The following is a 57671-nucleotide window of genomic DNA, read 5'->3' as shown; positions in this document are numbered from 1 at the left end:
TAATGGCATAAGGAACACGGAATTACCATTTATCATTGCGTGTACCTTAGCGTACTGCATTGCATTTCGTAGCTCATCAATTATTATTTGCTGCTCATTTTTTCGCGTAAAATAACTATATGAGCTTATGCTAATAGTTAATAAACTTGCAAACAAAGTCATTGTGATAAGCAGTTCAAGTAAAGTAAACCCTCTTGCTTTTATAAAAACACATTTAATTTTATGTCATTCCTTAATTCGGGACTTGATTTTATAAATTATTTTGATGATTAAAAGATTAGACAGTATAAGAAAAGGCTTCTTCACGTTCAAAATCATCATAATCCTCACAAAAAACTCCTGCAACTACACGTTGCATAGGTTCGCATTTTCGACTTATGGAGCGTATTAAGCGATAATGGGGATGTGAATTGTCACTTATCACATTCAATAGCCGCATACTTTGTGAGAAAGTCAAATCCCAGCGTGCAAAATACTCTTCTTTATAAAGATTCTTACTCGATGTGAGCAACTGCAATAGTTGATTCAATGCATTATATACCTTTTCACTTGGATTTTCTTTCAGCTCCTTTAACAAATTAATCACAATGGGAATAATCACGTGTGTTTCCTTACGAATTTTTGCAAAATGTTTCAAACAGGCAAAAGGAGATTTTAATGAAAATGCATGGCGTGCGTCATCAAAAAATTTTTTATCAGCACTGTCCTTTAAAAGATCTTGGGATAATTTTAAAAAAATAGGAAACACCGCCAACAAAATTTTATGATGTTCTGATCGAATTGAAGATACAGATGATTGTAGCGTTTCATTGCCAAAAAAAGTAAAAGGATTCTCTTCATGCTTAGGACTTTGAATTACAGCATTTGAGTGATTAAAATAAAGGGCTTTTAACTCTTCTGCTTGTTTCATTAACTCACTTTGATTTGGAGCAGTAGACTCTTCAATAAGTTGATAGACAACATCAAACCAATATTTATCTCCTCTATAACAACAATAAGAAAGCAATTCACCTAGTGAGCTAAAGGTTGAATACATATATTCTTCATTTTCATATTCCTGCAGTTCATTTTTATGATAGCGCATATTTAAATAATTTAGTGTTTCCTTATAACCTGACTCAATCATTTCTTTTCTACTTTTTTCACTGACGGAGAAAGAAGAGCTTGATACGTTATCTACATTAATCACTATTGATTGGCATGCGTATTTTCTTAATTTTAAGCGATCTCGTTCCCAACCACTTGCAGGATCACTCACACCAGTTAGTAACGTGTAAATCCCGTTAAGAATGACGTTTTCTCTATAGACTTTATCCATCACTCGATCTATCGCTTTTCTTTCAGGACCATCATCAAATTTTACCGCTAGTACTTTTAGATTGTTGCCATATTCAGACTCGAGTAAAGTCGAATGATCATCAAAAAATGCTTCCGTAGGAAAATTATTTAATACTCCTCCATCATTATGCTCTTCTCCATCAATAAGCGTTGAACGATATACTATTGGGAAACTCGCTGAAATTTTAACTGCTTCGCTAACTTCAAAATGTGGAGAACGAACTAATGAAAAGTAACGTGTACTGCCTTGGCGTTTATTAGTGGCAGTGACAACCAGTTCTTTTCCAATTCCACAACCGGGACACTTTTGACGTATCATTTCTAAAGTGGCGAAAGTAATTTTTCCTTCAGGATACGGAATTTGATATTGGGTAATAATTTGGTTTAATTTATATGTAATGGCAAAGTCTAAAGCTGTCTTTAATGAGTGTGCTTCTGAAATTCCATTGAGATTAATATCAAAATGAACTAAATGCTCGTGTTTAAAATGCTTAAATAACTCTTCAATTTCGTCTCCAGTGTAACCTAGATAACACATTAGTGCCATAATCGCACCTGCAGAGCTACCGGCAAATTTTTCAGGAAAAATTTTAGCTTTATTGAGGGCTTTACAGACGCCAACATGAGCATAAATTTTGGCACCACCACCACAAAAAACGATATTCTCGATATTCGGTTTTTTTTCTCGCACCAGGATCTGATGTGATTTTAAAAAACGAAATATTTCTAATTTCTTTGTTTCATACAATGGAACAATTTGTTTTTCTTTAATTGCTTTACTTTTTTCTTTTTCTTCAGTTAGCCAGGGAAATAACCAGCTCCACATACGTATATACCAAGGTTTAAGGGACATAAACCGCTGCATTTTTCGATAATCATACATTTTATCAAGTCGCTCTTGCGGATCAGTTACCTCTATTGACTGCGGATGTGGGTTTTTGCATATGGATTCAAATTTAATATTTTTGATATTTAAAGAAATTAGTCGATCAACAAGCTTATCAGTAATAAAAACTCTTTTTGTGTTTCCCAGTGGCTCTTGCTGAGGATCATTGGGATCTTTATATTTTGTTCCTGTACCAGGAACAAGAAATTGATGAAAGCCAATTAATATCCCATGACTTCCATGACACATTTCAATTCCCGTCAGCTTATACTGAGATATATTTTTCAGCGATAAATTTAAATCACTTATTTTCCAGTACTCTAGATACGTTCCTTCAATCCAGCTTTTTATTCTACCCCACCAAGTTAAAGAGACTTCTGCAGTAAATCCACGATATTCATTTACTGTAGAGCCACTTAAAAAAGTTTTAGTTTTTTCTTTTTGATGAGGCTCCAAAAACCAGTGTAGAAATATCGCTCTTTTCTCATCACTTAAACGTGTAAAATCAAATATTAATTGCTCGTTATCAAATAAATAATTACCTAAAGCAATTTGATTGTCTGGTGGTAAACCATTAATTTGGAGGCGTCCTAAATAGGCAGTAATAATGATTTTTTTTAATAATTCTAGGTTTTGTGGGTATTGGAAAGAGTCTGACTCAAGCAGCTGGCTAATTATATGTTGTGGTGTCATTACTTATCCTTAAGTTATGATAGTCCATAAATTTGAAAATCTTGCTTTATTTATCTCGAGCCTACCTATTACTTGTCACCTATATTTCATGTCAATTTATGAGCATTGTTTTTATTTTTTTATCCATCACAAATATAATTAACACAAATTACTCAGAAATTAAATAGTAAAAATAAATTATTGACAGGATTAAAAATATTCCACTCTGAAATAAAAATCCATATATGCTTATGATAGCTGCATTCTATCCTCATGATATTGCAACAAATTGTCTTGATTTTAAAGCCGCTCCAATTGAAAGGTCGATATGTGATAATCTCTATTGGAATTACCGTCTCCTAAAAGCAATTACCACACATAGGTAGCTTTTTAGGAGCAAGATAGAATACTTAGGAGATAGAAAAGATTTTCTACATAACAGCAGTGGCTTTTATTCTAAAGCGTGGATCGAAACTTCAAAAGTTAAGCTATATCTTTTAAAATTTCAGAGATAACTTTTTGGGGATCTGCTGCTTTAGTGATTGGTCGACCAACTACTAAATAATCACTACCTGCCTCAAAGGCTTGCTTTGGCGTCATTACTCTTGATTGATCATCTTTTGGGCTCGTTTCTAATCGTATCCCTGGCGTAACAGTTATAAATTGATCACCACAAATGTTTTTTATGACTTTTACTTCCTGAGCAGAACAAACAACACCATCTAAACCTGATTCTTTTGCCAGAGATGCTAATTTTTCTACTTGTTCAATTATGGGTATATTAATACCTATAGTACTCAATTCATTCTGATTAAAACTAGTAAGAACAGTTACTGCAATTAATAGAGGCCTGCCAACACCATAAGACTCAATCGCATCCCTTGCTGCTTGCATCATACTGGCACCACCGGCTGCATGTACATTCATCATCCAAACACCTAAATCAGCACCCGCTTTGCAAGCTTTTGAAACGGTGTTTGGAATATCATGAAATTTTAAATCTAAGAACACTTTAAATTGCCTTTGGATCAATCGCTTTACAAATTGAGTTCCAAATAAAGTAAAAAGCTCACTTCCCACTTTCAAGACACAATCACTAGGATCGAGTTTATCTATTAAATTTAAAGCATCATTTTCTGTATTAAAATCTAAAGCAACAATTAATTTAGGTGACATTTTATGCCATTACCTCTTCTTCGTGTAATGTTAACGCTTCTTTAACTGCTGCAACTACTTTGCTTTGTTCTGCTTCTTGTAGATAAGGATGCATAGGTAAGCTAATAACACGGCGACTTGCTTGCTCTGCATGAGGAAAATCACCTATTTTATAACCTAAATAACCCATGGCGGTTTGCTGATGCAAAGGGACAGGGTAATGTACTGCCGTAGGAACTCCTAATTCTTGCATTGCTTTTTGAAAAGCATCTCGATTACTTACTTCAATGGTATATTGAGCATATACGCTCGTATTATGGCTATGGATAAATGGTGTTCTTACTAACGGTGATAACATTTGATCATATGCTTTAGCCACTCTTTGACGCATAATAATTTCGTCAGGGAAAAGTTTCATTTTTTCAATTAGAACCGCAGCCTGAATCGTATCCATTCGCCCATTAATGCCAATACGATTATGGCAATAACGTGCATTTTGGCCATGAATCCGTATTTCAATAAGTTTTTGCGCTAATTCATCATCATTAGTAAAGCATGCACCTGAATCTCCATAGCCTCCTAAAGGCTTAGATGGGAAAAAACTTGTGCATCCAATTGTAGATAAAGCACAAGAGTATCGCCCTTTATATGTTGCACCAAAACTTTGGGCAGCATCTTCAATTACGGGAATGCCGTATTTTTCAGCGATAGCATTAATTTCATCATGATCAGCACATTGACCATATAAACCGACGGGCATTATTGCCTTAGTTTTATTGGTAATGGCACTTTCTAATTGATTAGAATTCATATTATAAGTAAGTGGGTCAATATCCACGAAAACTGGCTTAGCCTGACATAAACTGATCACCTCTGTGGTCGCAAAAAAACTAAAAGGCGTAGTAATGACTTCATCCCCAGGCTGAATTTCCAAAGCCATAAGTGCCATCAATAGTGCATCAGTCCCACTTGAATTAACAATAACATGTTTGACTCCGACAAATTCAGCCAATTGCTTTTCAAGCTGAGCTATCTCCGGGCCCATGATATATTGTCCATGATTCAAAACATTTTTTATGCTGTTTAAAATATCGTGTTCAATTATTGAATATTGCTTTTTTAAATCGATAAATTGCATCATAGTCTCTTAAAAATAGTTAATACCCTTCTAAGCCATGAACTGGCTTCATTCTTCCCCAGTTTTTACAACTAGGGCAATGCCAATGTAAATGTTTTCCACCAAACCCACAGTGTATACATCGATATACTGGCTTGTTGTCTAAAAATTTGCTAGTTATATCATAAAGCATTTGTAATTTGTCGCGTACTTTTCCATGGGCAGATTCAAGATGCCAATAAATTAATTGGTTTAAACCGCGTATGGATGGATGTTTGCTCAAATTATCAGCTACAAAATCTATTGCTGCATCCATATTTTTTTGTTGTTTTAAATATTCCGCGATAACAAAAATTACTGAAGCACGAGGATTATCCGCTAAAGTTTGCTCAAGATATTTAATGCATTCATCCATGGTATCTAATTCTTTATGACATAAAACTAAAGGTTCAATAATCTCCGTTAAAAAATCAGCATCTTGTTGAGGAACTCTTTTTAATGAGCGAATTGCTTGTTTGTAACGCCCTTCTTTCATTTCTAAGCTTGCATGCATTAAACTCGCACGCACAGAAGCCACATCAACATTAATTGCTTGTTTAATACAATAAGCAGCCTTGTCTAAAGAGTTTGTTTTCAATGCTTGACTTGCCATCTCACAATAATAATGAGCTGCTTGATGATGAAAACTTGTACCCGTTGTAATTTCTAATTTTTTAATTACATCTAATGCCTTTTCCCATGCTTTTTCTTGTTGATAAATCGCCAACAAACCATGTAGGCTACGGGTCTCTTTCGAGCCGCCTAATTCAACCACTTCTAAAAAAATTCGCTCTGCCCTATCGAATAAACCCGCACTCATATAATCTTGGCCTAAAGCCATTAAAGATTCTTTTTTTTGCACCAAGCTTAATTGAGGTCTAGCAATTAAATTTTGATGAATACGAATAGCCCGATCAACTTCCCCCCGACGCCTGAATAAACTTCCCAAAGCAAGATGAGTCTCAACCGTATCACTGTCTACTTCTAATAACTTAATAAATATATCAACAGCCTTATCAGACTGTTCATTTAATAAATAATTAAGCCCTACAACATATTCACGAGATAAGCGATTAGCAAGGTTTGGAATATCTTTTGATTTGCTACGATTTGCCATCCACCAACCTGACCACGCAGCAGCAGGCAATAGTAATGGCCATAAATCTATCATTATTACCCTCCTCTGTGCATGTTATATTTATAATAATAAAACTAGTGTTGATCTTGCAATGGGATTGAACGTAAGTTCTTAATTTCTTTTTCAGTTAATTTTAATTGATTTTTGAGTCTGTGACACTCTGCTTTTAAGCGCCAATAGCGTGCTATAAAAAATATAAAACCTATTAAAACACCAATCCCCAGCATAATCGTCATCAAAACAGAAATAGGCATTGATAGTGTTTCAAAATAAAAATTAACATCTACCGATGTCGCATTTAAGGCAGCAAAGCTAACACCAATAACAATAAGAAGAATATAAATAACTAGCACTAATATGCGCATTGAAGTCTTCCTTTTTTGTAGCATGGGTAAAACCCTGTTTCTTAGTCAAAAACCTGGGGAAAAGTCAGATTTGAATTCAGGTTGGATGAAAATAATTCTCAAAAATGCCCGCATAATAATTTATGCTGCGCTTTTGAGAGTAATTTTTATTCAAAATGTATCAAACGTAGCTTTTCTGCAAATTATACAGAAGATTCAGGGTAATACCATGAATCATCTAGGAAACAATAACTATACTAACCTGGGCTACATCTCATTTCACCCAGGTTAACAAAACAAAAAAAGCGTAGATATATCTACGCTTTTTAACTCATTAGCAGTAAAAATTATTCACTTTCTTTACTAGCCATTTTTTCCTTGAGCAAATCACCTAAAGTTGTAGTCGAAGAACCTTCGGTTCTGGAATACTTCTTAATGGCATCTGCTTCATCTTGTGCGTCTTTTGCTTTTACTGAAAGTGTGATTGAGCGATTTTTACGATCAACATTTATGATTTTTGCTTCAATTTCATCACCTTCTTTGACAACAGCAGTGGCATCATCAACACGGTCATCAGATAATTCACTTGCGCGAATAGTACCTGTAATATCATCAGCTAATGCTACAGTAACTGTTTTTGCATCTACGGCAGTAACCGTACCTTTAACTATTGCACCTTTAGTGTACTCATCTACAAAACTTGCGAAGCTGTCCCCTTCAAGTTGTTTAATTCCTAAAGAAATACGCTCGCGTTCAGGATCAATAGCTAGGATAACTGCTTCAATCTCTTGTCCTTTTTTGTATTGTTTTACTGCTTCTTCGCCAGGAGTTGTCCAAGAAATATCAGATAAATGAACTAAGCCATCGATATCTCCATCTAAACCAATAAAGATTCCAAAGTCAGTAATTGAACGAATCTTACCACTTACTTTTTGTCCTTTATTGTAACTTGCAGCAAATTGTTGCCAAGGATTGCCAACACATTGTTTCATACCTAAAGAAATACGACGTCTTTCTTCATCAATTTCAAGAACCATAACATCAACAACATCACCCAGAGCAACCACTTTGCTTGGATGTACGTTTTTGTTGGTCCAATCCATTTCAGACATGTGAACTAGGCCTTCAACACCTTCTTCAATTTCCACGAAGCAACCATAATCAGTAATGTTGGTTACTTTGCCTTGTAATTTTTTACCTATAGGATAACGTTCAACGAGATCAACCCAAGGATCGTTTCCTAGTTGCTTCATGCCTAAAGAAACACGGTTGCGTTCGCTATCAAAACTTAATACTTTTACTTTTATGTCCTGGCCAACGGATAATACTTCACTCGGATGTTTCACTCGTTTCCAAGAAATATCAGTGATATGCAGTAAACCATCGATACCACCTAGGTCAATAAATGCACCGTAGTCGGTAAGATTTTTAACAATACCATGAAGCTCTTGGCCATCATGTAGGGACTCAAGCAATGCTTGTCTATCAGCACTACTTTCTTCTTCAACAACTGCACGACGTGATACCACAATATTATTACGCTTTAAATCCATTTTGATTACTTTGAATTCAAGCTCTTTGCCTTCAAGATAAGAAGGATCTCTTACAGGTCTGACATCTACTAATGATCCAGGTAAGAATGCGCGTATGGAACCAATTTCAACAGTAAAACCACCCTTAACTTTTCCAGAAATAAGGCCTGTAACTGTTTCATTGCTTTCATGTGATTTGGATAATTTACGCCAAGCTTCCTGACGTTTTGCTTTTTCTCTTGAAAGGATTGTTTCGCCATAGCCATCTTCCACAGAATCCAAGGCTACTTCAACCGTATCACCCAAATTTACTTCTAATGCGCCATCTTTGTCATAAAATTCTTCTTTAGGTACAATTCCTTCAGATTTTAGACCCGCATTTAAAATGACATAATCACTATCAATACCAATAACTTTAGCATTAATAATTGCACCAGGATAAAATTGAGCGCCGGCAATACTTTGCTCAAACAATTCTTTGAAACTTTCAGACATGTTTATAAACTCTTTAGTAAAAAAACGAAAGAATGAGTCCCACTCACCTTTCCCCCAACAAACACTTAAACACTGTATAGACGTTCATTAATTAAGTTTAATACATTATCGAACACTTGTACAATGGATAATCTGGTTGTATCAATTTGTACTGCATCAGCCGCAGGTTTCAATGGCGCATGCGTTCGTGCAGTATCCCTTACATCACGCGTAGCCAATTCTTCTACAACCTGCGCGAGGCTAACATTAATTCCTTTTTCTTTCAACTGTAAATATCGTCTATTTGCTCTTTCTTCTGGATTCGCATATAAAAATATTTTCAAAATAGCATTAGGGAAAACTACAGTACCCATATCTCTACCATCAGTCACCAGACCTGGGGGTTGAGCAAAATTACGTTGACGTTCAAGCAAAGCTTCTCTTACTTCAGGAATAGCGGCGATCTGTGATGCGTCCTGGCCACATTGCTCACTTCGAATTTCACGACTGACATCTACATTATCAAGAATTGCGCGTGAACCATACTCATCTGAAAAATCAAAGCGTAAATTAAGAGAACGAGCAAGTACTACTAATTGTTTTGGATCAGGGGGAACAATATTATTTTTTCTCGCGGCATAGGCTAAGACACGGTAAATTGCACCGCTATCAAGCATATTCCATTTCAGATGCTTTGCAAGCAACTGACATAAAGTTCCTTTACCAGTTCCACTTGGTCCATCTAGGGTTATTACAGGTACATTTTCATTGTACATTATCAACTGTTTCCTCTATTTGAAGTTGAAGTTGCTTGGCTGTTTCTACAAACAAAGGAAATGAGGTAGCTACATTAGCGCAATTTCTAACAGTAACTGGGGCACTAGCTACAGCTCCTGCAACAGCAAAAGACATAGCAATACGATGATCATCTTTGCTTTCAACAATACCTCCTTGTAAAGTGCCTCCTTCAATGAAAATGCCATCATCTAATGCCTCTGCTTGAATTCCTAATTTTTTTAGACCATCAACCATAGCAGCAATTCGATCACTTTCTTTAAAACGTAACTCACTTGCACCACGAAGAGTAGTTTGTCCACGAGCACAAGCAGCGGCTATAAAAATAACAGGAAATTCGTCAATTGCAAGCGGAACCATATTTGCAGATATATTAATTCCTTTCAAATGAGCATATTGAACGCGCAGATCAGCAACCCACTCTTCGCCAAGCTGGCGCTGATTTAAAAGAGTGATCTTAGCCCCCATTTCCAACAGGATGTGTATAATTCCCGTACGTGTCTGATTAATCCCGACATTGCGTATGAGTATATCCGATCCAGGTATAATTGTTGCTGCAACAATGAAAAATGCAGCTGAAGAAATATCGCCAGGAACATATATTTCAGTAGCTACGCACTCATGATCAGAATTAATTATCAGGGTATTTCCTGAGCGATTTATTGGATAGGCAAAATTTTTTAGCATGAGCTCTGTATGATCACGGCTCACCCCTGTTTCAGTGATCGATGTTTCGCCTTCGGCATACAGAGCAGCTAACAAAATACATGACTTAACTTGGGCACTTGCTTCTGGCATGACATAATCGATTCCATGAAGTTTTTTTCCACCCTTAATAGTAATCGGTGGTTTTCCATCAACTGTTGAAATATCAGCCCCCATTAAAGCAAGTGGTTTGCTAATTCGCAGCATCGGCCTTTTCAAAAGGCTCTCATCTCCAGTTAATTGACTATCAAAAGATTGTGCTGCTAACAATCCAGCTAATAGCCGAATACTGGTTCCTGAGTTTCCACAATCAATGACCTGTTCTGGTTTTTTTAAACCATGTTTCCCTACACCATAAATCACTACTTGTTGTTCATCAGGGCCTTCTATTGTAACGCCCATTGCTTGAAATGCTTTCAAGGTGGCGAGGCAATCATCCCCATCTAAAAATCCATTAATAACCGTTGTTCCTTTTGCAATGGAACCAAAAATGATGGAGCGATGTGATATCGACTTATCACCAGGGACAGCAATTTCTCCTTTTATCGAGGCAACAGGTTTGCTTATAAAATTGTGTATTTTCACAGGCTATTTTCCTTTGCAAATTCAGACATGAATTCAATTAAAGCATCTACTCCAGCTATAGGCATGGCATTATAAAGACTCGCACGAATCCCACCTACCAACCTATGACCTTTTAATGCATATAAACCTCTTAATTGTGCCAATCTAAGAAATTCACTTTCTAACCCAGCATTCTTAAGAGAAAAACAGACATTCACCATAGAGCGCGCTTCATTATCTATGTCAGTACTATAAAATTCTGAACTATCTAAATACTGATATAATTTAGTTGCCTTTTGGCAATTGAGCCGATACATTGCATCAACTCCACCTTGTGCTTTTATCCAACGAAACATTTTATCGGCTAGATAACAATTAAATACCGGCGGAGTAGCATAAAGGGAATGATGTTCCGCTTGAGTTTTATAATGAAGCATAGTTGGTACCGGAGGATTTGGCACTCTTTCTAATAAATCATCCCGTATAATCACTATAGTTAAACCTGCATTAGCTATATTTTTCTGCGCACCCGCAAAAATCAAACCAAATTTACTAACATCCAAAGGCTCACTCAGTAGAGAAGAAGTCATATCAGCAACCAAAGGAATTCCTTTAATCGGAGGCACATAGGAAAACTGAACACCATTCACCGTTTCATTGGCTGTATAATAAACATAAGCGGTATTTTCATTGATGTCCCAGTCTTGCGGACAAGGAATACTTTTATAGCCATTTTTTTCACTATTGACGATACAATATGCTTTTTTCAAATGCTGCGCCTCAGAAAAAGCTATATGTGACCATATTCCAGTAACCACATAACCTGCTTGTTCATACGGATGCAAAAGATTCATGGGAATCATCGCAAATTGCGTACGAGCAGCCCCTCCTAAAAAGAGGATCTGGTAATTTTCAGGGATAGTTAATAATTCTCTTAGTGTTTGTTCCGCATTGTTTAATAAGGTCATAAACTCAGAACTACGATGCCCAACCTCAAGAACAGAGATACCTAAATTTTGCCAGTCAAGGAACTCTGCTTGAGCTTCTCGAAGTATGCACTCCGGAAGCATCGCAGGTCCAGCACCAAAATTATATACTCGAGTTGTCATCACTACTTTCTTCAAGTTCAACTGCATCATTATTTATATCATTGGAATCCTCGCCTAAGTCTTCAATTTTTTGCATTCCAACTACTTTTTCACCTGAACTCACATTAATAAGACGAACACCTTGGGTATTTCTGCCAATAACCGATAATTCATTGACTTTAAAGCGCACCAATGTGCCTTTATCGGTGATCAGCATGGCTTCATCTGCATCAGTTACTTGCACTGAGCGAACCACTTTACCATTACGTTCATTCACCTGAATTGAAATTACGCCTTGCCCCCCACGTCCAGAAACGCGATACTCATCAATTGAAGTACGTTTACCATAGCCATTTTCTGTTGCAGTCAAGATAGTTCCGTCAGGATGAGCAACAACTAAAGAAATTACCGCCTGTTCTTCTTCGATACGAATACCTCGCACTCCACGGGCAGTACGCCCCATAGGTCGTACTTTATTTTCATCAAAACGAACAACCTTACCCGCATCAGTAAACAACATAATATCTTTGCTGCCATCAGTAATATCCACACCAACCAAACTATCATCTTCATCCAGATCTACAGCAATAATTCCATTAGATCGTGGTCTGCTAAAGGCATTTAAAGGTACTTTTTTAACGGTACCCTTTTTTGTTGCCATAAATACATAATATCCGTCAAAATATTCTCTTACCGGAAGCATGGCATTAATTTCTTCTCCTTCAGCAAGTGGTAATATATTAATTATTGGTCTGCCACGAGAAATACGACTCGCTAAAGGTAGCTCATAAGCTTTTAACCAGTATAGTTTTCCATGATTCGAAAAGCAGAGCAAAGTATCATGGGTACTTGCAATAACTAAACGAGAAACAAAATCTTCATCTTTAACATTTGTAGCAGATTTTCCTTTGCCTCCACGACGCTGGGCCTGATATGCAGTAATTGGTTGATACTTAACATACCCTTGATGGGATAATGTTACAACAACGTTTTCTTCGGTAATTAAATCTTCAATAGTTAAGTCTTCTTGGGATTCAATAATTTCAGTACGACGCTCATCACCAAATTGAGTTTTTATTTCAACAAATTCATCACGAATGACTTGCATCAACCGTTCTGGTGAGGCCAATATTTCTAATAATTCTCGAATAAGCTTTAATAACTCTTCAAATTCGTCCAAAATTTTATCTTGTTCAAGAGCAGTGAGGCGATGAAGTCTTAACTCAAGAATTGCCTGAGCTTGTGCCTCTGATAACTTATAACCTTCAGCACTCAAACCAAATTCAGCTGCCAAATCATCAGGACGTGAAGCATCCGAACCTGCTCGCTCCAACATTGTTTTAACTAAACCTGGTTGCCATAGTTTTGCAAGTAAAGCTTGTTTTGCATCTTGAGGAGTTGGTGACTGTTTAATTAAAGCAATCATCTCATCGATATTAGCTAAAGCAATTCCTAGCCCCTCTAACAAATGCGCGCGACTTCGCGCTTTTTTCAATTCAAATAAAGTTCGTCTCGTTACTACTTCACGCCTATGTTTAATAAAATACTCTAAAATTTGTTTCAAATTCAAAGTACGCGGTTGTCCATCAACCAATGCAACCATGTTAATTCCAAAAACATTTTGCATTTGAGTTTGCGTGTATAGGTTATTTAAAATAACATCTGCAATTTCTTGTCGTTTCAACTCAATAACGACACGCATTCCTTGCTTATCTGATTCATCCCTTAAGCCGGAAATTCCTTCAATTTTCTTGTCTCTTACCAATTCAGCAATTCGCTCAACCAAACGTGCTTTATTCACTTGATAAGGAAGTTCAGTAATGATGATCGATTGACGACCAGAATCTTCATCAGTTTCAATTTCTGTTCGCGCTCGAATAATAGCGCGTCCTTTTCCTGTACGATAACCTTGAATGATTCCAGCTCTACCATTAATGATGGCAGCAGTAGGAAAGTCAGGGCCAGGAATAATTTGCATAATCTCTTCTAAACCAATTTCAGGATCATCAACTAAAGCAATGCATGCATTAATCACTTCAGTAAGATTATGGGGTGGAATATTAGTCGCCATTCCTACGGCAATACCGGAAGAACCATTCACCAATAAATTAGGTACTCTTGAAGGCAATACTACCGGGGCAAATTCGGTTTCATCATAGTTAGGACTAAAATCGACCGTCTCTTTTTCCAAATCAGCTAACAAAGCATGCGCGACTTTAGACATTCTTACTTCGGTATACCTCATTGCTGCTGGGGCATCACCATCAACTGAACCGAAGTTACCCTGACCATCTACCAAAAGATAGCGCATCGAAAAAGGCTGTGCCATACGAACAATCGTATCATAAACTGCTGTATCACCATGTGGGTGGTATTTACCAATCACATCCCCTACAACACGTGCAGATTTTTTATAAGGTTTATTCCAATCATTACCTAATTCACTCATCGCGTAAAGAACGCGTCGATGAACAGGCTTAAGTCCATCACGTACATCAGGCAAGGCTCTGCCTACTATGACACTCATTGCATAATCCAGGTAGGATTGCTTTAACTCATCTTCAATATTAACTGGCAAGACTTCTTTCGCTAGATAAACCATAGTTTGGACGTATCCTTGATGAAAAATTTTAATGATGAAGAATAGCATACAGACGCATTGAATTAAATGTCTGTACTAAATATGACTAAGTGAAAAGTAGAAAACTTTTAATAATTTTAAATTTAGTAGGTAGAAACTATGGTTCATGCTGCACTACAACATTATCTCAATAATTTTATTATTTTCTACTGTAATTCTTTCAAATTCTAAACCATAATAAAATTGACTGTAAGTGCTCATTTTTATATAGTGCCACCCACAAACAATAAGAATCCTTAATCAGGAGTAGCAATGACTAAAAAAATAGCTAAACTCAATATTGAAGGCCAAGAGCCGCTTGAATTACCTGTTTATACACCAACTTTAGGTAACGATGTGATTGATATCACACAATTGGGTGCTCGTGGCGTATTTACCTTTGATCAAGGCTTTTTATCAACTGCTTCCTGTGAATCAAAAATTACCTATATTGATGGCGATAAAGGTATTTTGCTCTATCGAGGCTATCCAATAGAGCAACTTGCTGAGAAAAAAGATTTTCTTGATGTAAGTTATCTTTTACTTAATGGCGAGTTACCTAATGCTGAAGAAAAGAGAAAATTTGTTGGCTTAATTAATAACCATACTATGGTACATCAACAAATGTATCAATTCTTAAATGGTTTTCGTCGTGATGCACATCCTATGGCAATTATGGTAGGAATGGTTGGCGCTCTATCTGCTTTCTACCATGACACTATGGATCTGAATAATGCAGAAGATCGTTTTATTTCAGCGATTCGTATGGTTGCAAAAATGCCTACTTTTGCAGCGATGAGCTATAAATACTCCATAGGGTTGCCTTATATTTATCCTCAAAATAAGATGTCCTACGCTGAAAACTTCTTACACATGATGTTTAGTGTTCCAACAGAAGAATCAACGCCCGATCCAGTGCTTGTACGTGCAATGGATACTATATTTATTTTACATGCAGATCACGAGCAAAATGCCTCGACTTCAACCGTAAGACTTGCCGGTTCTACAGGTGCTAATCCTTTTGCGTGCATTTCTGCAGGCATAGGGGCATTATGGGGTCCTGCGCATGGCGGTGCAAATGAAGCCTGCTTAAACATGCTCAAAGAAATCGGCAGTGTAGATCGAATTCAACATTATATTAAGCGAGCAAAAGATAAAGATGATCCATTCCGTTTAATGGGTTTTGGTCATCGTGTATATAAAAGTTATGATCCAAGAGCTAAGGTAATGCGTCAAACCTGCTACGATGTATTAGAAGCTGTGGGTGCAAAAGATGCTCCTTTATTCAAGCTAGCAATGGAGTTAGAACGCATTGCTCTTGAAGATGATTATTTTATTGAGAAAAAGCTTTATCCTAATGTTGATTTTTATTCGGGATTAACATTAAGTGCTATAGGTATCCCCACAAATATGTTTACTGTGGTATTCGCCCTTGCACGTACGGTAGGCTGGATGAGTCATTGGATGGAAATGGTGGCTACAAAATCAAGAATAGGCAGACCTCGTCAGCTTTATACAGGTGAAAAAACTAGAAAGGTACCTTAGTAATCCTCAGTTTGACATAAAAAACATGTAGATGTTTTTTATGTCACTTCAGCTGCATTCATTTCCCATTGCTAAAGCTCGTCCCACATTTGTCAGTAAATAATCCAATCATTATTGAAAACAACAATTAAGATTAAAAATGATAAGGCATTATTTCCTTGCGATTCGTAATAGCTTAAAAAACGATGCTCTTTAGATATAACATAGTGCATGTAGCAAGGATTTAACGCAGTCGCAACCTGGGAATTTTGTACCTCAATTCCCCAGATTGGGACTTTGCTTAATCCGTGCTACAAAAGAACAGGAGTCAGTTTTCCTTAAGTGGATATCATTTAGTTATTCAGGTAAAGGCATGAAGCCTAAACCCAGGTTCATTTATTTTATCCTCGTTACCACTAATAACGATATTCTATGCCTCCTGCTCTTCCAATGCATAGGACTGTACTGTCGTTTGAGTTAAATCCAACAACTCTCTGATTGCAACAAAAAACATAGTATAGTTTAGAACTGTACTTGCTTTCAGATCTGCTAAAATGTAACGCCATCGTTGAAGTAATGCCCTGTGGGATTCACCCCAGGAAGTTAGACGAGCATCTAAATCAGGGTTATCGCTATCATAATTAATTAATCCAGCTGTAAGTTGACGTTGTTGCCAGTCTAGATCATCTCGTAATGCTTCCCTAGATAAGGACTCCCAATGATTTTCGCTAGGATGGATAATAATTTGTTTTCTTATCCAGGCAAGATCTAAGAACTCACCTACTCCATAATAAATTTCAGCAACCTTTGCGACACTCATATTTCTCTTATAAGCAATTTCAACCATGTCAGTTGCCGCAAATAAACCACGAGATATAGTTAGCTCGTGAGCTAAGGTGGGCGAAATACCTTCATCAATAAACTTTTGATAATGAGTTTGATAATGAATACGTCGCTCTTCGCTCAAAATAGAAGGAATTGATTTTTTCAGTGCAACTACTCCATCTGCATAGAGTTGTACTACTTCTGAAATATCTACCGCTTTACGTTGACTACGCAAGAACCAACGAGTAATGCGTCTTGCAAGTCTGGAATACAACATCATCATTTCAATTTGTTGCTTAGCACTTATCTTCGTCCCTAGTTCTTCGATCTGTTTCCAAACAGATTCCAAATTAAGAACGGAACGAGTAATGATATAAGCTTTGACAATTGCAGAGACAGGTGCTCCAGTTTCATCCTGTAATCTATAAACATAAGTAAAGCCCATTTCATTAACTATAATGTTACTTAATTTTGTGGCAATGATTTCTCGTCTTAATGGATGTGATTGCATTTGTTTACTAAAACGTTCTTGCAACGGTACTGGAAATGAACTAGTTAAAAAATGTTCCATATACGCTTCTTCCGGAACGCCTGATGCCAAAATTTGTTCTTTCAAAATCGTTTTACTATAGCACATCAAAACTGCAATACTTGGGCGCATCAATCCTTTACCCATTAATTTGCGCTCCATGATCGCCTTGTCGTCGGGTAGGTATTCTAGACTACGATCAATTTTTCCTGTTCGCTCTAACTCATTGATATAGCGACTTTGCAAATCTAAGACTTGCAGAGGTTGAGATGCAGTTAAACTGATTGCTCGCGTCTGTAAGAAATTATCTCTCAGAACTAACCTGCTCACTTCATCCGTCATCTCCATTAAAAGTTCATTTCGTTGTTTGGGTGTCAAATCGCCACTTGCCACAATGCTATTTAGTAAAATTTTAATGTTTACTTCTTTATCAGAACAATTTACTCCACCAGAGTTATCGATAAAATCGGTATATACCATTCCACCATTTAAAGAGTATTCGACTCGCGCCAATTGAGTTAAACCTAAATTACCCCCCTCACCTACAACCCTACAACGGAGTTGTTTTGCGTTAACTCGGGTTGCATCGTTAGTTCTATCGCCAACATGGGTATTAGACTCAGTGCTTGCTTTTACATAAGTACCAATTCCGGCACTCCAAAGCAAATCAACCTTCGCTTTTAAAATCGCTTTAATTAATTCATTAGGCTCAATTTCAGTCTGCTTAATGCCTAAAGCGGCTTGCATTTCCTTACTAACAGGAATTGATTTAGCATTACGATTGAAAACTCCTCCTCCCTTAGAAATTAGCTTTTTATCATAATCAGACCAATTTGAGCGTGGTAAATGGAACAAACGCTCACGCTCTTTAAAACTCTCTTCCGCATTAGGGTTAGGATCAACAAAAATATGGATGTGGTTAAAGGCTCCAATTAACTTGATATGTTTTGATAACAACATTCCATTACCAAACACATCCCCAGCCATATCACCAATACCAACAACAGTAAAATCATTGTTTTCAATGTCTATATCTAACTCATAGAAATGGCGTTTTACAGACTCCCAAGCGCCTTTAGCAGTAATTCCCATTTTTTTATGGTCATAACCTACTGAGCCGCCAGAAGCAAAAGCATCTCCTAGCCAAAAACCATACTCTTGAGAAATTGCATTCGCAAGATCAGAAAAGGTCGCTGTACCTTTGTCAGCAGCCACAACAAGATACGGATCATCCTCATCAAAACAAATAACATTTTTAGGTTTAACTACCTTGCCATCAATATAATTGTCAGTAATGTCTAATAAGCCTCGAATAAATAATTGGTAACAACTGATTCCCTCAGCCATTATTTCTTCTCGAGTGCCATTAACAGGCAACAATTTAGGTACAAATCCGCCTTTAGCACCGCTTGGTACAATTACTGAGTTTTTTACTTGTTGTGCTTTCATTAGGCCAAGTATTTCTGTACGAAAATCTTCTCTTCGATCCGACCAACGTAAGCCTCCTCGAGCTACTTTGCCGCAACGTAAATGCACTCCTTCAAAACGAGGCGAATAAACAAAAATTTCAAACATTGGATGAGGTTTTGGTACGCCCGGAATAATTTTGCTATTCAATTTTAAAGAAATATAAGAATTATGATGGTTATTTTTATTGATTTGATAAAAATTAGTACGCAATGTTGCACTAATAGCATGGATGTATTGTCTAATTATCTTATCTTCATCTAGATTTGATACTCCATCAAGATCAGCTAAAATTTCAATAGATAAATCAGTAAAACGATCTTCTCGATTAGGATCGTCCGCTGGATTGCAGCGAATCTCAAACAGCTTTACTAATTTTTTAGCAATAGCAACATTATTATTTAAAGCCATTTCCATATAGTCTTGGCTAAAGGTAATGCCAATTTGTTTAAAGTATTTAGCATAGGTACGTAAAACAGCTACCTCACGCCAATTTAGGCCTGCTGCTAAAACGAGCTGATTAAATCCATCATTTTCCGCTTCCCCAAACCAAACTTTAGCAAACGCATTTTGGAATAGTTCTTTAATTTCATCAAGATCGAACTCGGTAGACTTATTATATTGCATAGCAAAATCATTAATCCATGTAACTTTGCCATCATCGAACTTTAATGGATAAGGACGTTCGCTAATCGCACGTAAGCCAAGCTTTTCCAAAATAGGTAAAACATCCGAGAGTGGAATTGTTGAATCATGTTGATAAACCTTTAGCCTAAAACTATTTTCCGATTCATCTAAAGGTTTATAAAAATTAATTCCTAAAGGATTTTCAGATGTAAGCATTTCAATATGCTTAATATCATATACTGCTGTTCTAGCAGAAAACATATCACGATAAGCAATAGGAAAGGCATTTTTATACTGGGCATATAAGCAATTTGCTTGCTCCTCTCCATAGGACTCATATAAATGAGTTTGCAAATCATCTGCCCATGAGCGTCCTGCTTCGATCAGTTTCTTTTCAATTTCTTTTAAATCGTATTCAAGAGGCAATTGAGGATTAATTTTAATAATGAAATGAACGCGTGCTAGTACTGATTCTGTAAACTGTTGCGAATATGTAGTCTCAATCGAGTTAAAACTCTCATCAAGAATTTTCTTCATAGTCATTCTTAATTCTGTATTGATCCTTTCTTTAGGAACATACACCAGACATGAAACAAAACGATGATACACATCCATTCGAGCAAACAAACGAATGCGTTTTCTATCTTGCATGTAAAAAATACCCATCGCGATTTCGAGAATTTCATCTTCAGTTCCCTGAATTAAATCATCGCGAGGCAAAGTCTCAAGGATATTTAATAAAACTTTACCTGCATGACTTCTGGGATTCAGTCCAGAGTTTTCCATAATGAGCGCTACTTTACGACGCAAAAATGGAATTTGTTTGGGGTTAGTATGATAAGCAGCAGAAGTATATAAACCAATAATTCTTCGCTCCCCAATAACATCTCCTTCCGCGTTAAAACGCTTGATACCAATATAATCGGTATAAGCATCGCGATGGACGCTTGCTAGTGTATTGGTTTTTGATGTCACTAAAATGCGAGGAGATAAAGAAAATTCTCGCGCCTCAGGAGCCATTGCAGAAATGCTACGTGCCATTGATTTTGTAACGTTTTCACGTAAAAGCCCTAATCCTGTATCAGGTATTGCTTGCAATACTGTTTCTTTACCTTTTTGCACCAGTTCATAATCTCGCATTCCTAAAAAAGTAAAATGATGATCTTCAATCCAATGTAAAAATGCCTTCGTTTCCTCTACTTCATCCGGATCGAGCACGGAAGAAACTTTATCGATCTCAGCAATTGCCTCGCGAACTGCTGCGCGCATTTTCTCCCAGTCCTCAAAAACAACTCTATTATCTTCAAGTGCTCTTTCGCATCCTTTATGCAATTGCTCCAGCATTTCAGGATCAGTCTGTCGATCAATTTCAAGAAATATAGGAGCTTCATGAAGTATTCCAGTTTCAGTGCTCACTTGATTACGTGCTAAAATTTCACAAATTTTATTATCTTTATCTCTTTTAACGCGAATTCCGCCCATATGGATGGTTAAATGAGAGGATAATCCCATTCTATGGATTACCAAACGAATTGAATCAACCAGAAAAGGCATATCATCACAAATCACTTCAATTACAGTATGCGTTGTTTGCCAGCCGTGCCGTTCAAAATCTGGATTATAAATTCTTATTTTTGTTTCATGTGGCGCACGTTCATTAATCAAGGACCAAAAATTAACTACAGCACCATAAAGATCATCCAGCTTCCATGCGCTAAGATCTTCCATAGCCACAGTACCATATAACTGTTTGGCAAATTCGGCGCAGAATTCAGCTTGATCACCAATCATAGAGCTTTTAATTTTATCTACAATGGCTTCAATTAATACATCTTTACCTTCTTCAAATTTATAAGACATTGTTGTTTTACCCCGTCGATTTTGCCTCCGCCCTGCAGCGAGAATCATTGTTTAAATAAATAACCAGCCACTCATACCTCATTGTAATGACAAGAGATAAGAGTGGCTCAAATATTGTGTTTACCCACCATTTTAGTAATTCATCTTGTAGAAGATGAATTACCAATGCTCTGTTATTAAGCGTTACTTACTGCTATGGTTTTTATATTAACAAATTCTAATATACCTTCTTTTGATAATTCACGACCATAGCCAGATTCTTTTATTCCACCAAATGGTAACCTAGGGTCAGATGCGACAAAAGCATTGACAAAACATACCCCGACATTAATTTCATAGGTCGCAATATGTTCCCCTTTTTCTAAATCACGTGTAAACACAGCCGCACCTAAGCCATATTGGCTTTGATTGGCATAGGCTATGGCTTCTTTTTCATCATTGGCTGAAATAATAGCAATAACAGGTCCAAATAACTCTTCATCAAAAGCAGGCATGCCTCGTGTTACGTTTGTTAACAAAGTTGGTGGATAGAAAAATCCTTGACCGTCAGGAATTATACCACCAAGCAATAATTTAGCACCTTGTTTCAGTGATTTTTCTACTTGCAAATGTAAGCTGTCTCTTAAGTCCAAACGAGCCAATGGACCAAGTTTTGTATCTGGATGAAGTGGGTCTCCCATTTTAAATTCAGCTATTTGTTCCATTATTTTTTGAATTAACTCATTTTCAACTGATTTTAAAACAATGATACGCTTAGCAGCAATACAAACTTGACCCGAATTGTTTAATCTTGAATTGACAATACAATTTGCAGCCAAATCAAGATCTGCATCCTCAAGAACCAAATAAGGATCATTTCCACCAAGCTCCAAAACAGATTTCTTCAAAAACTTTCCTGCATGTCCTGCAACAGCACTTCCAGCTCGCCCACTGCCAGTCAAAGTTACAGCACTAACAGATGGATGTTCAATTACCTTAGCTGCTCCATCATTATCCACGATCAAATGTTGAAAAACATATGGCGGAAACCCTGCCTCTAAAAAAAGCTGTTCTATTTTATTTCCTGTACCTGTTGAAATGGGTGCATGTTTTAAAGCCGCAGCATTCCCTGCCATTAATGATGGAACTGCAAAACGAAATACCTGCCAAAATGGAAAGTTCCAGGGCATAATAGCGAAGACTATTCCTAACGGTAGATGACAAACTTTAGCCTTTTTCATTTCAGTTTGAACGATCCGAGGGGCTAGATACTCTTCGGCATGTTCAGCATAATGCTCACATAGCCAAGCACATTTATTAATTTCAGCTTTACCCGCAGTAATTGGTTTTCCCATTTCGCGAGTCATTAATTGTGCAAGCTCATCCGTTTTATTTTTTAAAAGTTGACCAAGATGTAACATCAATGATTTTCTTTTATCAAATGAGATTTCTTTCCAGGACAAATAGGCTTCATGGCCTTTATTTAGTTTTTCATTAATTTCCTGTATGCTCAGGCAATCATAACTTTGCAAAACTTGTTCTGTTGTAGGATTTATTGTTTGAATTTTCATTATGTCTCCATACGAAATAATAGTATATTTAGCTCAAAGTTACTAACTCTCCTTGCGTACTACTTTTGATTATTGATACTATTTTTATGTTTTACGCTTTATTATAAAAAAGTTGTAGTCAATATATTAAATAGACTTACTTATTATCTTCGAAATTTATTTTTAGAAGAATACTTTTTAAATAATGGATTTCTATTAACCCTAGGATAATTGATGAATTTAAGCAAATTGAAATTCCATCCATTACAATACATCGCCGCTTGGTCAGTGCATGTCTTTACAGCAAGTGCCGCATGTATTGGTGTTTTTTCGTTGGTAAAAATGTATCAGCATGAATACATTTTTGCTTTATGGCTCATGTTAATCACCGTAGTTATAGATGCAGTTGATGGAAGTTTTGCACGCCTTGTTGAGATTAAAAAATCTTGCCACAGATTGACGGTGCTCTGCTTGATAATATTGTTGACTATTTAAATTATGTTATTACTCCGTGCTTTTTCTTATTAGTTAAACCTGACATGCTTCCCTCTCAATATTCTGTTTTTCTGATTGCAGCAGTAACAATCACTTCTGCTTATCAATTTTGTCAATCAGATGCAAAAACACCAGATCACTTTTTTAAAGGATTTCCATGTTATTGGAATGTAGCAATTTTATATATGTTTATATTTAATACTTCTGCAACAACTAATGCCTTAATATTGTTCATTCTTTCTATACTAATTTTTGTGCCCGTAAAATATGTTTACCCCTCAAGACTTGATTATTTAACAGAATCTAGGATATTAAAAATACTCATGCATATTTGCTCTATTATTTATGCGATAAGCTCTATTTGTTTGCTCATAAGCTATCCTAATCCCAATATTGTTTGCCTTACCCTTTCTATGGCATATGTGGCAATGTATTTGTTTTAAGCTTTTATAGAACTTATTATCCATTGATTAAAGCAAAAATTACTGCACACAGAGAATAAGCTTCTTTAATAAATGATAGACTTTGCTTTTTTTATGATTAAAATAACTCTAAAATTTACTTATTGAGGTCGTTATGTTGTTGCATCAAATAAATAAATCCCTAATTTTCTCTATGATACTTGTTGGCTCCGTAGAGGCTGCTGGACCATTCCCCAGAGGGTGTGAAGTCACTGGTTTTGGATATAATCAAAATTATTTAATTTTAAATGAGACAGGAAATCAATCTTATTATTTAATACAAAATCATTCTGATAGCAGAATCGAACTAGAGCGTTTAAATACTGAAGAAGCTTTTATGAGTCCTCCTTTACATGCCACATTAGATCCAATGAGCTGGGGAGCCTTTGCTTCTGACGTGAAAAATTTAAATTTCAAATGCTATAAACGCAATGATGAAAACTCCGTTCCTATAGCTTGTCAAGATGTATTGGATGTGTGTCAATATCCAAGGGTAAAATTCGCTCTCAGTAACATGGGAAATTATTGGATTTCATTTAATAAACCACAAGGGACGATTATCCAAGAGTCTGTAGCAAAAGGGATTTATTTAAAATGGTGATCTGTGCTTAAAACATTGTTCACCCTATTGGGATGGCTTGGCACACTTGTTATATTATTTGGAACCACTCAAAAACCATCCCATGTTTATTATATTGCAGGCGCGGTAGAATTACTTGCCACAGCAGTTTACTATAGATTATTTTTTTATATTGCTCTTGAACTTATTCTTATAGCAGGCCACTTAGCAATTATCCTGAGAATCGGCCCATATACGCAACTTTTTCTGCCTATACTACTCTGTACTCAGTTGTTAACCTTCTATTTTGTATTTGGTAAGATAAAAATCTTTTTAGTACTTGGAATTTTAGGAATCGCTTTTCTCTCAATTGGGCTGGCTTATAATAATCAATGGATATTTCTTTCTGGTAGTACCTTTATCGCCACTTATTCTTACTATGCTGGGCACAAAGGACAGCATCCCGCTTATATATGGGCTGGTTTAAATACTGCACTTGCCTTAATTGCTCTTTATAGAATTTTTATGTTTTAACAAAATATTTCGATTGTATGAAGAGATATCGCAGTTTGCGCACTAAGGTCATTCATAGTTAGTAGCGATTAATTGGCATAAATCAGGATTTTCTATAATATTTTTTTAAGAGAGCAAGTTAAACAATTTTCATTATTCGGTTATGGGTATAAATTTTCTTAAAAGAGAGGAAGGTTGTTTCCACAAAAGCAAAGCAGGGTATGTATTTATAAACATCTATACCTGACTTTGCTTTATGTGAAAATAAGCTCATTACTTGGCTGGAACAATTTCAATGCTTAAATTAGCAATAACATCGCTATGAACATGTATTTCAACTACAAAATTACCAATTGAGTGCAAAGGACCTTCCGGCATCACAATTTCGCGTTTACTGACTTCAATATTTTTTTCAGTCAAAGCATCTTTGATTTCATTAACACCAACAGAACCATATAACTTCCCTTCGTCACTAGCCATTGCACAAATAACTACATGTGTATCATTAAACTTAGAAGCGCGTTGCTCTGCAGTAGATAAAGCCTGTTGTGCTTTCTTTTCAAGTTCTGATCGACGTTGCTCAAATGCTTCGATATTTTTAGGTGTAGCAAAAACAGCTTTATTTTGTGGTATTAAAAAATTACGACCATAACCTGCTTTTACATTAACTTTATCACCTAGGTTACCTAAATTTCTCACTTTTTCTAATAAGATAACTTCCATCTCAATAACCCCTTAAATTGATTCACCTACCCTTGAAGGGAGGTACATTCTAAAATTAATTAAACTATCTAATGAACCAAGGACAATATAGATACACAATACAAAAGTTGGCTTCAATAATATTAATAATACTAATAAAATGAATATACTCATCTGGCTTTTACGAGAAAAAATAAAATAAACCAAGGTAAAACCAGTAAGCACAAAATAGCAAAGCACTAAAGGGAGTACGTTAATAGCTACGGGAACCCCATAATAAGAGGCTAAAGAAACTCCCAAAAATACTAAAAACGATAATTTACTACTCCGAAATGTCATAAACTCATTCTTGAAACCTCCAGGCACAAACAATTTAGCCTGGATTACACGAGCAACCATCAACGACATAACGGATGAAATAATTACACTTAACATCTGAATGCCGAAAAACAATTGTGCTAAGATTGATGAATTCATGCCATCAAGAGAACTTTCAACGAGATCCTGATATTGCACAATCAGCATCTTAAAGTGCTCAAATTGCCCCAAAATGAAATTAGGCACTAATAGTTGAAGAAGCAAACATCCCAAAAATGCTTGTATGAAAAACACTCCAAATGCCATTTGCCATTTTCCAGTTTTCCGCAAGCTTAGTGCTGCAAAATAACAGGGCATATAAGTAATAAGCGTATTAATTAAAGCGCCGGATAATGGTACCAACATCATCAGTGGGACAGAATGAATTACCAAAGCGGGTAATAACACATCAAAACCAGATTTAGGACCTTTTCTTAAAGTTACTAAACAAACTAAAGCAACTGAAAGCCAAGATACAAATGGCAAGACTGAACAAACCACAGCACAAACAATTGCATACTGCTTATTTTCAAGCATCAACTTGCATTGTTTTGATATAAAATTACCTGCTCGATTCATTTGATTTATTTATGGCTATCACAATATGGCAACAGACCAAGAAATCTGGCTTGCATAATTGCTCTTGCTAACTGTCTTTGAAAACGAGTTTGTGTACCAGTAATACGACTTGGCACTATTTTCCCTGTTTCAGAAATATAATTTTTTAACAAATTGATATCTTTATAATCAATTTCATTGCCACCTTCTGCGCTGAAGCGACACATTTTTTTTCTACGAAAATAAGCTGACATAAATAAGTCTCCTCTTAAGCTGCTCTGGTTTCTTTCTCTTTCTTCATCAAAACAGACTCAGTAGTAATCGCTTGTTTTTGACGCGTAATTAAGTTTCTGATGATTGCATCATTGTATTTGAATGCATTTTTAATCTCGTCCAGAGCTTCAAGACTACACTCAATATTCATAAGAATATAATGTGCTTTATGTACATCACAAATTGGATAAGCTAATTGACGACGACCTAAGTCTTCTTTTCGGTGGATTACTCCATTGTGCTTACTTATGATCCCCTCGTAACGCTCAACCATTGCAGGTACTTGCTCACTTTGATCAGGGTGCACAAGAAACATAATCTCATAATGTCTCATGATTTCTCCTTATGGATAGAAGCCTTCTGTGTTCAGTGACAACAGTAAGGCAAGGTTTTAAAAAAGCTGCCAATTATAACTATTTTAATTAACTCTTACAATCGCAAGCTGCATAAATAATGGAAATTATAAAATTTAATTGGTTAATATTAGGATATAAATTTTTTTTATTCATTTATCTCAATTTGTAGTGGTAAATATCTATAAATTAGGTTACCGTGCACAACATAAATGTATGGACTTACAATCGACTTAATCATAAATTATAGAGGTTTTTAATGGATATAATTTCTCTTCAATTTGAAGAACCTTTAATGATTCATATTGGCAAAGCATCTGTCAAAATTTTAGCATTTAAAACCCAAGAGCCTGGAAATATCAAATTTGGAGTTGATGCCCCTAGATCAGTAAATGTACACAGAGAAGAAATCTTTCATGCAATAAAACAGAAACAACTTTTAGAAACAGTCGAATAATTACTCAATGAAACAAATATCATCACAGCCAATTAACTTTCTTGCAGGGCTAATACTGGTATTATCTTCTATTGTTTTTTTAATAAATAACTATTTTTTTAAATTTAGAGGAAATAATTACTTTCCGGAAGGCATTCCCTTTTTAGCAACGGTTTTGTTTCTTTTTAATTTTGGATTAATGCTTTATTTTAAAAAAGGAAGCAAGTTCAGGCAAGTTGGCAAAGAACTTCTTTATTTGTTTGGTGTAATGAGTTTGATTGCAATAGCAACCAATGCAGTACAGTTAACGCCCTTTCCCCCCATTGACCCATCGATTGTTGATTTTGAGAATTATATACATTTTCCTATGGAATCAGTCGTAGCTTGGACTAATAATCACCCCCAATTTAAATACTTACTGGGTGTAACTTATGACAGCTTAACTTATCAAATGAGCGTTTTGCCCCTATTTGTCATTTTTACATGTCACTTTCATCTCGTTCGAGAATATTATTTCTATTTATTATGTACCACCTTGATTGGATTTTCATTTTATTACTTTTTTCCAACCACTGCCCCGGCAAGTGTTTTAAACAGCGCTCTTTTTTCCATATCACAAATAGCCACAGGCCTCAAATTTGAACAAATTCACCATTATATTAATCCTACTACAAACGATGGCGGTCTTATTGCTCTTCCCTCTTTTCACGCTATTTGGGCGGTATTATGCGTGAACTTAGTTCGAGATTGGAGAATTTTATGGGTAGTTTTATCTGTGATTAATTTATTTCTGATTGCATCTTGTGTACTTTTAGGATGGCATTATATAACCGATATTATAGGTAGCTTTATTGTTTTGTGGATAAGTTACTATTTTTTTAATATGTGTAAAAAAAGAACAATATTATAAAAAAATCCACATTTTTGAGAGACTCTTGAGAGTACCGTCTAGGTTTACAGCATTTCATATCTTATATTTTTCGAACTAATCCTGATGGAAAGGCAAGCTCATTTTGGATGATTTTATTATTCCAGTTCGTTTGACCCGCTAATTGTTCTTCTAATACAGTCTTTAAGCGCATATTACGTTGCTCGCTAAGCAACGGATAGACTTGTAATACCAGTTGACCATCTTGTTTACCTATTTTTACAGGCTGATTAATGATTCTTACTTGCGTGCCGACTGGAACTGATCGAAATAAAAGTTCAATATCATCAGGATACATTCGTATACATCCCGCACTTACACGAGAACCTATTCCATCTCGTCTATTGGTACCATGAATAAGAAACGTAGGCCATCCTAATCGCAAAGCATATTGACCTAATGGGTTATATGGACCTGAAGGCAATTCTTCAGGAAGAAAATCACCATTTTTTTCGGCTTCTGCACGCAGATTTTTTGTTGGCCTCCACTTTGGATTCGCTACTTTAGCAACAATTTTAGTCATTCCTAATGGAGTTTTCCATCCTTTGCGTCCTATACCGATAGGGAACGTGAGGACCACATTTTCATTTTCAGGAAAATAATAAAGTCTGTATTCTGCTAAATTGATTACAATCCCTTTTCTAGGAACATGGGGCAAAATATACTGCGAGGGTACAATCACCCGTGAATTAGCAGCTATTGTACGACTTGGGTCAATATGAGGATTAGCTCTAACTAACTCATGATAACCTACATCAAATCGCTTCCCTATTTCATCAATGGATTCAAGGCCTTCAGACAAAACATATTGTGGTTCACCGACTACATCTCCTGTAGCCGGTAAAACTAATGTAGTTGCATGAGCAATAACGAATAGCCCAACAATTTGTAAAAAAAATAAAATAAACAACCTATTTTTGCTTAAGCACATTTTTAATCATACTCGAACCAGTATCTGGGTGAAACAAAGTAAACTCTATTTTTATCATGCTCTACTTCAGTTTGATCCTTGTTTCACTGTAGTTACTTGCGCAATAAGAGACTTTTATAGACTTTCATCTACTTTAAAACGTTCACCATACTTTGACTCTAAAGTCTTAAACAGTTTTTCTAAATTGTTTGTGCCAAAATCTTTAGCATAATTCATTGGCCCTCCACGAAATGGAGCAAAACCGGTAGCGAAAATCATGCCTGCATCAAGTAAGTCAGCGTCAGCAACAACTCCTTCACGTAAACAAGCTGCTGATTCATTTACCATCCTTAAAATTAATCGATCCGCAATATGGGCATCTATGGCAACCGTTGGGCGTTTTTTAATTGCTTTACCATTTTTATAGTGGTAAAAACCTTGGCCAGTCTTACGGCCCAGTTTGCCTTCTTTGACCATATCACGTAATTTCTGGGGAACTGTACCACCGAAATGTCCCGTTAAATTTTCAGCTACAGCCAAACCTACATCTAAACCAACCGTATCTGCCAGTTCCACTGGGCCCATAAACATACCAAAAGCTAAAGCAGCCTCATCAATCGTTTCAGGGCTATAGCCTTCATCCAATAATTGAACACACTCCATCAAATAAGGCATTAATACCCGATTCACCAAGAAGCCCGGACTTGATTTAACAGGTAACGGAAGCTTGCCAATTTGACTGACAAATGCACAGGAATTAAGTTCAACTTTTTTAGATGTTTGTGCACTACTTACAATTTCAACCAGATCCATTTTTGCCACTGGATTGAAAAAATGGATTCCCACAAGACGTTTAGGATCACTCATGACGCTGCTCATTTCGTCTAATGGAATGCTCGATGTATTCGTAGCAATAATGGCATCTTTTTTAGCGATTTTTTCGACTTTATTTATAATTTCTTGTTTGACTGCAAGATTTTCGAAAACAGCTTCAATGATTACATCCGCACGAGCAATACCATAACCTTCAGGATCAGGAATTAAATTGTCCATTGCAGCTTGAACTAACCTAGGTTTGCGCAATTTTTTCTTATACAAAGCATGGGCCCGGCCTATTGCTGGAGCAATTTGAGCATATGTTTGATCTTGTAAAGTGACTTTAAGTCCGCGCAGGGCACACCAGGCAGCGATATCGCCTCCCATCACACCTGCTCCAATAACATGTACCTGCTTTGCTTTAAAATCGCTTCCTTTAGCAAACCCCTTCAATCGTTCACGTAAAGTAAACGCCCGGATTAGATTTTTGAAGTAATCCCTGTGGATACCAAATGCTCTACAGAATCTATTTCTTTTAAATAAGCCCTATCCCCTATACCTCCTTCATGTTCCCATAAATCAATAATGGCATAAGGCGCTGGATAATGCTCTTTACGAACTCGTTTAGCAACGCTACGCCGCATTAAAGCAGCGAGAGGTTTTCTCATCCACGCATTATTGGTAATTCCCTGTATTGCTGAGGGTTTATGCTTCGCAGGTTTGTTTTTGATGAAATAAATTGCTGCACGTTTTAACTGGCGAACAGGCACTACATCATCAACCATGCCTAAACTTTTTGCTCTTGAAGAAGAGACCGCACTTCCTGTTAAAATAATTTGTGATAAAGCGTTAAAACCTCCTATCAGTTGCGGCAAACGCACCGTACCACCCCAACCAGGATGTATCCCTAGCATTACCTCTGGCAAACCAATACGAGTGTCTTTCTCATCACTAGCGACACGGTAGGTGCAAGCTAAAGCTAACTCACAACCGCCTCCCATGCAAAAACCATCGATCATGGCAACGCTAGGAATTGTTAATGCTTGTAGCCTAGCAAATACGGCTTGTCCTTTTCGTAAAAAATCAACTGCTTGAGCCGTTGTTTCAAATTTAGAAAAAGCATTAACATCCGCACCAGCAATGAATCCTTTTTCCTTAGCTGAATATACAATCAAACCTATAGCATTTTTATTTTGTGACACTTCATAGAGCAAACTATTCAGTTCGTCTAATACTTCTTCATTAATGCTATTTACAGTTGTATCTATTCTGTTTAAACCCAGCCATAGGATATTGTCGCTGTCTTGTTGCAACTCCCAATGTTTATAATTATTCATGTCCTTTCACCTCAGTCACTCTTTCAAGATACATTGCCCCACCCTGTCCTCCACCAATACAAATAGAGGCCATACCTCGCGACTCATTTCTTTGCTCTAATGATTTTAAAACATGCAATACAATCCTAGCGCCACTTGCACCAATTGGATGTCCAGCCGCAATTGCACCACCTTCACGATTTAACTTGTCTAATGTAGGCCCACCCCACGCTTTGTCTAAACCTAATTGAGTACGACAATAATCATCATTGTTCCAAGCTGCAATGCACCCAAGAACTTGTGCAGCAAATGCTTCGTTTATTTCCCAACAATCCATATCATTCGGTTTTAATTTTTGTCTTTGTAAGATTGGCGTTGCTGCATGAACGGGACCAAGCCCCATTTGAGAAGGATCAAGCGCAGACCACTGCGAATCTACAATTCGTCCCATAACAGGCAAACCATATTTTTTCACTGCCTCAGCACTAGCAAGTAATAATAAACATGCCCCATCAGTTATTTGAGAACTATTACCAGCAGTTACCATACCGTATTTTTTATCAAAAAACGGTTTTAGTTTCGCTAATTTTTCTACTGTCGAATCAGCCCTTAATCCATCGTCTTGTACATACACTCGTCCTTTATAGTCAATAATAGGCGATACCTCTGTCATTTTGTTTTCGTTATATGCTTGAGCCAATCTGATATGGCTTTGACAAGCAAACTCATCCATCTGTTCGCGATTGATATTAAATCGATAAGCAACCTTTTCAGCTGTTTGTCCCATGTTCATACCAACAATAGGATCTGTAAGTCCGCGAAGTAATGCAATAACAGGAGCAAGAAATGAAGGTCTAAATTGAGTGACAAGACCTAATTTTTGGCCAATACTTTTGGAAGAATACCAACTCGCCAACCAAGAGGCCATTTTTTGATTAAATAATAAAGGGGCATGACTCATCGCATCAGTTCCACCAGCAAGAACCAAGTTACTGCGTCCACTGGCAATTTGCATTGCAGCATTATCTAATGCTTGCATGCCAGAAGCACAGTTTCTCATTACAGTAAACGCAGGAACTTTATCACCGCAGCCTAAACGCAAGGCAACTACGCGAGCAATATTAGCCTCGTCTGGTCCAGGCATGGCACTGCCAATAATTACCTCATCCAGTTCTGCCGGGGAAAATGGCTGTCGATTTAATAATGTTGTACCTGCCGCTACAGCCAAATCCGACCCCGAAAAAGGACCTATTCCTTTGGCTTTAAGAAATGGCGTTCGACTTCCATCAACTACATAAACATCTCGACCATTTAAATTTGACTGCTGTTTCATTGATCCTCCTTATTTATCTATGCGTTCATGTCACGGCAATCACATTTATCATCTTCTCAAAAGCAGGCATGACACGAGAAATATTTTCTTAATTCAATATTAACCCGATTTATGAATGTTAAAGAGTAGCAGTAAACATGAAAATTTGGAAATTTTATAAAATATTCGATAAAAATAAATGAGACTAACTTTTTGAATAAACAAGAACTCTACACATTGACTTTGAGTCAAATTGACTGGCATTAACCCATTAGGCATCTAATTAACGAGAGCATATGATAATTTGCAAGTCAAACTGATTTTATTTCACCCCATAAATACACCACGACCTTTATGCTAGAATAAATGTCGTAGATATACATCGCTTATAGTAAAAGGAATTTTTATGATTTTATAACAAACTTTAATTAGATTTGACAAATATGGGTTCGATACTTATTTTCTAAAAACTGTATTGTATCAATGAGCTTATCCTTTGGACTAATAATTTCAATTTCATATAGTTTTTCAAAAATATTATCAATATCCTGTAACTCTTTTTGCTTAATATTCTTGACTATTTCAGTAATATCTCGACTATGATCATATGGAGATGGTGATCTTAAGCAACAAAAAAAACGTAGATTAGAATGGGGTTTTGACATTGTGAGATATTCTTCAAGCTGCAAACATATTTCATGGACTACTCGAGGCAATAATTCCTCTTCACTTTTTCTTAATTCAAAAATAAGTTCATCAAACTTTTCATCTTTATTCTCCAATATTTCAAGAAAAAATAATAATTGCGAAACAAGTTGATGTGGATCATTTGCCTCTGCTATTAATAGACGAAATACAAGAATTAATTGGTCAACATTCACTGATACCTTATGATCAAGATTCCAAAATACTTCATTTTCAATTCCGAGTAATATTTTTAATAAAATTTTATTCGGTGTAGCAGCAAATGTCCTCTGAAAAGACCTGGATGATAATGAGCAGTCAGTATTCTGTAATAGATGTCCCGTATAGATACTGCTTGTTAATCCATTTACCTCATTTTGTATATCCATAGCTGTAAATATGATTTCATCTTTACACAAAGGAATAAAATCGCTAACTCGAACAACATAGTCATCAGCATACTTCACATGAAGAATAAGTAATCCCATACAGACTCTGGAAAATTCAGATAAAGAAACATCTCGATATTTGTTGTTTTCTGCAAACAAATATAAATCTTTAATAAAACCTAAGATTGCCATTAATTCAAACTCATAATCCCATTTTGTTTCTATTAAATCGACTAAGTGAGTAATAAATCGTTCAGCCATGTTCTTATTCGACTTGCAAATTTTTTTAGCTTGAGATTGTAAGATGCTCGTATACCACATAAACGATTATAAAAGATAATTTTACTTATGGTATTAACATAGTTTTCTCTCCATGGAAATATAATGCTCTTTTTATAACCATATTGATCTTTTTGTTTTTATGTACCTAAATAAGATTTCAATTAATTTACAACGTATATTGACGATATTAAAATACCTGATATACTCCGCAACCATTGATTGGAGAGATGGCCGAGTGGTCGAAGGCGCTCCCCTGCTAAGGGAGTATGGGAGAAATCCCATCGAGGGTTCGAATCCCTCTCTCTCCGCCAATCAACGCGCCCGTAGCTCAGTTGGATAGAGTATCTGGCTACGAACCAGGGGGTCGGAGGTTCGAATCCTTCCGGGCGCGCCATTTTATCAAGTACTTACTTGTGTATTACGAAAAATGAAAAATGAAAAATGAAAAATGAAAAATGGGTATGTAGCAAATTTGTAACACCTTTTTCAAATTCTTCTGTAAAACTAGTTACAAAACGTTACATGAAGCCCACTAATTCTGTTTGCAGCATCTCGCAAATGCTCCCCAGAAAGATGGGCATAACGTAACACCATTTCGAAACTAGACCATCCCCCTAATTGTTGCAACTCTTGGAGTGATGTTCCATTTTGAACATGCCAACTGGCCCACGTATGGCGCAAATCATGCCAACGAAAATTATCTATTCCTGCACGATCTAACGCCTTTCGCCATGCTTTAGTATTACATTGCCGAATTTGTTTGTCCTGGTAAGTAAACACATAATCCGTATGTAAACCTCGACGTCTTTTAAGAATAGCTAATGCATGTGCATTCAAAGGAACCGGTATGGCTTTATTAGCCTTCGCTTGATCAGGATGAATCCAAGCATGTCTCTTAATGAGATCTACATCGCTCCACCTTAATCCAGTAACATTCGAAGCACGCAATCCTGTAGATAAGCTAAAGTCAGCCATATCTTTTAAATGTGAAGGCAATTCATTGAGTAAACGATTTGCTTCCCCTATGGTTAACCATCGGATGCGTTGCTTTTCAACATGTCGCATACGCACTACGGGAATCTTATCAAGCCACTCCCATTCCATCTGAGCTTTACGTAATATAGCCCGCACTACTTCAAGCATACGATTAATCGTGGTTGGCGTTACTCCTGTATCCTCCTTCTTGATAGCCACTTCCTCCAGTATATCGCGAGTAATTTCATGCAGCTGAAATCCTCTAAGATAAGAATCTAGCCAACGTAAATGCATGATATCGTCCTTCAAACTCCGTTTGTGCTCATTTTCTTTTAACCATCTAACAACGGCATCCTGCCAAGAATAAATACATTTACTCTCTAATTTTACCTGAGACCACAATTCTGCTTTGAATTTATCGTGATATTCTTGCGCGGCTATTTTACTGGTAGTCCCAGTACTTCGCTGTATTCTTTGTCCATTTTGGGAGATACTAATCCACCAAATATTTTTTCTTTTGTAAAGCGCCATTGACTTTTACTCCTATCCACAGCAGCGCCTTGCGATGTAACAACATGAGCATACTTAGACCTCATGTAGATCACAAGATCATTTTCAATAAAACGCCAGCTTCGACCAATTTTTACCCCAGGCAATTGACCTTTAGCGGCTAACCTTCTAACTGTTTCCTTATGAGCACCGAGAAACTCAGCTGCTTCTGTTATATTGAAGGTTTTCATTTCCATTCACTAAGTTGAGTATTGGTTTTTTTGGATTTATCAAAATTTAGTTCAAGAATAATTTGATAAAGTTTAACGAGGTGTAACTCAAACTCTTCTAAATTAGCCGGAATTTGTCCATGAGAATAAATTAATTTAATTTGCTTTATAGAAGCATTTGACCTATCCCCTAAATTAGTACCACTTCTTTGATGAGATTCATTATCCTATGCCACCTTTCTTGCGTATTCAACAGGAGGCATATAATTTAGAGAGCTATGAGGTCGAACATTATTGTAGTGTTTACGCCATTGTTCAATCTCAAATCGTGCTTCCTCCATTGTTCGAAACCAGTGCTGATTAAGGCATTCATTTCTGAATTTCCCGTTTAAGCTCTCAACAAACGCATTTTGAGTTGGTTTTCCTGGTTGAATAAACCCTAAAGTGACATTCGTTTCTTTGCTCCAGAAAAACATCGCTTTACTAGTAAATTCTGTACCATTATCACAAATCACTTTAATAGGCTTATTTCTTTGCTCAATAAGTTGGTCTAAAAAGCGAGCCACTTGTTTGCCACTGATTGAGGTAGATATTAGCTGGCCAACCATTTCACGAGAATAATCATCCACTACATTCAATATTCGAAATCGTCTCCCATTGCTAAGTTGATCCGATACAAAATCCATCGACCAACGCTGGTTTGGTGCAGAAGGAACTTCCATTGGTTGGCGAGGACGAGTCAGTTTTTTCCTTTTCTTTGTTCGAACTTGAAGTCCCTCCTCAGTGTATAATCGATAAGTATGCTTCTTATTCTGAACCAAGCCTTCAGCTTTAAGTAGTCCATGAAGAATTAAATAACCATAGGCCGGATATTGTGCGGCTAAAACCTTGAGTCGTGTTCTGGCCTTCTCATCCGTACGTGGTTTACATTGATAACGAAATGCTGTGCGGCTTAATCCTGCCAGCTTGCAAGCTACTCGCTCACTCAACTTAAAGAAACATATTAGGTGCTCGATGATCGACTTTCTTGCTGCTGGCTTCACCACTTTTTTGATAATACATCCTTCATTGCCTCTAGCTCCAGGAGCTTATCTGCCAACAGTTTTTTAAGATTAACATTCTCTGATTCAAGCTCACGAAGACGCTTGGCCTCATTCACTTCAAGGCCAGCATACTTACTTCGCCAATTGTAAAATGTGCCTGACGAAATTCCATAGTCTCGACATATCTCTTCGACCTTTATACCTGCTTCATGCGATTTGATTGCTTTTATAATTTGTTCTTCTGTGTAACGCTTTTTCACTTTGAGATCTCCTTTTGGTTTAGTTTATCGGAAATCTCATCTATGTCATGGCATTATTTTTTGGGGATAGGTCACATGTATACCGATGGTGCTTTACAAGAAATCAATTCAAATTGGCATCAGGCGGGTTTTGACAATGCACTTGAGATTCAAATTAAAGACAAAAAAATTAAAATACTCAACGCAGTCTATTTCATTGCCACAAAGTTTGAGGCATTCACTGATAGGGCCTATAAGAATAATGATTATTGGGATTGTAAAGATTTGGAAGATATCATCAATGTTATCAATGGCAGACCTGAATTATTTGTAGAAATAATGAACTCACCGAAAGATGTTGTCCAATTTATTTCAGGATACTTTAAAAAGCTCATCGAAGATCCTAAATGGTTAGAAGCAATAAAAACAATCGCTCGGCTTGAGCGCTCTAGAAATATTGTTTTGAGTGCAATAGAAAAAATTAGCGCCTTGTAAATGAAATATTCAAAATCTCCATTTTGTTTTATTTAAAACAAAACGGTGAATTTTTTTCTGAGACCAAAACGTGTCTCAACTGTGACGGCACTATACTGTAATAGGCAGTTTTAGGCAGTTCCTGGTGAATTTGACGCTTCACAACATATTGATTTATAACGAATTTTAAACTAGAGCATCAGGCTTCGAACCAAGGTTCCAGGGTTCAAGTCCCTCCGAGCGTGCCATAACTTTAGTTTAGTTGATAGGCTTTACAAAGTGACGCCCTTTAAATAAATTAACTTACCAAACAGATAAAAAGGAATTATTTTTGAAAAAAAGGATTGCAGTAATTGGTTCAGGGATATCTGGTTTAACGAGTGCTTATTTATTGAGCAAAAACCATGATGTTTCATTATTTGAAGCAAATGATTATCTTGGTGGTCATACACATACTCTGTCTGTCGAAACTAAAGAAACTGTATACTCGATTGATACTGGCTTCATCGTTTTTAATAAAAGAACATACCCCAGCTTTTGTAAATTGCTTGAAGAGTTAAATGTAGCAATTCAACCCAGTGAAATGAGTTTTAGTTATCGCTCCGATCCCAAGGGACTTGAGTACAGCGGTCATAATTTAAACACCCTTTTTTCAGATCGTCGAAACCTCTTTAAATTGAACTTTTATCACCTAATCAAAGACATTATTTTATTTAATTCCGATGCAAAAAGTTCTTGGCTCGAAACAATGATCTCGAAATAACCATCAATGACTTCATCATGGAAAACAAGTATTCAGAGCAATTTAAAGAATGTTATCTTATTCCAATGATGGCTGCCATTTGGTCTAAAAATAAAGAAGACACCCTAAATTGTTCTGCTTTTTTTATATTACAATTTTATAACAATCATGGGCTTCTTGATTTGTTCAACCGACCTCTGTGGTATGTTATTAAAGAAGGATCAAAAAACTACATTACACCGATGGTTGAGCGGCTAAAAGATCAAGTGTACTTAAGTTCCAAAGTAGAAGGAATAAAACGAGAACCTAATAAAATTAAGATATTCGTGAATTCCGAAGAACAACTGTTTGATGCGGTCGTATGCGCTACTCATAGCGATCAAGCACTAGCGATGCTCGAGGCACCCACTCCTGAAGAAATCAACATTTTGTCGGCAATAAAATATACTGAAAATGAAGTAGTTCTTCATAAAGACAAAAATGTAATGCCAAAAAATAAAAGGGCTTGGGCAAGTTGGAATTACCTCGATAACCAAGGCACTGCACCAACACTCACCTACTATATGAATCGCTTGCAATCAATTCATTCCAACCATGATTTTTTGTATCAGTTAATCTTGCACATGAAATTGCTGAAAATAAAATTATCCAATCATTCAACTATGCGCATCCCTGTTTGACTGTGTCTGCGTTAAAAGCTCAAAAGCAAATTAATTTGATTAATGGGATGAATAATACATACTATGTTGGAAGTTATTGGGGTTATGGCTTTCATGAAGACGGGGTCAATAGTGCGATTAATACCTGTACGCTTCTGGGAGCCTAGATGATGAACCATCTCATTTTTACAGGTCATGTCCGTCATCGCCGCTTTTTTCCCAAACGGCATCAGTTTTCATATCAGTTATTTATGTTCTGCTTTGAGCTGGATAACATAAATACAACCTTCAAAGACATCAAACAGGTTTCCATAGAGAAATTTAATTGGTTTTCATTTAGACGCAAAAACTATCTGAATGAATCGACCATCCCTCTTGAAGAATATGCTCGCAAGTTGGTAATGAATCGGTACGGAATCTATCCAAAGGGGAAAATCTATTTATTAACTCAACTGAGTTGTTTAGGATATTGTTTTAACCCAATCAGTATTTATTTTATCTTTGATGAGGGAAATCGAAATCTTGATTATTTAATTTTGGAAGTCACCAATACCCCCTGGGGAGAACGTCATAATTATGTTCTGAAGCATTCAGCCAAACCAAAAAATGAAATATATTCTTATGAATTTCAAAAGGAACTGCATGTATCTCCCTTTATGTCCATGAATTATTCCTATCAACTCAATTTGAAACTAAATAATGAAAAAATTGTAGTTCATATGGAAAATCATATTGAAGGAAAGAAAGATTTTGATGCAACATTAATTTTAAAGGCCCAAGATAATTGCTCCATTAAAAAAATATTTTGGCACTATCCTTTAATCACTTACAAAGTTGCAGCTGCGATTTATTGGCAAGCATTAAAACTATGGATTAAGGGTATTCCTTTTCATGCACATCCAAACTCCAATAAAAGGACATCGAATGGATCAAAATAATCATTTATCTACTTTAAGCACAAGGCTTTCCAAAAAAGTATTTTGCAAATTATTAAATGGAATCACCCACGGAGCCATCAAAGTCAATGACGTGAGTGGTAGTTATATATTTGGTAATGAAAATGAGAGGAATAATTCAATCGCAACCATCACCATAAACAACCCCAAAACCTATAAAGCCATTCTCATGAGGGGCTCTGTTGGGGCAGGAGCAAGTTACATCGATGGAGATTGGGATACAGATGACCTACAAAAATTAATTGAGCTTATTATTAAAAATGAATCCCTCTTCAATAATATTGAAAGTCCCTTCGCCCGTTTTTTTAGTCTCATTAGAACAATAAACTATAAATTAAAAATTAACTCAATTCGTCGCGCTAAAGAAAATATTTTAGCACATTACGATTTAGGAAATGCTTTCTTTAAATTAATTCTTGACCCGTCAATGATGTATTCATGCGCTCTTTATAAGCCTTCGGAAATCAGTTTAGAGGAAGCATCTCAGAAAAAAATTCAGGCCATTTGTACTGCATTGCAACTTAAGCCCACCGATCATATTTTGGAAATAGGTACAGGATGGGGCGGATTTGCATGTTTTGCCGCGCAAAGATATGGATGCAAGGTGACCACAACAACGATTTCAGAAAAACAATATCTTTATGTCAAAGAAAAAATCACTCAATTGGGCTTAAATCATCAGATTGAATTATTAAAAGAAGACTACAGAACTCTTTCCGGCCAATATGACAAAGTCGTTTCAATCGAGATGATTGAGGCTATTGGACATAAATATTTTGATACCTTTTTTCAGCAATGCAATCAGCTGCTAAAACCTGAAGGTTTATTTTTCTTACAAGCCATTGTCATTAATGATCAAGCCTATGAAGCAGCGAAAGATGAGGTTGATTTCATCAAAAAATATATCTTTCCAGGAGGATGTTTGCCTTCAGTTTTCTCAATCAATAAATCAATTGCCAGCAAAACCACTCTACAATTACTGTCATTTGAAGACATAGGCCACCATTATGTCGCTACTTTGAATGATTGGTATAAAAACTTATTAACGAATAAAAAAGAAATTCTAGCGCAAGGATTTACTGAGTCTTTTATTCGCACTTGGGAATTCTATTTTTGTTATTGTGCTGCAGGTTTTCAGACCCATTACATTAGCGATATTCATGCTTTGTGGCGAAAAAGACGATGAATACATTGCACTATCTAATTCATACTATTGCTTATTATATTGCTTGGTTCGCTTGCATCACTCTTGCTGCTCGGGGATATGCATGGATAAGCCCTCTTATCGTTATTGCTTGTGTTGTATTGCAATTGTACTGGCAACATCAAACCGGGAAACCCCTAAAAGGGCTATGGCTTTTATTAACGATTGTAGTCTCAATCAGTACTCTAATCGATAGTGCCCTGGTTTATAAAGGAATAGTGCTTTATTCAGCAAACCCTTTTTCTCCCTATTTTACATCTCCTTGGATGATCACGATATGGATAAGTTTTACGGTTGTTTTATATGCCACATTAAGTAGCCTATTTGCTCACCTATTTCTACTCAGCTTTTTGTCCTGTGTGGGTTTTGCCTTGTCATTTCGCATCGGGGCCAGCTTAGGTGCTGCATTTTTTCCTTATGGCAGCAATATGACCTGTCTTTTTATCGGGGTAATTTGGGCAATTTTATTGCCATTTTGCGTGTACTGTTATCAGAAGATTAGGGATGATCAATAATGTATCCTATTGGTATTGTAGTGATTTATCTTTTTTTACAAATGAGTATTATGTGGGGATTATATCGTATTCTAAAAAACCCTTCTGTTGTTGATGTTTGTTGGTCATTAGGATTAATGGTTTCAGGGTTAATTTATTTAAAGGTTGCATCTTTAAGTTTTCGTACTCTGATTATTGCCATTCTTCTCATTCTATGGGCTTTACGCCTTGCATTCTATCTATGGTACACACGAATCAGAAAAGGACATGTTGACAAGCGTTATATTGAACTCAGTTCCAATTGGAAAATAAGCCCCTCTCTTGGATTTTTTATTAACTTTCAACTCCAAGGGCTACTCATCCTAATCATTTCAAGTGTGTTTTTACTGATTAGTAAATCCGGACTGACTCATATTACCATGATAGACATCCTTGCAATTTGCATTATTACAGTGGGAATAATGGGAGAGACTATAGCAGATTTACAACTGCAACGTTTTAAAATACAACATAAAGGGGAAGTGTGTAACAAAGGTTTATGGAATTATTCACGTCATCCTAATTATTTTTTTGATTGGTTAAGCTGGATAGGATTCGCTTTATTTGCGATACAGTCCAGTAAAGGATACCTGTGCTTGTTTTCCCCTTTGATGCTTTATGTTATTTTTACACGTATGACAGGTCCCATGACAGAAAAAGGCTCCATAAAATCACGGGGACAAAAATATATTTATTACCAAAAGCAAACGTCAATGTTTTTTCCTTGGTTTAAGAAAAAAAGCGGCTCTGAATAAAGACAGCAAATAAACTACTCAGGCCACATAAGACCATTCCCCAAATAAAATCGATTAATGTTATCTTCCAAGGCCAGTTCGCAAGGATTGAGTAGTTGGTGAAATCATAGATACCATAAGTCACAAATCCAAGGATTACTCCTCCAGCAAGAGCTTGCAGGTAATTGCCTTGTGCGCCGGGCAAGACAAAATAAACGATCCCTAATGCGATGCACACATAAACAACTGCTGCTGCCCACCAAATAGGAGCCATGCCTGCATCCGATTTTCGTAACAGCATACCGATGTTTTGGGCATAAACCGATTTCGCAATGATACCCAACCAAATCATATCCAACATAAAGATACATACCATTGTCAAGAAAAAGAGCCCTATAAGTTTCATTGTCGTTCCCCTATGGATAACTACTTTTTAGCTAAATTCTGCTCTAATAAAGATTTGGGCACCGGTTTAACATCCCAGACGATACCCATGAGTTCTAAAAGTTTGATTAGGTAATAAGTAATATCAATTTCCCACCATCGAAACCCCTGACGCGCTGATGCGGGGTAATGATGGTGGTTATTATGCCACCCTTCACCAAGCGTAATGAGAGCAAAAAACAGATTGTTTTTACTGTTATCCGACGTTTCATAACGTCTTGTACCATATACATGACACAGGGAATTAATGATTACGGTTGTATTAAATAATGCTACCAAGGAAACGCTGAAACCCCAAACCAACATTTCACCAACACCCGTGTTCCATTGTGGTTTATAAGTCTGGAGTATCCAACCTGTGATGAAAAGAGCAAGAAATAATAATACAGGCATTAAAATGTCATATCGCTCAAGAAAAACAAGTTCTGGGTATTGCTCCAAATCCCTAACTCGCTCCGGATTGTAATGATAATGTTTTTTGGTTAGAAACCAACCCACATGACTCCACCAAAAGCCATGTTGAACTGGTGAGTGTGCATCTTCTGGCGTATCAGAAACCATATGATGCTGCCTATGATGTGCTGCCCACCAAAGAGGTCCACGTTGGGCTGACGTTCCTGCAAGAGCCGCAAAAATGAATTGCCAAAAGCGATTGGTTTTGAATGCCTTATGAGAGAAATATCGATGATAAAAAGCACCAATAGTAAACAAACGGAAAAAATACAGAATCACTGCAACACTCAAGGCAATCCAACTGAAACGCACATAGAAAACCAGTAGACAGCTAAGATTAATCATAAGGAAAGGAATCGTTCGACTCCAATCAATTGCATTGCTTAAAGGTTCATCAGGATTGTAGTTATTTTCACTCACAATCCAACGGTGTATCAAACTTCCTAAAAACTTCATCAAGTTAATCCCTAATTCTTTTCTAAATTGAAACCATTCATTCAATTAATAACTAATTATTTTTGGCGTGCTTTGCCTTTGAATAAAGAGGTATATAATCAAAACATTGTGGTCCACTTTCTGAACCACATTCATCGTAAGTATTATCAGCACACAGAAAAAAATCCTCTGCCCCATATTCTGCTGCTCGAGACATTGCCTCGTCAATAGAATTAAAATGCCAGAGCTCTTTTCCTTTATGAATAAAAACATCGGAGTCTTTAGCAATAATTTCAACGATATATTCATGAAGCTCGATTGGTGAATATATCAAAGCGATTGCTTTAGAACCACTCTTAGCTTGGTTAATTAAATTTTCGCGCGTTTGATTTGCCATGATTCTATTCCTCATGAAGTGTTATTCTTTAAATTATAGCTGCCATTGAGCATTGAAACCGTACCTAATGGTAATGCTCCTCTGTTTTACCTCTGAAAAGAAAATAGGCATATAAGGTATAGGCAAGTAATATAGGCAGCATAATGGCGACACCGACTAATATGAATGTAAGTGTCGAAGATGGGGCTGCCGCTTCCCAAATGGTAATCTGATGTGGAATCAAATAAGGATAAACACTAATAGCTATGCCAATGTAAGAACACAAAAAAATGATAATGCTGTAAATAAAAGGTTTTCGTTCGTTATTAGAATTTAAAGATAAATTTCTCCAGGTAAGATAAATGGCAAAAGCAGTAATTAAAGGAAGCGGACTTAACCATAAAAAATTGGGAAATTGATACCAGCGATTGAAGACTTCGGCGCTGTGCAATGGGGTCCAAATGCTAACAAAGACTAAAAATAAACTCACAGCGATCAGCAAGCCACGAGCATAGTGGACCATTTTGGCCTGAAGTTTGCCGCTGCTTTTGATAATCATCCATGTAGCACCAAGAAGCCCATAACCACTTACCAGAGCAATTCCAGTAAATAAGCTGAATGGAGTTAACCAACTGGACTGAGTAATTGCCATAGTTTGAGGATTCATTGAAAACCCTTGAACAAAACATCCAAGTATGACTCCTTGAAAAAATGCTGCTGCAATCGAACCAATCGTGAATAGCCAATTCCATACAGGTTTCGACTTATCCGCTTTAAAACGAAACTCAAAACTAACTCCGCGGAAAATCAAGGCAATTAACATGAACATGATAGGAATATAAAGAACAGGCAAAAGAGCCCCATAAACCTGAGGGAATCCTCCGTACAATATGGCGCCGCCAAAAACAAGCCAGGTTTCATTGCCATCCCATACAGGGGCAATTGAATTCATCATCTTATCTCTTTCACTTTCACTGCTTGTAAAAGGAAATAAAACGCCAATCCCTAAATCAAACCCATCTAAAATGACATACATCATGACAATAAAAGCAAGTAATATAGCAAATACAAGTGGAAGCATTATTTTTTCTCCACATTTAAATCAGTCATGTATTGAAAAGCATGATGCTCGACTTGGTCTTGCTCGATTATTTCAGGACCTAAACGAATCAGTTTCAGTAAATAGTACAAATAAAACCCAAACACAACGCCATAAGCAAGCACAAGCAGTGTAAAAGAGATTATCACATCCTCTGCACTGATTGCAGAGACTGCATCACGAGTTTTCAATAATCCATATACCACCCAGGGCTGTCTTCCAATTTCAGCAGCGAGCCATCCCGAAATACTGGCTATAAAACCCAGTGGCGTGAGTGTAAAACACCAATAATGAAACCATTTTGCCTCATAAATTTTGTTTTTATAACGAAGGAATAAGCCTAAAATTGCTGTTGCAAACATCAGAAGACCGATGCCTACCATAATTCTAAATGAGAAAAACACAGGGGCAACTCTTGGTTGCTGGTCAGGTGCCACGGAGTCTAAACCAACCATTTTGCCATCCCAGTCATGAGTATTGATAAAACTTGCAAGTTTAGGAATTTCAATAGCATAGTTATTTTGTTGTTTTGCCTGAGAAGGCCAAGCAAATAATACTAAAGGTGCACCATTTTGCGTATGCCAAAGCCCCTCCATGGCCGCTGTTTTAAGCGGTTGATGCTCTTTAACCATGAGCCCCACAATATCACCAACCACAATTTGGACAGGAACAAGAATTAGAGCGGCCCAAAGTGCAAAAGACATCGTTTTCTTTGCGGCCTCCATTGCTTTTTTGCGAAGCAAATAATAAGACGCAACCCCCATAATAACAAAGCAAGTAGTCACATACGAGGCCAAAATCATATGTATAAAGCGTGGTATAAACGATGGGTTCATCACCACAGCCCACCAACTGGCAACCACGTATTTCCCACCTACTATCTCATAGCCACTTGGTGTTTGCATCCATGAATTCGCCGACATAATCCAAAAAGCTGAAATGGTTGTCCCTAAAGCCACCAGCAAAGTTGCAATAAAATGAAGCAAGGGTGGTACTCTTTTCCAACCAAAGAGCATCACACCTAAAAAACCTGCTTCGAGGAAAAAGGCCGTCAGTGTTTCATAGGCAAATAGCGCGCCCAAGACATTGCCGAATTGAGTGATGAATGGTCCGAAATTCGTTCCAATTTGATAGGCTAGTACAATGCCTGAAACAACTCCCATTCCAAAGGTAAGTGCAAAAATCTTGGTCCACAGTTTGCAAATTTCAAGATAGACTGTTTTTTTAGTTTTTAACCAAAGAAATTCCATAATAACTAAAAATACAGCCAGTCCCAAATTCAATGTTGGAAATAAAATATGAAATCCGATGCTAAAACCAAACTGGGCACGTGATAGAATTTCTACAAGCATTTCATCACTCCAATCATTACCAACTGTTTTTTGTGATGCAGCCAATAATATGTAACGAGTAAGAATATCTCATTTAGGAAAAGTACGTCTGCATTGTACACTGCAGCGTGGCTGCATTACGGCCAATATTTAATTATCGTATATGTATAATAAATTATCAAATCCATACTTTTTTATTGTTTAAAATAAGTTATTAATAAGCTGAATATGACGAGAGTGGTTATACCTGTCCGCATCTTAAAATAGAAGCGTTCTTCATAGTTGTATTTTAACAATAAATAATCTAAGCCCAAAAGCAGTAAGTAAATTGGCACTAAAAATAGGGGATAAGTCACTGTCCTGCTACTGCTCCACAAAATCCAAAGGATTAAGACAGTTATGACACTTGCAAAGAGAATGAGGTTGAAAGTTGAATTCGAACGTACCACATATCCCCAGTGAGTTCCTGCCATGAAACTGGCAATAAGAGTTGCATAAGAAAAAAGTAAGGGTTGAGTAGCACCGAGATAGGGAAGTTCGCTAAGACCTAAAAGGGAGCATAATGCAGCTACAATGAAAGGGGTAGCGCCTAAATAGGTCAAACTTGTAACAAGACTATTTTTTTGTGTCATTGGATTGTCCTTTTCCTATAAGTCAATGCGATTTTATTTTAATTGATTTAAACTCAGAGATGAATTAACTGTCCTTTTCAATCTAACAAAAAATATTGAACTTTTAAATTTCATCAAGCATAGTAAATCTAACTTATCGTTTTTGTGAATTTAGTATGGCTAATTATTTAGTTATAGCGGCAAGCAGTGCAATTGGGCAATCGGTTACCACTTTTTTGATAAAACGCGGCGACACAGTATTCACTACTGCAAGAGATAATCGTAAAATTAATCCAGATTTTTTACTTGATGCCAGTGATTTTGATGCTGTCAGTGACGTTTTTCGCAAGATTGGCAACATTGATGGTGTTGTTAATTGCGCAGGTTCTTTACTTTTGAAAAGTGCTCACTCGACAACATTTGAAGAGTTTCAATCCTGTATTAATGCTTCGTTAACCACCGCATTTGCAACAATTCGTGCTGCAGGTTTGATAATGAAAAAAGGCGGCTCAGTAGTATTAATTTCATCATCAGCAGCATTGGTTGGCCTTGCAAATCATGAGGCGATTGCTGCAGCAAAAGCGGGAGTAATAGGTCTTGCTCAAGCTGCAGCAGCTACTTATGCCCCAAATAACTTAAGAGTCAATGTGGTAGCGCCAGGAATGGTTAATAGCCCCTTAACCTCTTCCATATTAAATAATCAGTTTGCTTTTAATGCATCCACAGCGATGCATCCTTTGGGACGTATTGGAACACCAGAGGATATCGCTCAAGCGATTATTTTTTTATTAACTCCAGAAAATAGTTGGATAACTGGGCAAGTTCTTGCAGTGGATGGGGGGTTAAGTCATGTTCGCCCCAAAATAAAAATTTAGCTAACTAAGAAAAAACAATTTATGACAAAACTCTGCTTTATTTTAGGCGATCAATTGAGTGACACTTTGTCTGCACTTCGTGAAATCAATAGGCATGATGATGTTGTCTTGATGTGTGAAGTGACAGAAGAGGCAACTTATGTCCGTCATCATCCTAAGAAAATTGCATTTTTGTTCTCTGCAATGCGCCACTTTGCTCAAACACTCACGATTAAAGGATATGATGTCCGCTATACAAAGTTTGAGGATCCAGACAATCAAGGAAGTCTGGTCAAAGAACTGATGCGAGCCGTTGAAGAAATACAACCTTCTGCAATAAATCTGACTCAGCCAGGGGAATGGCGCGTTCACAAAATGTTTGAGGACTTGAAAAGTAAATTATCCGTTCCATTAATAATTTACGAAGACAATCGCTTTTTATGCACTATAAATGAATTTAAAGATTGGGCTAAAGGAAAAAAACAACTACGCATGGAGTTTTTTTACCGGATGATGCGTCAAAAATATCGCATTTTAATTGATAGCAATGATAATCCAATCGGGGGCTCCTGGAATTATGATGCGCAAAATCGTAATCCTGCAAAACACATTCCCTCATTTCCAAAACGCTTGAATTATCCAGAAGATGAGATTACTGTCGAAGTTTTGAGATTGGTGAAAAAAAATTTTTCAACCCATTTTGGGCAATTGATTCCCTTTGAATTGGCAGTGACCCGCGCTGATGCCTTATCGGAAGCACATTATTTCATTGAACATTGTCTTATCTCTTTTGGCGACTATCAGGATGCGATGTTAACCTATGAAACCAGTTTATTTCATTCAAGATTGTCGTTTTATCTTAATGCCGGACTGTTATTACCTATAGAACTATGTCGCATTGCAGAGCAGGCTTATCTGCAACAAAAAGCCCCTCTTAATTCAGTAGAAGGATTCATACGTCAAATTCTAGGATGGCGAGAATACATTCATGGTATTTATTGGTATTTTATGCCTGCCTACAAAGAAATGAATCACTTTCAAGCAACAAGAGCTTTGCCTGCATTTTTCTGGGGATCAGACACTAAAATGTTTTGTATCAAAGAAGTAGTTCGCCAAACGTCGGTAGAGGCTTATTCGCATCATATCCAACGACTCATGATAACCGGTAATTTTGCGTTACTTGCAGGCATCAACCCCAAAGAAGTCTGTGAATGGTATCTTGCTGTTTATGCTGATGCCTATGAGTGGGTAGAGCTCCCCAATACCTTAGGTATGGCACTTTATGCTGATGGTGGTTTGATGGCAAGCAAACCGTATGCTGCCAGTGGAAAATACATTCAGCGCATGAGCAATTTTTGTGAATCATGCTCCTATAAGCCAAATACATTACTAGGAGAAAAAGCGTGTCCATTTAATGCATTATATTGGAATTTTCTTAAACAAAATGAAGACAAGCTTAAAAATAATCCTCGACTTCATTATGCTTATATGAATTGGCAAAAAATGCCCTCTGATAAAAAAGAAGCAATCCATGCTCAGGCTCAAGAAATTTTATCTTCTTTAGATTCAGGACGTCTTTAAGCTCGCGTATTAAGAGCCCAAATGATCTCGTTGAGAGCACTTGAAAAAATAAGTCAAAAAAATAGGATAATACTAATTAGGTACTTGCTCTACCTTCATTTTCATAAACGGTACACAATCATGTTTATCGACTTGTCCTTAGAGTTTTTTTCCATCAATGAGTATCGGTTCAACACCCCGCAGTACATTTTTTATCTTACTTTTCCAAATTCGTTGAAGAAAAGAAACGTACCATGTCTTTTAACTCTTCTTGTTGAACCTGGGCATTTATCCAATTAAGTTGCACCTGCGTGGTTACCTGCTCTCGTTGATTCACTAAAAATAAGGTACTGTCTCCTTCATAGAATTTTTGTGTCTCTCCTTGTTGCACCTTAAGTGCCAAATGATACTCCTTCTTTAAGAAAGCTACCTGCTGATGGATTCTTCTTATCCCAATATAAAGATTGGTAAGTTGATTTTTAAGCTGCTCATACATAAACTTTTTTTCTGCTCTTATTTGCTCGATTTCACCCTGTGTACGAATTAACCTCCCTTTGGCTTCTCGGCGTAATACAGGAAATTTGAAAGAAACCCCGATAAAAGCTGCCTCTGGGATTAACGCAGAATATCCTCCACTGCCGTATTGCTTAAACGTATATGCAGTAGCATCCAAATTGGGCAGCAACTCATTTTGTGCCAAGTCACGCTTAAGCTTAATTATTCTTGAGTAATTTTGTAGTTTTTTTAAAGAAGGATGGCGAGCTAATTGAGATAATCCTTGCGCTAATTGACCTGACTGCATCAAAATATGCGAAGGCAGCTCTCTTTCCAAAGGAATTTTAGGACTTCCCTTTTCATCTCGATAATACAAAGATAAATTAATGCCAGCCTGTTCAAATATCATCATCCCTTGGTTAAGTAATTGCTCTCTCTGGATTATTTGTTGCAAGTTTTCGGTTATGGCGAGTTTTGGCAAATCACCTTGATTTGCTTGTTGCTCAATTGCCACTTGCCGCTTTCGAGCTAATTTTAATAACTGCCTAAAGGTTTTTAATTGCAATCCTGCTTCTACCCATTGCCAATAAACTTTAATCGTTTCTTGATATATCTGAATTTTAATCGCTTCCGAGTCGTGCTTTTTCATTTCAATTGACTCCGCGGTAGTCAATAAATTGGTTCGATCCTTATCAATTGTTCGGTCACGAAGTAAAGGAAATGAAAGTCCGGCTCGATACTCCCCGCCTGAATTCGTTAAGTAGTTTTGATAATAAATAGGCCAGTCTCCATTCCCATTTCGATAACCTGCAAATAATTTGACTCCATTGTAAAAGGTTGGAACATTAAGCTGAGTATCTCCGTAATTGTTAATATAGCCGCCAAGGGGCTGTGATCGGGTAGTTGCATCAAGAGAAGGATCAAACCTTCCCAACGCACTCAAATGCTCGCCTTGAGCCTTTGTAATTTCCAGACGCGCTATTTTAATTTTAGGATAATAATGTGCAACACTTTGAAGCACCTTGTCCAGGGTTAATTTATTTTGTTCGCTTGCCTCGCTGACAAATGAAAGGAAGAAACAGATAAAACCTAGAATGAGCTGATATTTAAATTCGGTATGAGCGAAAAATCGATTCATGGCTGCCCCTTCTCTGGGGTACTTTCGGGTGGAAAACCATTAAATTGCCGCCACAGTTCGTACCATAAAGGCACTTGTCCCAATTGAATCCAACCATGAACACGCACACCTTGCCTTAAAAATCGCGTTTGAGGCCAAGGTTCATCAGGAATAATGACGGCACGAAATAACCCAAGACCATTGTCTGTGGGATCTATAAAAGAAACAGTACCCCCAAAAGTACCTACGGCAATTTCAGGCCAACCCCGAAATTGGATTGCAGGCCATCCCTCGAACTGTAAGCGAGCTTTTTGATGAAGTCGAACAAACGGAATATCATTGCCATCAATCCATAGCTCCACAGCGCGTGATTGAGTCTCGGGAATAATTTGTGCCAAAACATCTCCCGCTTTAACGACTACACTCTCTTGGCCTGTCAATCGTTTAAAAATTACTCCTGCCACATGGGCTTTTATGAGTTGTGTTTGCTGACGGGCAATACGTACATCAACATCCACCATGTCAATATTTGCTTGCGCTAACTCACTTTGGTATTTGGAATATTCAATTTGTGCCAATTCAAATTGACGTTTTGAATTAATTCCTTGCTGATATAACCTTTTTTGTCGTTCCAGATTGGCTTTTCCCGCTACTATTGATTGTTCTGCTGCCTCTATCCGCAGTGCAATTGCTTTCTTTTCTAATTCCAATCGCTTCAATAACCCAGGATCATTATCATTGATTTCAACTAGAAGATCTCCGGGTTTTACCGTCATCCCCTCATCAACATACCATTTTTTAATACGCCCATTGATTGGTGAGTTTAATGTATGAAGCCTTTCGGTTGGTGAATAAGCAATCACCTTACCATCACCAAGAGCAAACTGTTGCCATGGAGTAAAACTTAAAAATAAAACGATAACTAGAGTGATAATAAAAATTATTTTGGCGATTTTTTGTGGCTTTGGTAGTTTTGCAATCATGGTATAGGCATGTAATTTCATGGAAGCACCACGCAATTTGTCATTTCCTTGAGTTCATGAGTTTGAGTGACTAAAACCAAAATGGTATTATTCAAGTTCAGCAATCGCTCCATGAGCAAGTCAATTTTTTCTCTCTCTAATCCATCAAAAGTTCGGTCAATAATGAGTAATTGTGGCTGCAACAAGACAGCTCGAATAATCATTAGGGCAATGAGTTCAAATTCTGTAAATTCATTTTGCCAGTCATAAATAATCGTTTTCAAGCCATTAGGTTGATGCATTATTTTTTCAGCAAGTCCGAATTGATTAAATTGTTCAATAATAATCTTGGTTGATGCATTTTTATGGTTTAACACCAGATTGTCATAAATGCTGCCTGCAAACCATTCCGGCTTTCGCAACAATAAGCTGTATTGGCGAAGTGCTGTTCGATGCTCTTCATTACAAATACTTTGATTCACTAAAAGGTCCATGTTACATTTTTTTCCAAAACCCAAAAGTGATTCGGCAAATGATTTACAGAATTCTGCATTTTGAGAATAAACTACTAATGGCTTTTCCAATGCAGCACTTACTTTGATCTCATCAAAGAGCCGAATTTCGATTGTTTTCATAGGCAGAAATAAAGTATCAAGCTCATTTTTGATTTCCTCTAGTGGTAAATTAAGGACTGCATCAATCTTACTTTCTGAGGACACTAAATCGTAATAATTTTCTAAAAGGACACCAAAACGTTTAAATGCATAAATCAGCGCACCAAGTACAATTTCAGCAGCTACAAGCTGACCTAAACTCAATTGATTTTTAATAACAAGATATCCTCCTAATCCTAGCAGGATACTGCCTGAAAACGCCGAAAGGAGATAAAAACCAATTTGATGCTTGATGAGTTGCTTAAAATGAGTATTCCTTGCATTTAAAAAAGAAACCAAATGCTTGTCGGATTGTAAAATGGCATAGTGATTGTAATTACTGAATCGGAATAAAAATCGATTAATTAAAAGTTCTTCGAGCCAGGCGCCTACTTGATGTTTTTGCGCACACTCTTTTTTTGCACTCTCTAATCCCTTACGATAGGGGATGAAAATAATGAGTAGGATACTTAGAATAATAAAAGCGTCAAAAATGATAAATAAGGGATGATAAATGAGGAGAAGTAGCAACCCAAAAATAAGCTGTAATCCTAAATTCACCCCATAGAGCAAAAGACTGGCAAGTGATTTTTTGATGGTAACCACTTCAAAAAAGCGATTCACAAGCTCAGGACCATGATGCGTTGAAAAACTATCTAACGACAAGCGAGTAAAATGATTCGTTAGGTTTAGACTTATTTTTACCATTAATTTTTGCTGAATGACCTCGAGCACTACGGTTTGCCAAACATTTAAGGCACCAAGAGCTGCCATCAAGATGAATACAATGAGGCTCAAAGTGACTACAGGCTGCATTAATTTTCCAAAGGCAATTAAATTAATTAATGTTTGTGCTGCAATCGGGACGCTCAAAGTCAATAAGCTTGCTACCAGACTAATGAGCGCAATTGATACTAATGTCGGTTTATCTAAAACATCCTTAATAGAATTCATTTCTTTTCTAATTATCCTTTTTTATTTTAAGACATTAATGTTTTAATTTCTTTAGTATGAAATACTCAAGCGATTCAATCGCTTTATTGTGTTCTTTCTTTTTTAACAAGGATACATGAATATCGCTCAATTTTGGTAAGAACCCCTCATCAAGTCGTTCAAGATCGCTGGGAATCATACTTCGTTGTATCGCAGTAATGCCTAGCCCTGCGCGCACTGCAGCCATTTTTCCAGCATAGCTTGGACTACTGAACACAAGACGCCAGTTTAAATGGTGATTATCGAGAGAATCAATAACATTTCCACGATAGACACAAGGCGTTGGCGAGAGCACCAGCGGAATTGGCGTGGTTTTGTTGAATTGAGTTAAAAGCTCTCTCTTCCCCACCCAATCTACCGGTTCATTCCAAACAGCTACACCCTCAGCTATTTGATTTCTTTGATTTGTTTTGATTAAAATCAAATCAAAATCGCCGTGATTGAACCGTTGGATTAAATTAAGGGTCAGCTCACATTCAACATTCAGCATCACCCTTGGATGAAGCCGTGAAAACTCAACCAGTACATCCGACAAAATCATTGAAGCAAAATCCTCAGGCAAACCAAAACGAAGCTCCCCATGAAGCTCTGGCGCTTTAAATCGGTCGAGTGATTCGCGATGAAGCTCATAAATCCTTTTGGCATAGCCTAAAAAAAGCTCTCCGTCAGGGGTGAGCGACAACTCACGTCCGCGAAGAATTAAAGGTTTTTCAATCAGTTGCTCAAGTTTTGCAATCTGCTGACTGATCGCGGATTGAGTACGCCCCACTCGAAGGGCTGCTTTTGTAAAACTCTGGGTTTCTGCAACCGCCAAAAAGCATTGCAAAGTCACTGTATCAAGACTCATTAGAACTCCTAATGACATATATAAAAATTATTAATTTCACTTATATAAGTTTATCTAATATATTCCGATTGTAGCAAAATAATTTCTAATGAGGAATACTGTGAATACGATAACAAATTTTTTATTTGTCGCTCTTCTGGCCTCCCCTGCCCTCGCTCTGATCATTAACTGTTTTAGTGGCAAAAAAAGAGCTGTCTCTGCAGCTGCATGGGGAAGTTTTTCTATTGGTTTTGGATTTATAATCGGTCTCATTTTATTAAGCCGCTTGAGCTTCTCAGAAATGCCGGTGACCTATCTGCTCATCATCTGTAATACCTTAAGTTTATTATTATGTAATTTAATTTTACTGGTAAGTTTTATCGTTCATCGATTTTCTTTAAGGTACATGGACGGCGACCGAATCTATTCACGTTATTTTTTTACCCTGGCAGCGATTACCCTTAGCGCTGTAGTCATGGTTCTTGCAGATAACCTCTTTCTCTTTTGGTTTTCTTGGTCACTCAGCAACCTGCTATTAATCGTGTTAATGGTTCATAAAAGCGAATGGACTGCGGCAAGAAACTCGGGGCGGCTCACCCTAAATACCCTATTGATAGGTAGCATCAGTTTATTAGCCGCTTTTACTTTAATCACCTTAAGCAATGACACCGCTTCCATTAACGCTTTAAATGAGAAGGAACTAGCAGGATCCTCTGTTTTTGTGCCTGCTATGACTCTGATTATGCTCACCGCATTAACTCAATCCGCTATTTGGCCCTTTCATCGCTGGTTGATTAGCTCTTTAAATTCGCCAACTCCTGTTTCTGCTCTGATGCATGCAGGCCTTGTCAATGGCGGTGGCATCCTCATTGTAAAGTTTGCCCCACTTTTTGCAGCATCGAGTTACTTACTGATGACTGTATTCGTTCTGGGAGCCATCTCAGCTTTCTTAGGAACTTTTTGGAAGCTCATGCAATATGATATTAAAAAAATGCTGGCTTGCTCTACTTTAGCGCAAATGGGATTTATGATGATGCAATGCGGTCTAGGGCTATTTGCCGCGGCTGTAGCTCACTTGTGTTGGCATGGTTTATTCAAAGCCTATTTATTCTTAAGCTCAGGCTCGGTCGTTGCCCAAAGAAGTAATGAGCCTAAAATTAAGACATACAAACCAATTGTCGTTTTAATTGCTAGTAGTGGCGGCATCTTAGGCATGCTTGGTTTTGCATTTATGACGAATAAGCCAATCCTGTCTCTGCAAGCAACCTCATTCTTACTCGTATTTGCATTCATTGCAGGAACGCAAATGATGCTCACAGTAATGAACAATCGCTTGTCCCTCATCAACATGGCCATTGGGCTCTTGATGTCTTCCTTAGCGGGCTTGGTTTATGGCGCAAGCATTCATCTGATTGAATTACTGCTTCCAAACTTAACTATGTTTTACTTACCTAAGCTATCCATACTGCATCTGATTACCTTGGCTCTGCTTGTAGCGCCTTGGTTACTGTTTAACCTTGGATTGATGAAAAAAATTAAAGAATCGAATTTCTCGTGTTGGGTCTACATGAATTTATTTAACCAAAGCCAGCCCTCTCCCAAAACAGTAACCACACTACGGTCTGATTATAAATACTAATTATTCTAAGGAGTAACCATGAGTACAGCAAAAGTAATGGCGAATAAAGAAAAAACAAATGAGCTCTCCATGAAAAAGAATACTTCAATCAAAACCCAAAACAAGAGAGTCGAAATACGCGTTTTAGTGGAAAATGCAGCCCAACGGATTGCACCGGTTTGGCCTTTAGAAACATTTATAGCCTGCAATCCCTTACAAGGGCTTGAAGCACAAAGATTTGAAGTGGCCATAGCGCAAGGTGATTTTCAAAGAAAGGAAGTTCCACGTAATCGTGCTTTAGAAGACGTGAACCTGCAGATGATTAAATGGTGCAGCGCCTTTTACGATGCCGGGCAAGGTGCTATCGAAATGCCGCATCGAGACAAAGGATTCTATTTTGGATTTTTAAAATTAGCGCGCTTTGACAAAAAGCTTCATAAAAATAAAAAAGAAGCAAAAAAATGGATAATGACTTTGCCTGGGTCTGCAGAAGAAGCAATTATTTTTTGCCTGAAAAAACTGAAGGTACCCAAAGAAAAAGCCGAAAAATTCATCTCCGAAACCTTTCTTTATTTACCGGGATGGGCGGGTTTTGTGAAATGGAAAACTCATTGGCACAATCCCACAACAGCAGACCAACAACCGGTAACACTCACTGACTTTCTTGCGGTTCGTCTTATCATTACCTGCTTGCTCTGGCCTGAAGCAGGCCAGGAGAAAAGAAGCGAAGAAGAGGGTTCTTTGGTTCAGGACGTTCTTAAAGAAATAAAAAGCAATGAAAAACACTACGAGCAAGCATTGGTAAAAACACTGTTGCCTGAAGTCAAGCAAGTGTCCACCAAGACCCAAAGAGCCGATGCGCAACTGGTGTTTTGTATTGATGTCCGCTCAGAACCCATACGACGCGCTATCGAAAAGCAGGGAAATTATGAAACGCTGGGATTTGCTGGCTTTTTTGGCATCCCCATTCGCGTACAGGAATTTGAAAGTGGTAAAACAAGAGACTGCTGTCCTGTATTATTAAAACCTCGTTATCGTGTTGATGAAAAACCAAGTGCAACAAATAGCTTTTTAATGGAACAACACCTTCAGGGCAAGACGATTAAGACGACCCTTGGCAAAATCTATCAGGAATTAAAATATAATTTTGCAACACCTTTTGCTTTGGTTGAAACCCTTGGTGCCTGGTGTGGCCTGAAGATGCTTTTGCAATCGGTTGCTCTGGGTTATACAAAAAAAACAAGTCAAACATTAAACCATTTGATTGCACCTCCACTTCAAACAGAACCATCGTTAGAATTAAATGAGGATAATTTGGCGCATGGTATCGCCCTAAGTGAGCAGATTGATTATGCCGAGACCGTTTTACGACTTATGGGGCTCACCTCAGGTTT

Annotated in this window: 49 protein-coding genes, 2 tRNA genes and 2 pseudogenes (2 of these 53 only partly in view); 19 read left to right on the top strand and 34 right to left on the bottom strand. The window is 37.0% G+C overall.

What is annotated here, in order from left to right; genetic code table 11:
- The 11 genes from EL220_RS08000 to gyrA all read right to left on the bottom strand — a co-directional run.
- Positions 1 to 36, bottom strand: partial view of a pilus assembly protein gene (locus EL220_RS08000; RefSeq protein ID WP_232002701.1) — the start only. The gene continues 285 nt to the left of window position 1, outside the view; only the first 36 of its 321 coding nucleotides appear in the window; the start codon lies at positions 34 to 36; its stop codon lies off the left edge, out of view.
- Positions 37 to 277: 241 nt separating this feature from the next.
- Positions 278 to 2917 (bottom strand): Dot/Icm T4SS effector VpdC, encoded by a 2640-nt coding sequence (vpdC, locus tag EL220_RS07995; RefSeq protein WP_027269906.1) that lies wholly within the window; start codon positions 2915 to 2917, stop codon positions 278 to 280.
- A gap of 462 nt (positions 2918 to 3379) precedes the next feature.
- Positions 3380 to 4072, bottom strand: a complete 693-nt coding sequence (gene pyrF, locus EL220_RS07990) for an orotidine-5'-phosphate decarboxylase (protein ID WP_027269905.1) — start codon at positions 4070 to 4072, stop codon at positions 3380 to 3382.
- Position 4073: 1 nt separating this feature from the next.
- Positions 4074 to 5189, bottom strand: a complete 1116-nt coding sequence (locus tag EL220_RS07985) for a DegT/DnrJ/EryC1/StrS family aminotransferase (protein WP_027269904.1) — start codon at positions 5187 to 5189, stop codon at positions 4074 to 4076.
- Positions 5190 to 5208: 19 nt separating this feature from the next.
- Positions 5209 to 6378 (bottom strand): lipopolysaccharide assembly protein LapB, encoded by a 1170-nt coding sequence (lapB, locus tag EL220_RS07980; protein WP_027269903.1) that lies wholly within the window; start codon positions 6376 to 6378, stop codon positions 5209 to 5211.
- Between the two features lie 41 nt (positions 6379 to 6419).
- A complete protein-coding gene (locus EL220_RS07975) occupies positions 6420 to 6710 on the bottom strand; it encodes a LapA family protein (RefSeq protein WP_027269902.1) in 291 nt (96 codons plus the stop codon).
- A 326-nt stretch (positions 6711 to 7036) separates the two neighbouring features.
- Positions 7037 to 8716 (bottom strand): 30S ribosomal protein S1, encoded by a 1680-nt coding sequence (gene rpsA / locus EL220_RS07970; RefSeq protein ID WP_027269900.1) that lies wholly within the window; start codon positions 8714 to 8716, stop codon positions 7037 to 7039.
- A 65-nt stretch (positions 8717 to 8781) separates the two neighbouring features.
- Positions 8782 to 9471 carry a (d)CMP kinase gene (gene cmk, locus EL220_RS07965; protein WP_035905651.1) on the bottom strand — a complete coding sequence of 230 codons (690 nt, stop codon included), beginning with the start codon at positions 9469 to 9471 and terminating at the stop codon, positions 8782 to 8784.
- Complete coding sequence (gene aroA / locus EL220_RS07960) at positions 9461 to 10780, bottom strand: 3-phosphoshikimate 1-carboxyvinyltransferase (protein WP_035905649.1); 1320 nt, start codon at positions 10778 to 10780, stop codon at positions 9461 to 9463. Before aroA ends, cmk begins: the two co-directional genes overlap by 11 nt.
- Complete coding sequence (gene serC, locus EL220_RS07955; RefSeq protein WP_027269897.1) at positions 10777 to 11868, bottom strand: 3-phosphoserine/phosphohydroxythreonine transaminase; 1092 nt, start codon at positions 11866 to 11868, stop codon at positions 10777 to 10779. Before serC ends, aroA begins: the two co-directional genes overlap by 4 nt.
- Positions 11849 to 14449 carry a DNA gyrase subunit A gene (gyrA, locus tag EL220_RS07950; RefSeq protein WP_027269896.1) on the bottom strand — a complete coding sequence of 867 codons (2601 nt, stop codon included), beginning with the start codon at positions 14447 to 14449 and terminating at the stop codon, positions 11849 to 11851. The genes serC and gyrA overlap by 20 nt, the downstream gene beginning before the upstream one ends.
- Positions 14450 to 14740: 291 nt before the next feature.
- Between gyrA and gltA the strand changes: the two genes are divergently transcribed.
- Positions 14741 to 16012, top strand: coding sequence for a citrate synthase (gene gltA / locus EL220_RS07945; protein WP_027269895.1), 1272 nt, complete (start codon positions 14741 to 14743; stop codon positions 16010 to 16012).
- Between the two features lie 409 nt (positions 16013 to 16421).
- On the opposite strand, the gene EL220_RS07940 is transcribed toward gltA, so the two are convergent.
- Positions 16422 to 21299: an NAD-glutamate dehydrogenase gene (locus tag EL220_RS07940; protein ID WP_027269894.1), complete on the bottom strand. Its 4878-nt coding sequence runs from the start codon at positions 21297 to 21299 to the stop codon at positions 16422 to 16424.
- Positions 21300 to 21475: 176 nt separating this feature from the next.
- Positions 21476 to 22849, bottom strand: a complete 1374-nt coding sequence (locus EL220_RS07935; RefSeq protein WP_027269893.1) for an NAD-dependent succinate-semialdehyde dehydrogenase — start codon at positions 22847 to 22849, stop codon at positions 21476 to 21478.
- A 213-nt stretch (positions 22850 to 23062) separates the two neighbouring features.
- On the opposite strand from EL220_RS07935, the pseudogene pcsA reads away from it, so the two are divergent.
- The 3 genes and pseudogenes from pcsA to EL220_RS07920 all read left to right on the top strand — a co-directional run bounded on the left by pcsA (position 23063) and on the right by EL220_RS07920 (position 24877).
- Positions 23063 to 23825 (top strand): annotated as a pseudogene (gene pcsA / locus EL220_RS07930) (phosphatidylcholine synthase).
- A 74-nt stretch (positions 23826 to 23899) separates the two neighbouring features.
- On the top strand, positions 23900 to 24385 hold the full coding sequence (locus EL220_RS07925) for a hypothetical protein (protein WP_035905647.1): 486 nt from the start codon (positions 23900 to 23902) through the stop codon (positions 24383 to 24385).
- Positions 24386 to 24388: 3 nt separating this feature from the next.
- Entirely contained in the window at positions 24389 to 24877 is a 489-nt protein-coding gene (locus EL220_RS07920) for a hypothetical protein (RefSeq protein WP_027269890.1), read from the top strand.
- A gap of 252 nt (positions 24878 to 25129) precedes the next feature.
- Here EL220_RS07920 and rplI read toward each other — a convergent pair whose 3' ends face one another.
- The 4 genes from rplI to rpsF are packed head-to-tail and all read right to left on the bottom strand — an operon-like array spanning position 25130 to position 27080.
- On the bottom strand, positions 25130 to 25579 hold the full coding sequence (gene rplI, locus EL220_RS07915; protein ID WP_027269889.1) for a 50S ribosomal protein L9: 450 nt from the start codon (positions 25577 to 25579) through the stop codon (positions 25130 to 25132).
- A gap of 12 nt (positions 25580 to 25591) precedes the next feature.
- Entirely contained in the window at positions 25592 to 26494 is a 903-nt protein-coding gene (locus EL220_RS07910; RefSeq protein WP_027269888.1) for a hypothetical protein, read from the bottom strand.
- Positions 26495 to 26499: 5 nt separating this feature from the next.
- Positions 26500 to 26727, bottom strand: coding sequence for a 30S ribosomal protein S18 (rpsR, locus tag EL220_RS07905; protein WP_010653600.1), 228 nt, complete (start codon positions 26725 to 26727; stop codon positions 26500 to 26502).
- A gap of 14 nt (positions 26728 to 26741) precedes the next feature.
- On the bottom strand, positions 26742 to 27080 hold the full coding sequence (gene rpsF / locus EL220_RS07900) for a 30S ribosomal protein S6 (protein ID WP_027269887.1): 339 nt from the start codon (positions 27078 to 27080) through the stop codon (positions 26742 to 26744).
- Between the two features lie 278 nt (positions 27081 to 27358).
- Here rpsF and EL220_RS07895 point away from each other — a divergent pair, with 278 nt between their 5' ends.
- Both EL220_RS07895 and EL220_RS07890 read left to right on the top strand, forming a co-directional pair.
- On the top strand, positions 27359 to 27556 hold the full coding sequence (locus EL220_RS07895) for a carbon storage regulator (protein ID WP_027269886.1): 198 nt from the start codon (positions 27359 to 27361) through the stop codon (positions 27554 to 27556).
- 7 nt (positions 27557 to 27563) lie between these two features.
- Positions 27564 to 28445: a phosphatase PAP2 family protein gene (locus EL220_RS07890; RefSeq protein WP_051544696.1), complete on the top strand. Its 882-nt coding sequence runs from the start codon at positions 27564 to 27566 to the stop codon at positions 28443 to 28445.
- 61 nt (positions 28446 to 28506) lie between these two features.
- Here EL220_RS07890 and EL220_RS07885 read toward each other — a convergent pair whose 3' ends face one another.
- The 4 genes and pseudogenes from EL220_RS07885 to EL220_RS07870 form a co-directional block, all read right to left on the bottom strand.
- A complete protein-coding gene (locus tag EL220_RS07885; RefSeq protein WP_027269885.1) occupies positions 28507 to 29394 on the bottom strand; it encodes a L,D-transpeptidase family protein in 888 nt (295 codons plus the stop codon).
- Positions 29395 to 29508: 114 nt separating this feature from the next.
- Positions 29509 to 31526: pseudogene (locus EL220_RS07880) on the bottom strand (3-hydroxyacyl-CoA dehydrogenase NAD-binding domain-containing protein).
- Entirely contained in the window at positions 31519 to 32838 is a 1320-nt protein-coding gene (locus tag EL220_RS07875; protein WP_027269883.1) for an acetyl-CoA C-acetyltransferase, read from the bottom strand. Before EL220_RS07875 ends, EL220_RS07880 begins: the two are co-directional and overlap by 8 nt.
- A gap of 407 nt (positions 32839 to 33245) precedes the next feature.
- Positions 33246 to 34151, bottom strand: a complete 906-nt coding sequence (locus EL220_RS07870; protein ID WP_232002700.1) for a hypothetical protein — start codon at positions 34149 to 34151, stop codon at positions 33246 to 33248.
- A gap of 242 nt (positions 34152 to 34393) precedes the next feature.
- Here EL220_RS07870 and EL220_RS07865 point away from each other — a divergent pair.
- Both EL220_RS07865 and EL220_RS07860 read left to right on the top strand, forming a co-directional pair.
- Positions 34394 to 34483: transfer RNA gene (locus EL220_RS07865), tRNA-Ser, on the top strand.
- 6 nt (positions 34484 to 34489) lie between these two features.
- Positions 34490 to 34566, top strand: a tRNA-Arg gene (locus EL220_RS07860).
- Between the two features lie 110 nt (positions 34567 to 34676).
- Here EL220_RS07860 and EL220_RS07855 read toward each other — a convergent pair.
- The 3 genes from EL220_RS07855 to EL220_RS07845 all read right to left on the bottom strand — a co-directional run bounded on the left by EL220_RS07855 (position 34677) and on the right by EL220_RS07845 (position 37169).
- On the bottom strand, positions 34677 to 35678 hold the full coding sequence (locus tag EL220_RS07855; protein ID WP_027269881.1) for a tyrosine-type recombinase/integrase: 1002 nt from the start codon (positions 35676 to 35678) through the stop codon (positions 34677 to 34679).
- Entirely contained in the window at positions 35585 to 35887 is a 303-nt protein-coding gene (locus tag EL220_RS07850) for a helix-turn-helix domain-containing protein (RefSeq protein WP_051544704.1), read from the bottom strand. Before EL220_RS07850 ends, EL220_RS07855 begins: the two co-directional genes overlap by 94 nt.
- A gap of 206 nt (positions 35888 to 36093) precedes the next feature.
- Positions 36094 to 37169, bottom strand: a protein-coding gene (locus EL220_RS07845) for an IS3 family transposase (RefSeq protein ID WP_128130830.1) whose coding sequence is annotated in 2 segments (ribosomal slippage) — positions 36094 to 36920 and positions 36920 to 37169 — 1077 coding nt in all. Because the reading frame shifts where the segments join, the coding sequence is not laid out codon by codon here.
- A 75-nt stretch (positions 37170 to 37244) separates the two neighbouring features.
- Here EL220_RS07845 and EL220_RS07840 point away from each other — a divergent pair.
- The 7 genes from EL220_RS07840 to EL220_RS07815 all read left to right on the top strand — a co-directional run bounded on the left by EL220_RS07840 (position 37245) and on the right by EL220_RS07815 (position 42471).
- Positions 37245 to 37643 (top strand): hypothetical protein, encoded by a 399-nt coding sequence (locus EL220_RS07840; RefSeq protein ID WP_035906571.1) that lies wholly within the window; start codon positions 37245 to 37247, stop codon positions 37641 to 37643.
- Positions 37644 to 37953: 310 nt separating this feature from the next.
- Entirely contained in the window at positions 37954 to 38385 is a 432-nt protein-coding gene (locus EL220_RS18820) for an FAD-dependent oxidoreductase (RefSeq protein WP_232002699.1), read from the top strand.
- A 17-nt stretch (positions 38386 to 38402) separates the two neighbouring features.
- The gene (locus tag EL220_RS18815; RefSeq protein WP_232002698.1) at positions 38403 to 39044 is read left to right on the top strand and encodes an FAD-dependent oxidoreductase; all 642 of its coding nucleotides are present in this window, start codon (positions 38403 to 38405) and stop codon (positions 39042 to 39044) included.
- Positions 39045 to 39190: 146 nt separating this feature from the next.
- Positions 39191 to 39961 carry a DUF1365 domain-containing protein gene (locus tag EL220_RS07830; protein ID WP_027272264.1) on the top strand — a complete coding sequence of 257 codons (771 nt, stop codon included), beginning with the start codon at positions 39191 to 39193 and terminating at the stop codon, positions 39959 to 39961.
- Positions 39948 to 41165, top strand: coding sequence for an SAM-dependent methyltransferase (locus tag EL220_RS07825; protein ID WP_027272263.1), 1218 nt, complete (start codon positions 39948 to 39950; stop codon positions 41163 to 41165). The genes EL220_RS07830 and EL220_RS07825 overlap by 14 nt, the downstream gene beginning before the upstream one ends.
- Positions 41162 to 41698 (top strand): DUF2878 domain-containing protein, encoded by a 537-nt coding sequence (locus tag EL220_RS07820; protein WP_027272262.1) that lies wholly within the window; start codon positions 41162 to 41164, stop codon positions 41696 to 41698. Before EL220_RS07825 ends, EL220_RS07820 begins: the two co-directional genes overlap by 4 nt.
- The gene (locus EL220_RS07815) at positions 41698 to 42471 is read left to right on the top strand and encodes a DUF1295 domain-containing protein (protein WP_027272261.1); all 774 of its coding nucleotides are present in this window, start codon (positions 41698 to 41700) and stop codon (positions 42469 to 42471) included. Before EL220_RS07820 ends, EL220_RS07815 begins: the two co-directional genes overlap by 1 nt.
- Here the strand turns inward: EL220_RS07815 and EL220_RS07810 are convergent.
- The 6 genes from EL220_RS07810 to EL220_RS07785 all read right to left on the bottom strand — a co-directional run bounded on the left by EL220_RS07810 (position 42446) and on the right by EL220_RS07785 (position 47220).
- Positions 42446 to 42856, bottom strand: a complete 411-nt coding sequence (locus tag EL220_RS07810; protein WP_027272260.1) for a DUF2177 family protein — start codon at positions 42854 to 42856, stop codon at positions 42446 to 42448. The two genes, EL220_RS07815 and EL220_RS07810, sit on opposite strands and share 26 nt — an antisense overlap.
- 20 nt (positions 42857 to 42876) lie before the next feature.
- On the bottom strand, positions 42877 to 43803 hold the full coding sequence (locus EL220_RS07805; protein WP_027272259.1) for an acyl-CoA desaturase: 927 nt from the start codon (positions 43801 to 43803) through the stop codon (positions 42877 to 42879).
- Positions 43804 to 43855: 52 nt separating this feature from the next.
- A complete protein-coding gene (locus EL220_RS07800; RefSeq protein WP_027272258.1) occupies positions 43856 to 44179 on the bottom strand; it encodes a hypothetical protein in 324 nt (107 codons plus the stop codon).
- 64 nt (positions 44180 to 44243) lie between these two features.
- Positions 44244 to 45239, bottom strand: coding sequence for a cytochrome d ubiquinol oxidase subunit II (gene cydB / locus EL220_RS07795; RefSeq protein WP_027272257.1), 996 nt, complete (start codon positions 45237 to 45239; stop codon positions 44244 to 44246).
- The gene (locus EL220_RS07790; protein ID WP_027272256.1) at positions 45239 to 46609 is read right to left on the bottom strand and encodes a cytochrome ubiquinol oxidase subunit I; all 1371 of its coding nucleotides are present in this window, start codon (positions 46607 to 46609) and stop codon (positions 45239 to 45241) included. The genes cydB and EL220_RS07790 overlap by 1 nt, the downstream gene beginning before the upstream one ends.
- A gap of 173 nt (positions 46610 to 46782) precedes the next feature.
- Positions 46783 to 47220, bottom strand: coding sequence for a DUF3429 domain-containing protein (locus EL220_RS07785; RefSeq protein ID WP_035906568.1), 438 nt, complete (start codon positions 47218 to 47220; stop codon positions 46783 to 46785).
- 155 nt (positions 47221 to 47375) lie between these two features.
- On the opposite strand from EL220_RS07785, the gene EL220_RS07780 reads away from it, so the two are divergent.
- Together EL220_RS07780 and EL220_RS07775 are read left to right on the top strand one after the other, a co-directional pair.
- Positions 47376 to 48074 (top strand): SDR family NAD(P)-dependent oxidoreductase, encoded by a 699-nt coding sequence (locus EL220_RS07780; RefSeq protein WP_027272255.1) that lies wholly within the window; start codon positions 47376 to 47378, stop codon positions 48072 to 48074.
- A 21-nt stretch (positions 48075 to 48095) separates the two neighbouring features.
- Complete coding sequence (locus EL220_RS07775) at positions 48096 to 49634, top strand: cryptochrome/photolyase family protein (protein WP_027272254.1); 1539 nt, start codon at positions 48096 to 48098, stop codon at positions 49632 to 49634.
- A gap of 196 nt (positions 49635 to 49830) precedes the next feature.
- Here the strand turns inward: EL220_RS07775 and EL220_RS07770 are convergent, their stop codons facing one another.
- The 4 genes from EL220_RS07770 to EL220_RS07755 are packed head-to-tail and all read right to left on the bottom strand — an operon-like array spanning position 49831 to position 54680.
- The gene (locus EL220_RS07770) at positions 49831 to 51246 is read right to left on the bottom strand and encodes a TolC family protein (RefSeq protein WP_027272253.1); all 1416 of its coding nucleotides are present in this window, start codon (positions 51244 to 51246) and stop codon (positions 49831 to 49833) included.
- Positions 51243 to 52229, bottom strand: coding sequence for an HlyD family secretion protein (locus EL220_RS07765; RefSeq protein WP_027272252.1), 987 nt, complete (start codon positions 52227 to 52229; stop codon positions 51243 to 51245). Before EL220_RS07765 ends, EL220_RS07770 begins: the two co-directional genes overlap by 4 nt.
- Positions 52226 to 53794 (bottom strand): ABC transporter transmembrane domain-containing protein, encoded by a 1569-nt coding sequence (locus tag EL220_RS07760; RefSeq protein ID WP_027272251.1) that lies wholly within the window; start codon positions 53792 to 53794, stop codon positions 52226 to 52228. Before EL220_RS07760 ends, EL220_RS07765 begins: the two co-directional genes overlap by 4 nt.
- 34 nt (positions 53795 to 53828) lie before the next feature.
- A complete protein-coding gene (locus EL220_RS07755) occupies positions 53829 to 54680 on the bottom strand; it encodes a LysR substrate-binding domain-containing protein (RefSeq protein WP_027272250.1) in 852 nt (283 codons plus the stop codon).
- A 100-nt stretch (positions 54681 to 54780) separates the two neighbouring features.
- Here EL220_RS07755 and EL220_RS07750 point away from each other — a divergent pair, with 100 nt between their 5' ends.
- Entirely contained in the window at positions 54781 to 56298 is a 1518-nt protein-coding gene (locus tag EL220_RS07750) for a proton-conducting transporter transmembrane domain-containing protein (RefSeq protein ID WP_027272249.1), read from the top strand.
- 18 nt (positions 56299 to 56316) lie between these two features.
- On the top strand, positions 56317 to 57671 hold the 5' portion of the coding sequence (locus tag EL220_RS07745) for a DUF2309 domain-containing protein (RefSeq protein WP_027272248.1). 931 nt of this gene lie beyond the right edge of the window; 1355 of the gene's 2286 nt are visible here — the first part of the coding sequence; the start codon lies at positions 56317 to 56319; its stop codon lies off the right edge, out of view.

It is taken from the genome of Legionella sainthelensi, from assembly GCF_900637685.1.
GTDB lineage: Bacteria > Pseudomonadota > Gammaproteobacteria > Legionellales > Legionellaceae > Legionella > Legionella sainthelensi.
The sequence above is the reverse complement of the archived record's forward strand: the minus strand, read 5'-3'. Positions and strand labels throughout refer to the sequence as shown.

Bases quoted from the DNA above. Each gene is read 5' to 3' on its own strand.
- EL220_RS07910 (WP_027269888.1), bottom strand. From the start codon at position 26,494: ATGAATCGAGCAGGTAATTTTATATCAAAACAATGCAAGTTGATGCTT.
- EL220_RS07770 (WP_027272253.1), bottom strand. From the start codon at position 51,246: ATGAATCGATTTTTCGCTCATACCGAATTTAAATATCAGCTCATTCTA.
- EL220_RS07840 (WP_035906571.1), top strand. From the start codon at position 37,245: ATGTATACCGATGGTGCTTTACAAGAAATCAATTCAAATTGGCATCAG.
- EL220_RS07850 (WP_051544704.1), bottom strand. From the start codon at position 35,887: ATGAAAACCTTCAATATAACAGAAGCAGCTGAGTTTCTCGGTGCTCAT.
- EL220_RS07935 (WP_027269893.1), bottom strand. From the start codon at position 22,849: ATGAAAATTCAAACAATAAATCCTACAACAGAACAAGTTTTGCAAAGT.
- lapB (WP_027269903.1), bottom strand. From the start codon at position 6,378: ATGATAGATTTATGGCCATTACTATTGCCTGCTGCTGCGTGGTCAGGT.
- EL220_RS07800 (WP_027272258.1), bottom strand. From the start codon at position 44,179: ATGGCAAATCAAACGCGCGAAAATTTAATTAACCAAGCTAAGAGTGGT.
- vpdC (WP_027269906.1), bottom strand. From the start codon at position 2,917: ATGACACCACAACATATAATTAGCCAGCTGCTTGAGTCAGACTCTTTC.
- EL220_RS07885 (WP_027269885.1), bottom strand. From the start codon at position 29,394: ATGTGCTTAAGCAAAAATAGGTTGTTTATTTTATTTTTTTTACAAATT.
- EL220_RS07825 (WP_027272263.1), top strand. From the start codon at position 39,948: ATGGATCAAAATAATCATTTATCTACTTTAAGCACAAGGCTTTCCAAA.
- EL220_RS07810 (WP_027272260.1), bottom strand. From the start codon at position 42,856: ATGAAACTTATAGGGCTCTTTTTCTTGACAATGGTATGTATCTTTATG.
- EL220_RS07760 (WP_027272251.1), bottom strand. From the start codon at position 53,794: ATGAATTCTATTAAGGATGTTTTAGATAAACCGACATTAGTATCAATT.
- cydB (WP_027272257.1), bottom strand. From the start codon at position 45,239: ATGCTTCCACTTGTATTTGCTATATTACTTGCTTTTATTGTCATGATG.
- EL220_RS07820 (WP_027272262.1), top strand. From the start codon at position 41,162: ATGAATACATTGCACTATCTAATTCATACTATTGCTTATTATATTGCT.
- EL220_RS18815 (WP_232002698.1), top strand. From the start codon at position 38,403: ATGGAAAACAAGTATTCAGAGCAATTTAAAGAATGTTATCTTATTCCA.
- EL220_RS07855 (WP_027269881.1), bottom strand. From the start codon at position 35,678: ATGGCGCTTTACAAAAGAAAAAATATTTGGTGGATTAGTATCTCCCAA.
- EL220_RS07830 (WP_027272264.1), top strand. From the start codon at position 39,191: ATGATGAACCATCTCATTTTTACAGGTCATGTCCGTCATCGCCGCTTT.
- rpsR (WP_010653600.1), bottom strand. From the start codon at position 26,727: ATGTCAGCTTATTTTCGTAGAAAAAAAATGTGTCGCTTCAGCGCAGAA.
- EL220_RS07895 (WP_027269886.1), top strand. From the start codon at position 27,359: ATGGATATAATTTCTCTTCAATTTGAAGAACCTTTAATGATTCATATT.
- EL220_RS07790 (WP_027272256.1), bottom strand. From the start codon at position 46,609: ATGCTTGTAGAAATTCTATCACGTGCCCAGTTTGGTTTTAGCATCGGA.
- rpsF (WP_027269887.1), bottom strand. From the start codon at position 27,080: ATGAGACATTATGAGATTATGTTTCTTGTGCACCCTGATCAAAGTGAG.
- serC (WP_027269897.1), bottom strand. From the start codon at position 11,868: ATGACAACTCGAGTATATAATTTTGGTGCTGGACCTGCGATGCTTCCG.
- gyrA (WP_027269896.1), bottom strand. From the start codon at position 14,449: ATGGTTTATCTAGCGAAAGAAGTCTTGCCAGTTAATATTGAAGATGAG.
- EL220_RS07780 (WP_027272255.1), top strand. From the start codon at position 47,376: ATGGCTAATTATTTAGTTATAGCGGCAAGCAGTGCAATTGGGCAATCG.
- EL220_RS07890 (WP_051544696.1), top strand. From the start codon at position 27,564: ATGAAACAAATATCATCACAGCCAATTAACTTTCTTGCAGGGCTAATA.
- cmk (WP_035905651.1), bottom strand. From the start codon at position 9,471: ATGTACAATGAAAATGTACCTGTAATAACCCTAGATGGACCAAGTGGA.
- EL220_RS07940 (WP_027269894.1), bottom strand. From the start codon at position 21,299: ATGTCTTATAAATTTGAAGAAGGTAAAGATGTATTAATTGAAGCCATT.
- EL220_RS07815 (WP_027272261.1), top strand. From the start codon at position 41,698: ATGTATCCTATTGGTATTGTAGTGATTTATCTTTTTTTACAAATGAGT.
- rpsA (WP_027269900.1), bottom strand. From the start codon at position 8,716: ATGTCTGAAAGTTTCAAAGAATTGTTTGAGCAAAGTATTGCCGGCGCT.
- EL220_RS07765 (WP_027272252.1), bottom strand. From the start codon at position 52,229: ATGAAATTACATGCCTATACCATGATTGCAAAACTACCAAAGCCACAA.
- EL220_RS07775 (WP_027272254.1), top strand. From the start codon at position 48,096: ATGACAAAACTCTGCTTTATTTTAGGCGATCAATTGAGTGACACTTTG.
- rplI (WP_027269889.1), bottom strand. From the start codon at position 25,579: ATGGAAGTTATCTTATTAGAAAAAGTGAGAAATTTAGGTAACCTAGGT.
- EL220_RS07785 (WP_035906568.1), bottom strand. From the start codon at position 47,220: ATGACACAAAAAAATAGTCTTGTTACAAGTTTGACCTATTTAGGCGCT.
- EL220_RS07925 (WP_035905647.1), top strand. From the start codon at position 23,900: ATGTTGTTGCATCAAATAAATAAATCCCTAATTTTCTCTATGATACTT.
- pyrF (WP_027269905.1), bottom strand. From the start codon at position 4,072: ATGTCACCTAAATTAATTGTTGCTTTAGATTTTAATACAGAAAATGAT.
- EL220_RS07975 (WP_027269902.1), bottom strand. From the start codon at position 6,710: ATGCGCATATTAGTGCTAGTTATTTATATTCTTCTTATTGTTATTGGT.
- EL220_RS07875 (WP_027269883.1), bottom strand. From the start codon at position 32,838: ATGAAACAGCAGTCAAATTTAAATGGTCGAGATGTTTATGTAGTTGAT.
- EL220_RS07805 (WP_027272259.1), bottom strand. From the start codon at position 43,803: ATGAAGTTTTTAGGAAGTTTGATACACCGTTGGATTGTGAGTGAAAAT.
- EL220_RS07985 (WP_027269904.1), bottom strand. From the start codon at position 5,189: ATGCAATTTATCGATTTAAAAAAGCAATATTCAATAATTGAACACGAT.
- gltA (WP_027269895.1), top strand. From the start codon at position 14,741: ATGACTAAAAAAATAGCTAAACTCAATATTGAAGGCCAAGAGCCGCTT.
- EL220_RS07870 (WP_232002700.1), bottom strand. From the start codon at position 34,151: ATGGCTGAACGATTTATTACTCACTTAGTCGATTTAATAGAAACAAAA.
- EL220_RS07755 (WP_027272250.1), bottom strand. From the start codon at position 54,680: ATGAGTCTTGATACAGTGACTTTGCAATGCTTTTTGGCGGTTGCAGAA.